Annotated in this window: 65 protein-coding genes and 1 pseudogene (1 of these 66 running past the window's edge); 16 read left to right on the forward strand and 50 right to left on the reverse strand. The window is 70.7% G+C overall.

Translation table 11 applies throughout. The annotated features are described in order from the left end of the window. The 3 genes and pseudogenes from OJ962_RS19555 to OJ962_RS19565 all read right to left on the reverse strand — a co-directional run. Nucleotides 1-485 (reverse strand): annotated as a pseudogene (locus OJ962_RS19555) (hypothetical protein); the annotation flags it as partial. Nucleotides 486-503: 18 nt separating this feature from the next. Then, nucleotides 504-2,345 (reverse strand): polysaccharide biosynthesis protein, encoded by a 1,842-nt coding sequence (locus tag OJ962_RS19560; protein WP_238931576.1) that lies wholly within the window; start codon nt 2,343-2,345, stop codon nt 504-506. 138 nt (nt 2,346-2,483) lie between these two features. After that, the gene (locus tag OJ962_RS19565; RefSeq protein WP_202954506.1) at nt 2,484-3,470 is read right to left on the reverse strand and encodes a DUF354 domain-containing protein; all 987 of its coding nucleotides are present in this window, start codon (nt 3,468-3,470) and stop codon (nt 2,484-2,486) included. 146 nt (nt 3,471-3,616) lie between these two features. Here OJ962_RS19565 and OJ962_RS19570 point away from each other — a divergent pair, with 146 nt between their 5' ends. From OJ962_RS19570 to purM, 4 genes are all read left to right on the forward strand, one after another. Beyond that, nucleotides 3,617-4,420, forward strand: coding sequence for a serine protease family protein (locus OJ962_RS19570; protein ID WP_202954507.1), 804 nt, complete (start codon nt 3,617-3,619; stop codon nt 4,418-4,420). A gap of 79 nt (nt 4,421-4,499) precedes the next feature. Further along, nucleotides 4,500-4,958, forward strand: a complete 459-nt coding sequence (locus OJ962_RS19575; RefSeq protein ID WP_202954508.1) for an STAS domain-containing protein — start codon at nt 4,500-4,502, stop codon at nt 4,956-4,958. A gap of 17 nt (nt 4,959-4,975) precedes the next feature. Continuing rightward, entirely contained in the window at nt 4,976-5,782 is an 807-nt protein-coding gene (locus OJ962_RS19580) for an undecaprenyl-diphosphate phosphatase (protein ID WP_202954509.1), read from the forward strand. Beyond that, on the forward strand, nt 5,779-6,831 hold the full coding sequence (gene purM / locus OJ962_RS19585) for a phosphoribosylformylglycinamidine cyclo-ligase (protein ID WP_202954510.1): 1,053 nt from the start codon (nt 5,779-5,781) through the stop codon (nt 6,829-6,831). The genes OJ962_RS19580 and purM overlap by 4 nt, the downstream gene beginning before the upstream one ends. On the opposite strand, the gene OJ962_RS19590 is transcribed toward purM, so the two are convergent. The 3 genes from OJ962_RS19590 to OJ962_RS19600 are packed head-to-tail and all read right to left on the reverse strand — an operon-like array spanning nt 6,798 to nt 7,870. Then, nucleotides 6,798-7,028: a hypothetical protein gene (locus tag OJ962_RS19590; RefSeq protein WP_202954511.1), complete on the reverse strand. Its 231-nt coding sequence runs from the start codon at nt 7,026-7,028 to the stop codon at nt 6,798-6,800. The two genes, purM and OJ962_RS19590, sit on opposite strands and share 34 nt — an antisense overlap. 10 nt (nt 7,029-7,038) lie before the next feature. Next, entirely contained in the window at nt 7,039-7,224 is a 186-nt protein-coding gene (locus OJ962_RS19595; RefSeq protein ID WP_202954512.1) for a hypothetical protein, read from the reverse strand. Between the two features lie 13 nt (nt 7,225-7,237). After that, the gene (locus OJ962_RS19600) at nt 7,238-7,870 is read right to left on the reverse strand and encodes a CHAP domain-containing protein (RefSeq protein WP_202954513.1); all 633 of its coding nucleotides are present in this window, start codon (nt 7,868-7,870) and stop codon (nt 7,238-7,240) included. 146 nt (nt 7,871-8,016) lie between these two features. Between OJ962_RS19600 and OJ962_RS19605 the strand changes: the two genes are divergently transcribed. From OJ962_RS19605 to OJ962_RS19630, 6 genes are read left to right on the forward strand one after another with little or no spacing between them, the layout of a single operon-like run. Beyond that, nucleotides 8,017-8,448 carry a sugar 3,4-ketoisomerase gene (locus tag OJ962_RS19605; RefSeq protein WP_407697526.1) on the forward strand — a complete coding sequence of 144 codons (432 nt, stop codon included), beginning with the start codon at nt 8,017-8,019 and terminating at the stop codon, nt 8,446-8,448. Further along, nucleotides 8,445-9,548 (forward strand): DegT/DnrJ/EryC1/StrS family aminotransferase, encoded by a 1,104-nt coding sequence (locus tag OJ962_RS19610; RefSeq protein ID WP_202954515.1) that lies wholly within the window; start codon nt 8,445-8,447, stop codon nt 9,546-9,548. The genes OJ962_RS19605 and OJ962_RS19610 overlap by 4 nt, the downstream gene beginning before the upstream one ends. Before the next feature lie 6 nt (nt 9,549-9,554). Beyond that, nucleotides 9,555-10,958: a glycosyltransferase gene (locus OJ962_RS19615; protein WP_202954516.1), complete on the forward strand. Its 1,404-nt coding sequence runs from the start codon at nt 9,555-9,557 to the stop codon at nt 10,956-10,958. After that, nucleotides 10,955-11,908, forward strand: coding sequence for an ATP-grasp domain-containing protein (locus OJ962_RS19620; RefSeq protein WP_202954517.1), 954 nt, complete (start codon nt 10,955-10,957; stop codon nt 11,906-11,908). Before OJ962_RS19615 ends, OJ962_RS19620 begins: the two co-directional genes overlap by 4 nt. Before the next feature lie 5 nt (nt 11,909-11,913). After that, nucleotides 11,914-12,534 (forward strand): HAD family hydrolase, encoded by a 621-nt coding sequence (locus tag OJ962_RS19625; protein WP_270006553.1) that lies wholly within the window; start codon nt 11,914-11,916, stop codon nt 12,532-12,534. Then, nucleotides 12,531-13,259 (forward strand): class I SAM-dependent methyltransferase, encoded by a 729-nt coding sequence (locus tag OJ962_RS19630; protein WP_202954518.1) that lies wholly within the window; start codon nt 12,531-12,533, stop codon nt 13,257-13,259. The genes OJ962_RS19625 and OJ962_RS19630 overlap by 4 nt, the downstream gene beginning before the upstream one ends. A 200-nt stretch (nt 13,260-13,459) precedes the next feature. Here OJ962_RS19630 and OJ962_RS19635 read toward each other — a convergent pair whose 3' ends face one another. The 28 genes from OJ962_RS19635 to fliJ form a co-directional block, all read right to left on the reverse strand. After that, complete coding sequence (locus tag OJ962_RS19635; protein WP_202954519.1) at nt 13,460-14,524, reverse strand: glycosyltransferase family protein; 1,065 nt, start codon at nt 14,522-14,524, stop codon at nt 13,460-13,462. Further along, entirely contained in the window at nt 14,524-15,300 is a 777-nt protein-coding gene (locus tag OJ962_RS19640; RefSeq protein ID WP_202954520.1) for a glycosyltransferase family 2 protein, read from the reverse strand. The genes OJ962_RS19635 and OJ962_RS19640 overlap by 1 nt, the downstream gene beginning before the upstream one ends. A 97-nt stretch (nt 15,301-15,397) precedes the next feature. Then, complete coding sequence (locus OJ962_RS19645; RefSeq protein WP_202954521.1) at nt 15,398-16,249, reverse strand: flagellin N-terminal helical domain-containing protein; 852 nt, start codon at nt 16,247-16,249, stop codon at nt 15,398-15,400. Nucleotides 16,250-16,400: 151 nt separating this feature from the next. Next, nucleotides 16,401-17,258 (reverse strand): flagellin N-terminal helical domain-containing protein, encoded by an 858-nt coding sequence (locus OJ962_RS19650; RefSeq protein ID WP_202954522.1) that lies wholly within the window; start codon nt 17,256-17,258, stop codon nt 16,401-16,403. A gap of 110 nt (nt 17,259-17,368) precedes the next feature. After that, the gene (locus tag OJ962_RS19655) at nt 17,369-18,208 is read right to left on the reverse strand and encodes a flagellin N-terminal helical domain-containing protein (protein WP_202954523.1); all 840 of its coding nucleotides are present in this window, start codon (nt 18,206-18,208) and stop codon (nt 17,369-17,371) included. A 124-nt stretch (nt 18,209-18,332) separates the two neighbouring features. Further along, nucleotides 18,333-19,187: a flagellin N-terminal helical domain-containing protein gene (locus OJ962_RS19660; RefSeq protein ID WP_202954524.1), complete on the reverse strand. Its 855-nt coding sequence runs from the start codon at nt 19,185-19,187 to the stop codon at nt 18,333-18,335. Between the two features lie 160 nt (nt 19,188-19,347). Further along, nucleotides 19,348-20,211: a flagellin N-terminal helical domain-containing protein gene (locus OJ962_RS19665; RefSeq protein WP_202954525.1), complete on the reverse strand. Its 864-nt coding sequence runs from the start codon at nt 20,209-20,211 to the stop codon at nt 19,348-19,350. A 58-nt stretch (nt 20,212-20,269) separates the two neighbouring features. Further along, complete coding sequence (locus OJ962_RS19670; protein ID WP_202954526.1) at nt 20,270-20,479, reverse strand: hypothetical protein; 210 nt, start codon at nt 20,477-20,479, stop codon at nt 20,270-20,272. Next, complete coding sequence (locus OJ962_RS19675; RefSeq protein WP_202954527.1) at nt 20,479-20,859, reverse strand: hypothetical protein; 381 nt, start codon at nt 20,857-20,859, stop codon at nt 20,479-20,481. The genes OJ962_RS19670 and OJ962_RS19675 overlap by 1 nt, the downstream gene beginning before the upstream one ends. Beyond that, nucleotides 20,859-21,470, reverse strand: coding sequence for a flagellar brake protein (locus tag OJ962_RS19680; RefSeq protein WP_202954528.1), 612 nt, complete (start codon nt 21,468-21,470; stop codon nt 20,859-20,861). The genes OJ962_RS19675 and OJ962_RS19680 overlap by 1 nt, the downstream gene beginning before the upstream one ends. A gap of 11 nt (nt 21,471-21,481) precedes the next feature. Beyond that, complete coding sequence (locus OJ962_RS19685; protein ID WP_202954529.1) at nt 21,482-22,990, reverse strand: hypothetical protein; 1,509 nt, start codon at nt 22,988-22,990, stop codon at nt 21,482-21,484. Nucleotides 22,991-23,008: 18 nt separating this feature from the next. Further along, a complete protein-coding gene (flhA, locus tag OJ962_RS19690) occupies nt 23,009-25,117 on the reverse strand; it encodes a flagellar biosynthesis protein FlhA (protein ID WP_202954530.1) in 2,109 nt (702 codons plus the stop codon). Then, the gene (gene flhB, locus OJ962_RS19695) at nt 25,114-26,181 is read right to left on the reverse strand and encodes a flagellar biosynthesis protein FlhB (protein WP_202954531.1); all 1,068 of its coding nucleotides are present in this window, start codon (nt 26,179-26,181) and stop codon (nt 25,114-25,116) included. The genes flhA and flhB overlap by 4 nt, the downstream gene beginning before the upstream one ends. Nucleotides 26,182-26,190: 9 nt before the next feature. After that, complete coding sequence (gene fliR, locus OJ962_RS19700) at nt 26,191-26,970, reverse strand: flagellar biosynthetic protein FliR (RefSeq protein ID WP_202954532.1); 780 nt, start codon at nt 26,968-26,970, stop codon at nt 26,191-26,193. Further along, nucleotides 26,960-27,259, reverse strand: a complete 300-nt coding sequence (gene fliQ, locus OJ962_RS19705; protein ID WP_202954533.1) for a flagellar biosynthesis protein FliQ — start codon at nt 27,257-27,259, stop codon at nt 26,960-26,962. Before fliQ ends, fliR begins: the two co-directional genes overlap by 11 nt. Then, a complete protein-coding gene (gene fliP, locus OJ962_RS19710) occupies nt 27,256-27,900 on the reverse strand; it encodes a flagellar type III secretion system pore protein FliP (RefSeq protein WP_202954534.1) in 645 nt (214 codons plus the stop codon). The genes fliQ and fliP overlap by 4 nt, the downstream gene beginning before the upstream one ends. Beyond that, the gene (locus OJ962_RS19715; RefSeq protein ID WP_270006547.1) at nt 27,897-28,421 is read right to left on the reverse strand and encodes a FliO/MopB family protein; all 525 of its coding nucleotides are present in this window, start codon (nt 28,419-28,421) and stop codon (nt 27,897-27,899) included. Before OJ962_RS19715 ends, fliP begins: the two co-directional genes overlap by 4 nt. Nucleotides 28,422-28,560: 139 nt before the next feature. Further along, nucleotides 28,561-29,523 (reverse strand): YihY/virulence factor BrkB family protein, encoded by a 963-nt coding sequence (locus OJ962_RS19720; RefSeq protein WP_202954536.1) that lies wholly within the window; start codon nt 29,521-29,523, stop codon nt 28,561-28,563. 28 nt (nt 29,524-29,551) lie between these two features. Next, a complete protein-coding gene (gene fliN, locus OJ962_RS19725) occupies nt 29,552-29,905 on the reverse strand; it encodes a flagellar motor switch protein FliN (RefSeq protein WP_202954537.1) in 354 nt (117 codons plus the stop codon). A 17-nt stretch (nt 29,906-29,922) separates the two neighbouring features. Then, nucleotides 29,923-30,381, reverse strand: a complete 459-nt coding sequence (locus OJ962_RS19730) for a flagellar basal body-associated FliL family protein (RefSeq protein WP_202954538.1) — start codon at nt 30,379-30,381, stop codon at nt 29,923-29,925. Nucleotides 30,382-30,401: 20 nt separating this feature from the next. After that, nucleotides 30,402-31,262: a flagellar motor protein MotB gene (locus OJ962_RS19735; RefSeq protein ID WP_202954539.1), complete on the reverse strand. Its 861-nt coding sequence runs from the start codon at nt 31,260-31,262 to the stop codon at nt 30,402-30,404. A 10-nt stretch (nt 31,263-31,272) separates the two neighbouring features. Next, nucleotides 31,273-32,076, reverse strand: coding sequence for a flagellar motor protein (locus tag OJ962_RS19740; protein WP_202954540.1), 804 nt, complete (start codon nt 32,074-32,076; stop codon nt 31,273-31,275). Between the two features lie 5 nt (nt 32,077-32,081). Further along, on the reverse strand, nt 32,082-32,372 hold the full coding sequence (locus tag OJ962_RS19745) for a flagellar FlbD family protein (protein ID WP_202954541.1): 291 nt from the start codon (nt 32,370-32,372) through the stop codon (nt 32,082-32,084). A gap of 93 nt (nt 32,373-32,465) precedes the next feature. Further along, complete coding sequence (locus tag OJ962_RS19750; protein ID WP_202954542.1) at nt 32,466-33,305, reverse strand: flagellar hook-basal body complex protein; 840 nt, start codon at nt 33,303-33,305, stop codon at nt 32,466-32,468. Nucleotides 33,306-33,368: 63 nt separating this feature from the next. Further along, entirely contained in the window at nt 33,369-33,800 is a 432-nt protein-coding gene (locus OJ962_RS19755) for a flagellar hook assembly protein FlgD (RefSeq protein ID WP_202954543.1), read from the reverse strand. Between the two features lie 21 nt (nt 33,801-33,821). Next, nucleotides 33,822-35,171, reverse strand: a complete 1,350-nt coding sequence (locus OJ962_RS19760; RefSeq protein WP_202954544.1) for a flagellar hook-length control protein FliK — start codon at nt 35,169-35,171, stop codon at nt 33,822-33,824. Between the two features lie 5 nt (nt 35,172-35,176). Then, a complete protein-coding gene (locus OJ962_RS19765; RefSeq protein WP_270006548.1) occupies nt 35,177-35,845 on the reverse strand; it encodes a lytic transglycosylase domain-containing protein in 669 nt (222 codons plus the stop codon). Then, the gene (fliJ, locus tag OJ962_RS19770) at nt 35,842-36,306 is read right to left on the reverse strand and encodes a flagellar export protein FliJ (protein ID WP_202954545.1); all 465 of its coding nucleotides are present in this window, start codon (nt 36,304-36,306) and stop codon (nt 35,842-35,844) included. Before fliJ ends, OJ962_RS19765 begins: the two co-directional genes overlap by 4 nt. Nucleotides 36,307-36,385: 79 nt before the next feature. Here fliJ and OJ962_RS19775 point away from each other — a divergent pair, with 79 nt between their 5' ends. Genes OJ962_RS19775 through OJ962_RS19785 form a run of 3 tightly spaced genes read left to right on the forward strand, consistent with a single transcriptional unit; the run spans nt 36,386 to nt 38,841 of the window. Next, complete coding sequence (locus tag OJ962_RS19775; protein ID WP_270006549.1) at nt 36,386-37,123, forward strand: hypothetical protein; 738 nt, start codon at nt 36,386-36,388, stop codon at nt 37,121-37,123. A gap of 10 nt (nt 37,124-37,133) precedes the next feature. Further along, on the forward strand, nt 37,134-37,700 hold the full coding sequence (locus tag OJ962_RS19780) for an RNA polymerase sigma factor (RefSeq protein WP_202954547.1): 567 nt from the start codon (nt 37,134-37,136) through the stop codon (nt 37,698-37,700). Nucleotides 37,701-37,758: 58 nt separating this feature from the next. Continuing rightward, nucleotides 37,759-38,841 (forward strand): WD40 repeat domain-containing protein, encoded by a 1,083-nt coding sequence (locus OJ962_RS19785; RefSeq protein ID WP_202954548.1) that lies wholly within the window; start codon nt 37,759-37,761, stop codon nt 38,839-38,841. On the opposite strand, the gene OJ962_RS19790 is transcribed toward OJ962_RS19785, so the two are convergent. Then, entirely contained in the window at nt 38,831-39,400 is a 570-nt protein-coding gene (locus OJ962_RS19790) for an OsmC family protein (RefSeq protein ID WP_202954549.1), read from the reverse strand. The genes OJ962_RS19785 and OJ962_RS19790 overlap by 11 nt on opposite strands. Before the next feature lie 136 nt (nt 39,401-39,536). Next, nucleotides 39,537-41,579, reverse strand: coding sequence for an alpha/beta fold hydrolase (locus OJ962_RS19795; protein WP_202954550.1), 2,043 nt, complete (start codon nt 41,577-41,579; stop codon nt 39,537-39,539). An 85-nt stretch (nt 41,580-41,664) separates the two neighbouring features. On the opposite strand from OJ962_RS19795, the gene OJ962_RS19800 reads away from it, so the two are divergent. Next, nucleotides 41,665-42,120, forward strand: coding sequence for a flavin reductase family protein (locus OJ962_RS19800; RefSeq protein WP_202954551.1), 456 nt, complete (start codon nt 41,665-41,667; stop codon nt 42,118-42,120). Between the two features lie 3 nt (nt 42,121-42,123). On the opposite strand, the gene OJ962_RS19805 is transcribed toward OJ962_RS19800, so the two are convergent. The 14 genes from OJ962_RS19805 to OJ962_RS19870 all read right to left on the reverse strand — a co-directional run bounded on the left by OJ962_RS19805 (nt 42,124) and on the right by OJ962_RS19870 (nt 52,595). Next, entirely contained in the window at nt 42,124-43,596 is a 1,473-nt protein-coding gene (locus OJ962_RS19805) for a FliI/YscN family ATPase (protein WP_202955199.1), read from the reverse strand. 56 nt (nt 43,597-43,652) lie between these two features. After that, nucleotides 43,653-44,267, reverse strand: a complete 615-nt coding sequence (locus tag OJ962_RS19810) for a FliH/SctL family protein (RefSeq protein WP_202954552.1) — start codon at nt 44,265-44,267, stop codon at nt 43,653-43,655. 3 nt (nt 44,268-44,270) lie between these two features. Further along, a complete protein-coding gene (gene fliG / locus OJ962_RS19815; protein WP_202954553.1) occupies nt 44,271-45,314 on the reverse strand; it encodes a flagellar motor switch protein FliG in 1,044 nt (347 codons plus the stop codon). Between the two features lie 4 nt (nt 45,315-45,318). Further along, the gene (gene fliF / locus OJ962_RS19820; RefSeq protein ID WP_202954554.1) at nt 45,319-46,851 is read right to left on the reverse strand and encodes a flagellar basal-body MS-ring/collar protein FliF; all 1,533 of its coding nucleotides are present in this window, start codon (nt 46,849-46,851) and stop codon (nt 45,319-45,321) included. A gap of 21 nt (nt 46,852-46,872) precedes the next feature. Next, nucleotides 46,873-47,193: a flagellar hook-basal body complex protein FliE gene (gene fliE / locus OJ962_RS19825; RefSeq protein WP_202954555.1), complete on the reverse strand. Its 321-nt coding sequence runs from the start codon at nt 47,191-47,193 to the stop codon at nt 46,873-46,875. Next, entirely contained in the window at nt 47,190-47,636 is a 447-nt protein-coding gene (gene flgC, locus OJ962_RS19830; RefSeq protein WP_202954556.1) for a flagellar basal body rod protein FlgC, read from the reverse strand. Before flgC ends, fliE begins: the two co-directional genes overlap by 4 nt. Further along, entirely contained in the window at nt 47,636-47,995 is a 360-nt protein-coding gene (gene flgB, locus OJ962_RS19835) for a flagellar basal body rod protein FlgB (protein WP_270006551.1), read from the reverse strand. The genes flgC and flgB overlap by 1 nt, the downstream gene beginning before the upstream one ends. A 207-nt stretch (nt 47,996-48,202) precedes the next feature. Continuing rightward, nucleotides 48,203-48,529, reverse strand: a complete 327-nt coding sequence (locus OJ962_RS19840; RefSeq protein ID WP_202954558.1) for a hypothetical protein — start codon at nt 48,527-48,529, stop codon at nt 48,203-48,205. Continuing rightward, nucleotides 48,526-48,915 (reverse strand): flagellar export chaperone FliS, encoded by a 390-nt coding sequence (gene fliS / locus OJ962_RS19845; protein WP_202954559.1) that lies wholly within the window; start codon nt 48,913-48,915, stop codon nt 48,526-48,528. The genes OJ962_RS19840 and fliS overlap by 4 nt, the downstream gene beginning before the upstream one ends. Nucleotides 48,916-49,010: 95 nt before the next feature. Next, nucleotides 49,011-50,414 (reverse strand): flagellar filament capping protein FliD, encoded by a 1,404-nt coding sequence (fliD, locus tag OJ962_RS19850; protein WP_202954560.1) that lies wholly within the window; start codon nt 50,412-50,414, stop codon nt 49,011-49,013. Between the two features lie 10 nt (nt 50,415-50,424). Continuing rightward, a complete protein-coding gene (locus OJ962_RS19855; RefSeq protein WP_202954561.1) occupies nt 50,425-50,781 on the reverse strand; it encodes a flagellar protein FlaG in 357 nt (118 codons plus the stop codon). 35 nt (nt 50,782-50,816) lie between these two features. Beyond that, nucleotides 50,817-51,635 (reverse strand): sigma-70 family RNA polymerase sigma factor, encoded by an 819-nt coding sequence (locus tag OJ962_RS19860; RefSeq protein ID WP_202954562.1) that lies wholly within the window; start codon nt 51,633-51,635, stop codon nt 50,817-50,819. Nucleotides 51,636-51,715: 80 nt separating this feature from the next. Further along, a complete protein-coding gene (locus OJ962_RS19865; protein ID WP_202954563.1) occupies nt 51,716-51,985 on the reverse strand; it encodes an EscU/YscU/HrcU family type III secretion system export apparatus switch protein in 270 nt (89 codons plus the stop codon). After that, entirely contained in the window at nt 51,978-52,595 is a 618-nt protein-coding gene (locus OJ962_RS19870) for a hypothetical protein (protein ID WP_202954564.1), read from the reverse strand. The genes OJ962_RS19865 and OJ962_RS19870 overlap by 8 nt, the downstream gene beginning before the upstream one ends. A gap of 42 nt (nt 52,596-52,637) precedes the next feature. On the opposite strand from OJ962_RS19870, the gene OJ962_RS19875 reads away from it, so the two are divergent. After that, complete coding sequence (locus OJ962_RS19875) at nt 52,638-53,333, forward strand: flagellar hook-basal body protein (RefSeq protein WP_255525875.1); 696 nt, start codon at nt 52,638-52,640, stop codon at nt 53,331-53,333. A 37-nt stretch (nt 53,334-53,370) separates the two neighbouring features. Further along, on the forward strand, nt 53,371-54,032 hold the 5' portion of the coding sequence (locus OJ962_RS19880) for a flagellar hook-basal body protein (RefSeq protein ID WP_202954566.1). 79 nt of this gene lie beyond the right edge of the window; only the first 662 of its 741 coding nucleotides appear in the window; its start codon is at nt 53,371-53,373; its stop codon lies off the right edge, out of view.

A 54,032-nucleotide genomic window follows, 5' to 3' on the forward strand; every position in this document is an offset into this window, starting at 1 on the left:
CCGCCGTTGGTGGACGGCGTCGGTGCGGGCGGCACGGCGACGGTCTGCGTCGGGGGCGGCGCCGCGGCCGCGGCCATCGCCGGCGCCGGGTGCGCCTTCGGCACGTGCGGCACGTGCGGCTCGTGCACGCCGGCGGCGCGCGCGAACGCGAGCGCGGCGACCTCCTCCGGCTTGAGCTCGACGACGCCGTTGGCCGGCGCCTCCGCTACAGGCGCGGCCTGCGCGACGGGCTGCGGGCGCGGCTGGGCGACGCGCTGCGGCGCCGGAGCGGGCGCGCGGCGCGCCTGCTCGGCCTGCTCGTACGCGTACTCGAGGTCTTCCGCGCGCTCGGGCATGCGCCCCGCCCATTGGCGCAGGCGCTTGACTTCGCGCGCCTGGGCGAAGTAGAGCAGGGACAGAACGGCCAGGCCGAAGAAGGCGGCGATACCGACGTACGCACCGTACTTCTCGACCTGCTCCTGAAGCGAGAACGCGAGGAAAAGCATGGAGCCGGGCCGAGAAGTCTAGGAGGCCGTGCCCCCGGAGCGTTCCGCGGGCGCGGTCCGGCCGGTCGAGAATTCGGACACGGCGGCGGCCAGCGCGGCCGCGTCGCCCTCGGCGACGAGCAGGCCGACCTTGTCGAAGACGTATTCCACCCATGCGGGTTCGACGCTCGGCCGCGCAGCCCTGCGGATCTTCTCCGCGGGCGTCGGCTCGGGCGTCTCGTAGGAGTTGAACAGCTGCTCGTGCAGCTTCTCGCCCGGCCGCCGGCCGACGATCGTGATCCCGATGTCGCGGCCGACCTTGAGTCCGGAGAACTCGATCATCTGCTTGGCCAGCTCCATGATCGAGACCGGCTCGCCCATGTCGAGCGCGTACACCTCGCCGCCGCGGGCCAGCGAGCCCGAGCGGATGACGAGCTGCACCGCCTCCGGGATGGTCATGAAGAAGCGCGTCATCTCCGGGTCGGTCACCGTCACCGGGCCGCCCGCGGCGATCTGGCGGCGGAAGATCGGCACCACCGAGCCCGAGGAGCCGAGCACGTTGCCGAAGCGCACCGCGCAGAACGCGGTCTCCGGGAAGCGCGCGTTGGCGGCTTCCACGGCCCACTCCGCGAGCGCCTTGGACGCACCCATGACCGTCGCCGGCGCCACGGCCTTGTCGGTCGAGATGAGCACGAAGCTCACCACGCCCGCCTCGCCCGAGATCTCCGTCAGCGTCCGCGTGGCGAGCGCGTTGTTGCGCACGGCCTCGATCGGGTTGGCCTCCATCAGGCCGACGTGCTTGTAGGCCGCGGCGTGGAAGACCACCTCGGGCTGGTGCTGGGCGAACACCTCCCGCATGCGCTCCTCGTCCTTGACGTCCGCGAGCACGGAGACCGTGGTCTTGACGTGGCGCTCGTCGACGAGCTCGCGCTCGATCTCGAACAGGTTCGCCTCGCTGTGGTCGACCAGGACGAGCCGGCTGGGGTTCACCCGGGCGATCTGGCGGCACAGCTCGGAGCCGATCGAGCCGCCGGCGCCCGTCACCAGCACGCGCCGGCCGGTGAGGTAGCCGCCGACCGACTTCTCCATCGTCACCGGGTTGCGGCCCAGCACGTCCTCGACGCGCACCTCGCGCAGCTGACGCGTGAGGTGGCTGCCGCCCTGCAGCAACTCGAACACGGTCGGGACGGTCTTGACCGGGACGCCGTGCTCACGGCAGGCGCTGACCACGCGCCCGCGCAGCTCGCCGGGCGCAGACGGGATCGCGATCATGACCTCGTCGGGCTCGTAGTCCGCGAGCACCTCGTCGAGGTCGTAGGTCGTGCCGAAGACGTCGCGGCCCGTCTTGTTGTCGTCGACGAAGCCGATCGGGCGCAGCCCGAGCTCCGGGTTCTTGACGAGCTCGTTCTGGAGCAGGTGCCCGCCGTCGCCCGCGCCGACGATCAGCACGCTGCGCGCGTCGCGGCGCACGCGCCAGCCCGTGATCGGCCGTACGTAGAAGAAGTGGACGGCGTAGCGCGTGCCGGTCAGCAGCGCGCCCGTGAGCAGGCCGAAGACCAGCAGCACGCCGGACGGGACCGTCAGCGGGCGCAGACCCTCGGACGAGTTGATCAGGACGGGCTGGACGATGACGACGTAGCCGATCAGCGCGAGGACCGCGAGGACGACGCCCTCGGCGATCTTCAGGTACTCGCGCTGGGACGAGTAGCGCATCCAGTGCCGGTACATGCCGACGATGACGAAGCACAGGACCGAACCGCAGACCGCGAACGCGAGCGTCCGCCAGAACAGGTCCGAGTACCGCGCCGGAATCTCGCCGTCGAACCGGAACCAATAGGCGAGGTAGTAAGCCAGCGCGACCAGCCCCGCGTCCAAGGCCAACTGTGGGGCAGCGTGGCGATGGATCGGAAAGGCCGCGCTACGGAGCCGGCGGCGCATCCCGAGCAGTGTATTGGGCGCTGCGGCGAGAAGACGTCGTGAACGACCGGGGAAGGGCTGCCGCCCTCCCGGATCCCCCGCTCAACGCACGAACAGATCCGTGAATACCGCCGGGTCGCGCCGCACGCGCTCCGCGGCGGCCCTTGAGCGCTTCTCGAGCACCACGTCCTCGGCGCGCTGGAGCCGGTGCATCCGGCCGGACGCGATCAGCGCCTCGTCGACCGCGCCGAGCCGCCCTTCGAACGTCGTCCACACCGGCGTGCCGAGTGCGACCGCCTCGCGGTTCATGGTCCCGCCGGCGCTGATCACCAGGTCCGCGTACGCGATCAGCGACTGCGCGTCGATCGCCTTCTCCGGCACGATGAACCCGCCCTCGCGCGCGAGCTCGTCCCGCTGGGAGTCCGTGCGCGGCAGCACGACGACCTGGCTGCCCTTGAGCCGCTGCAGCACCTGGGTGAAGACGGGCGCCTCGAAGCGGTGATAGAGCGAGACCGCGGGCGGGGTACGGACGATCGCGAGCGGCTGGGAGGCGTCCAGCCCGAGCTCGTCCAGCACGGCCGGGTCGGGCTCGAAGTCCGCCAGGTAGTACTCCTCCTTGAGCCCTTCGTACGGGCGCCACTTGGCCTGGGTGGTGCCGTACTGGGCGAGCCGGTCGAAGGGGATCGCGTCCGGGACGACCACGCGCGTCGCGAGCCGGCAGTTGATCGCGTGCTGCTGGCGGGCCCACTCGTAGTCGAACGCGGTCGCCGACGGGATCCGCAGCAGCTTCGCCGCCACCGAGATGTCGTTGGAGCCGTGACCGAGCGCGAGGTCGATTCCGCGCCCGCTCGCCCAGCGCACGAGCGCGCCCGAGCGCTGGAAGAGCCCGAGCCCCTTGGCCGCGAGCCGGCCGCCGCGGTGATGTCCGATCGCCGTGTGGTCGAGCCGGAAGCGCTCGAGCAGGCCGAGCGTCTGCGCGAAGTCCCGCGCGGTGATCAGCACTTCGTCGCCGCGGGCGCGCAGCGTCTCGATGACGGGCCGCATGACGAGCACGTGCGGCGAATTGGTGAGGTCGATCCAGACGCGCAAGGGCGGCCGCGCACTCTAGTGCCCGCGACTCGCCGCCACCGGCGAAGCCGGTCGGCACGAGTCGACAGCGATCACGTTCGCACGGACGCAGTCCCTCGCAACGTGATTGCCCGCAAGTATTCGTGCTGACCGTCGTTCGTGCGGATATGAACAAGCGCCTCATCGCCGGTCTCGCCGTCGCGTTTGCACTCGTCGGCGCTTCCTCCGCCCAGGCTCAATGGGCCCCGGCCAGCTCCGCCACGGTTCGTCCGGGCGTTCAGACGTACACCAACGGTGGTCAGTGCACCGCGAACTTCGTCTTCACGGCCGGAAGCGACGTCTACATCGGCCAGGCCGCACACTGCTCGTCGACGGGCGCGCAGACCGACACGGACGGCTGCATCGCCGAGAGCCTGCCGGACGGAACCGCCGTCGAGGTCACGGGCGCGTCCAAGCCCGGGACGATGGTCTACAACAGCTGGAACGCGATGCAGGCCGCCGGGGAGACCGACCCCGACACCTGCGCCTACAACGACTTCGCGCTAATCAAGCTCGACCCGGCCGACCACGGCAAGGTCAACCCGTCCGTCCCGACGATGGGCGGCCCGACCGCGCTCGGCGACACCACGGCGCTCGGCGACACGGTCTACAGCTACGGCAACTCCTCGCTGCGCCAGGGCATCACGCTGCTCTCGCCCAAGCTCGGCAAGAGCCTCGGCGCGCAGGGCGCGGGCTGGACGCACCTCGTCTACACCGTGACGCCGGGGATCCCGGGCGACTCCGGCAGCGGCTTCATGGACGACCGGGGCAACGCGTTCGGCGTGCTCTCGACGCTGCAGCTCGCGCCCGTCGCGGCCTCCAACGGCGTCTCGGACCTGGCCAAGGCGCTGGCGTACGCGCGCAGCCACGGCGGCCCGGACGTGACGCTGGCCAAGGGCACCGAGCCGTTCACCGGCTCGATCATCGGTTGATAGATCAACTGCAGGCTTGACGGCCCGGCGGCGCGGGACTTACGCTCTCGACAACGGCCCGCGCCGCCCCGTCGAAGCCATGTTCACCTCTCAATCCCTGCGAGCCGTACCCAAGCCTGGCTCCGTCGGGTTCAAGGAGCACCGGCTCGACGACGTGGTGCACCAGATCGACGTCGCGGGCGCGCTCGAGGACACCGGCGAGCTGAGCCGCCGCATCGAGGCCGCGCTCGCCGGCGGTGTCCGCTGGCTGATCCTCGACCTCAGCGAGGCGGCCGTGGTGTCCGACCTCGTACTCGAGGGCCTCGTGGACGCCGCGGGCGCGCTGCGCGCCCGCAAGGGCGAGCTGATCGTCGCCGGCGCCCAGCGCCATGTCGCCCAGCGGCTCGCCGCCTACGACGTCGCGCACCGCCCGGCGGTGGCGGCGAACGTCGACCAGGCCGTGATGATCCTCAAGATGCTGCGCCCGAAGACCGACATCCGGCGGGCCAAGCAGCGCATCACGTCGCTGACGCTGCCCCGCATCGAACCCAAGATTTGAAGTCGACCGCGCAGGTCGTGGCCCTGGGGTTGGTCCAGGGCGTGACCGAGCTGCTGCCGGTGTCGTCGTCGGCGCACATCGGCGCCGTCCCGCGTCTGCTGGGCTGGGAAGTGGCGGACTGGCCGCCGGCGCGCCGCAAGGAGCTCGAGGTCGCGCTGCATACCGGCGCCGCGCTCGCGCTCGCTCCGTTGTTCTGGCGGTTGCGGCCCGACGCCAAGACGCTCGCGCTCTCGCTCGCCCCGCCCGTGGTGATCGGGGGCCTGTTCGAGCGCGCGATCGAGGAGCGGCTCGGCGGGCCGACGGCGCTCGCGGCCGGGCTGGTGGGTGGCGGGGTCGTGATGGTGGTGGCGGATGCGTGGGCGGACTGGTCTGGGCCTCGGCGGGAGGGACAGGGCTGGGCAACCCAGCGCGCAACCGCGTGGTCAGCCCTGCCCCGCGGGGCGCGGTGTGGCTGGGGCCGCGGCGGGGAGGCGCGGGCGCGGGGGCTCGCGCTCGGCCTTGCACAGGCGGCGGCGCTGGTGCCCGGCGTGTCGCGGTCCGGCGCGACGCTCGCCTCCGCGCGGGCGCTCGGGTACTCGCGGGCGGAAGCCTCGAAGCTCTCGTTCGGCGTCGCCGGGCCCGTGCTCGTCGGCGCGACCGCGCTGAAGGCGTGGCGCGGACGCCGCACCGCGGATCGTCGCCTGCTCGCCACCGGGATCGCAGCGTCGTTCGTGGGCACGCGCGCGGCGCTGCGGCTCTTCGGCCTCGAGCGCGGGCCGCTGTGGCCGTTCGCGCTCGAACGAGCGGCGCTCGCGGGCCTCGTGCGCTACGGTCGGCGGCCGTGAGCCCCGACGCGTACGCCCAAGCCGGAGTCGACCAACACGGAGCGGACCGCGCCGTCGCCGCGCTGGTGTCGGTCCTGCGCACGATCGACCCCGGGCGCGCGTCGCGCAGCCGCCTCGCGAGCGGCCACTACGCCGCCGTGCTCGAGGTGGCGCCGAACCTGGGGATCGCGGTCGGGACGGACGGCGTCGGCTCCAAGCTGATCCTCGCCGAGCAGACCGGGCGCTACGACACCGTCGGCGTCGACTGCGTCGCGATGAACGTCAACGACGTCGTGTGCGTCGGCGCCGAGCCGATCGCGTTGCTCGACTACCTGGCCGTCGAACGCGCCGATCCGGACGTGATGGAGCAGATCGGCGTCGGCCTCAAGAAGGGCGCCGAGCTCGCGGGCGTCGAGATCCCGGGCGGCGAGGTCGCGATCCTGCCCGAGCTGATCCGCGGCCACCCGTCGCCGAACGGCTTCGACCTCACGGCCACGTGCTTCGGCACGGTCGCGCTCGACCAGCTCGTCACCGGCGACAGGATCGCCCCGGGCGACGCGCTGATCGGCGTGCCCAGCAGCGGCCTGCACTCGAACTCCTACACGCTCGCGCGCAAGGTCGTCGAGGACCTGGACCTGAACACGCCGTTCGAGGGCGGCACGCTCGCCGACGCGCTGCTCGAGCCGACGGTGATCTACGTGCGCGCCACGCTCGAGCTCATCCGCAGCGACGTGGACGTCCGCGGGCTCGCCCACATCACCGGCGGCGGGCTGCTGAACCTCACGCGCCTGAACGAGGGCGTCGGCTTCGCGATCGAGGACCCGCTCCCCGTCCCGCCGATCGTCGCGTTCGTCATCGAGCGCGGGAAGATCGCGACCTCCGAGGCGTGGGAGGTCTTCAACATGGGCTGCGGCTTCGTCGCGGTCGTGCCCGACGGGGACGCCGACGAGGCCACCGAGCGGCTCGCCGCGCACCACCCCGGTGCGCGCCGGATCGGCACCGTCACCGGCGACGCCGGCCGCGTCACCGCGCCCGGCTACCCATCGTCGCCGGGCGCCTCCGGCGGCTGATCGCCGCTCGTGGTCTGATTCGCCTCGGGCGGGAGCCCGCTCTCGGGCGCGGGCGCGCTGGGCATGCTCTCGTCCTGGCGCATCTGCTCCCAGTTCTCCCTCACGTCGGCGATGTCCTCGCCCAGCTGCTCGTTGCGCTGCTCGAGCTGATCCGCCTCCGCCTCGAGGCGATCCACCTTGTCCTGGTGCTCGGTCATGGGAGACCGGCTACCCGTTTTCCTCCTCCGAGCGCGCGCGCTCGTCGAGCTTGGACTGCAGGTAGGCGTGCTTGTCGGCGCGCCGCTCGTGGATGCGCTCCTCGCGCAGCACCTCGGAATCCCGGGCCTGCTCGCGCTCGGCGTGCTCGCGCTGCAGCTCCTCGAGCCGCAGCTCCTCCGTCTTGGGGTCCGCCATAGGACGGCGGACGTTACCCGAGTCGGACGTACCCGATGGCGGGGCGGGCGCCGGGCGCGTAGGAGCGCCGGGCGACCTGGTCGGAGGAGTTGCCCTCGATCGTGTTGATGGTGCCGTCGGGGCCGACGGACTCCACGACGCCGATGTGCTCGTCCCAGACGATCAGGTCACCGGGCTGCGGCTTGACGTCGCCGCCCGTGTTCGGCACGGCCTTGCCGGACTTCTGCGCCCACGCGTAGACGTCGTCGACGCGGCCGAAGCCCTGGCCGTTGTCGCCCAGCGGCACGCCCGCCTCGCGGGCGGCCCAGGAGGTGAAGTACGCGCACCACGGGCCGACGCCCGAGCCGGCCGTGGCCTGGCGGAACTGCGCGATCCGCGGCGAGTCGTTGGAACCCATCGGCTGCTCCTTGACCCCGACCTCCTTGGCGACGAGGTTGACGATGGCCTGGCCGGCGTTCGTCGAGGAGGCGGCCGGCGTCGCGCTCGCGAGCTGCGCCGTCGTGCCCGCGCTGCTCAAGGCGGTGGAGAACGTGGTCGACGCCGCCGCGGGAGGGGTGGCGGCGGCCGGAGCGGGGGCCGGAGCCGGCTGCGGCGACATCAGCGCCTGCAGCTGCGACATCCGGGCGAGAACGACGTCGAGGCTCATCTGCAACACGTGTCGGCTCCGGGAGCGCATCGCTTTAGCCCGGTTGTCCGTACGATGAACCGGACATGGGCGATCAGCAGGGGCGCGCACCGGAGCCCTACCTCGTACCTGACACCGAGCGGCGCTACCAGACCCCGGGCCGCCGGATCACCGACCAGCGCGCGCACCAGCGCGAGGGCGTCACGGGATGCCGGATCATCGAGCTGCCGCGGCACGCCGACCCGCGCGGGAACCTCACGTTCATCGAGGGCGGGCAGACGATCCCGTTCGACATCCAGCGCATCTACTACCTCTACGACGTCCCGGGCGGCGAGTTCCGCGGCGGGCACGCGCACAAGGAGCTCCAGCAGCTGTTCATCGCCGCGTCCGGCTCGTTCGACGTGGTCGTCGACAACGGGACCGAACGCGAGCGCTTCCGCCTGAACCGCTCCTACTACGGGCTCTACGTCCCGTCGATGATCTGGCGCGAGCTCGACGACTTCTCGTCGGGCTCGGTGTGCCTCGTGCTGGCCTCGACGCACTACGACGCCGAGGACTACTTCTACGACTACGACGAGTTCAAGGCGGCCGTCACGTGAGCGTCGGGGTCCGCGTCCCGTTTTTGGAGCTGCTGCCCGGGACGCAGGAGCTGCGGCGGGAGCTGGACGCCGCCGTCGAGCGCGTGCTCGACTCGGGCTGGTACCTGCTCGGCGCCGAGCTGGACGCGTTCGAGGCGGCGTGGGCCGAGCACTGCGGCGCGCAGCACTGCGTCGCGGTGGGCAGCGGGCTCGACGCGCTGCGCTTCATCCTCGAAGCCCGCGGAATTGGCCCCGGCGACGAGGTGCTGGTCCCGGGCCAGACGTTCATCGCCACCTGGCTGGCCGTCAGCGCCATCGGCGCGACGCCGGTTCCGGTCGAGGTGGACGAGGCCCACCACACGCTCGACCACGAGGCCGCCGCGGCCGCGATCACCGAGCGCACGGCCGCGATCCTCCCGGTCGACCTGTACGGCCATCCCGCCGACCACCGCGCGCTGCGCGAGCTCGCCGACGCCAACGGACTGCTGCTCGTCGACGACGCCGCCCAGGCCCACGGCACGCGCCTCCACGGCAAGCCCGTCGGCACGTACGCGGACGCGGCGGCGTGGAGCTTCTACCCGGGCAAGAACCTCGGCGCGCTCGGCGACGGCGGCGCCGTGACCACCGACGACGCCGACCTGGCGGCACGCGTGCGGCGCCTGCGCAACTACGGCAGCGCACGCCGCTACGAGCATGTCGAGGTCGGCTACAACAGCCGCCTGGACGAGCTGCAGTGCGCGGTCCTGCGCGTCAAGCTCGGCCACCTGGACGCGTGGAACGCGCGTCGCGTGGCCGTCGCCGAGCGCTATCTCGCCGACCTCGGCGGGCACGTGACGCTCCCGGTCGTGCGGGCCGGCGCCGACCCGTGCTGGCACCTGTTCACCGTCCGTCACGAGCGCCGCGACGCGCTGCGCGACCACCTCGAAGCGGCCGGCGTGCAGACCCTGATCCACTACCCGATCCCGCCGCACCGCCAGGGGGCGTACGCCGGCACGGCGCTCGCCGACGCCCACCTCCCGGTCTCCGACGCGATCGCCGGCACCATCGTCTCGCTGCCGATCGGCCCGCACCTCTCCGACGCCGACGTCGACCGCGTGATCGAGGCCGTCGCGTCCTTCTAGACATCCATGCTCCAACCGCTCCCTGAGAACCCGACGGTCAGCGTCTACGCGTTGACCTACAACCACGAGCACTTCGTCGCCGACGCGATCGAGAGCGTGCTGGCGCAGAACTGGCCGCAGGACCGCCTGCAGTTCGTGCTGCTCGACGACGGCTCCACGGACCGCACACCCGAGCGCGTCGAGCCCTACGCGGACCGGCTGACCTACGTCCGCCAGGAGAACCAGGGCATCAACGCCGCCGTCACGCGCCTCGTCAGCCTGGTGGACGGCGACGTGCTGATCCCGCTCTCCGGCGACGACATGCTGGCCGCGGACCGGATCGAGCGCACCGTGCGGTACTTCCGCGAGCACCCGGATGTCGGGATGGTCTACGGCGACATGGAGGTCATCGACGAGCACGGACGGCAGCTGATGCCGTCGGTCAAGGACGAGGAGCCGCCCACCGGGCAGGTCGCCGGCCGGCTGCTCGGTGGGAACTTCGTCAGCGGCGGCGCGCTCGCCGTGCGCGGCGCGCTCAAGCCGGCGATGCTGGGGATGCCCGCGGAGGCGGCGTGGGAGGACTGGTGGTTCGCGTGGGCGCTGACGAACGTCGCACCGATCGGCTACATCGACGCGCCGCCCGTCTACCGCTACCGCCGCCACCGCAGCAACTTCATGTTCGGGCTCGCGCGCCGGGACCCGAAGCAGGCGCTCGACCGGCAGGTCGTGGAGTTCCCGTTCCGCCGCTACCTGCTCGGCAACGCGCGGCCGGGGACCTGCACCCCGCGTGAGCTGCTGGAGGCCGTCGACCAGTTCCGCCGACTGAACCGGCTCGTGCGTGACGCCGGCCGGCCGCAGGAGGCCATCTTCGCGGTCACGGACGCCGAACGCGACGCCGCGGATCGCCTGACGGCCATGGCGGCGGCGCTCACGACGCGCGCGCCCGTGCTCGCCGGGTTCGCGGCCGCGGCCGCGCTCGCCTGCGACCCGCTCCACGCCGGCGCGTACCGCGCGCTGCACGCCGTCGCTGGGCTGCCCAGCACCCCGCCGCGGTTCTTCGACGACGTCCGCACCGTCACCGTGTTCGCGGAAGCGGAGGAGCTGGCCGCCGATCCCTCGCTGCTGCGGACCTACGCCGGCGTGATCGGACCCGCCGACGACGTCACGCTCGTGACGGTCGCGCGCGAGTGGGACGGCGCGCGCCTCGGCGCGGAGCTCGGCCCGCTGGTCGAGGAGATCACCGGCGAAGCCACGCCGGACATCCTCGCCCTGCCGGCCGACGCGACGGCCTGGGTCGCGGCGTTGACGCAGACCGACTGTGCGCTCGGCCTCCGGGACTGGCCCATCCCCGGAGTGATCCGCTTCGACGAGGGCGAGGCCTTGCGCGAGTTCGTCGAGCGGCGCCGCCGGGCGCCGCTGCGCCGCTCGTGACGGACCGGCCGCCGAGCGGCGCCTGCCTGCTCGCGGGAGCGGCCGGCACCGCCACCGCCTACGGCCTGCTGCGCTCGGTGCGGGAGCGCTGGGGCGCCGCGGTACGGCTCGTCGCCGCCGACATCAACCCGCCGCACCTCGTGGCCGCGACCACGCTCGCCGACGCTTCCCATCAGGTTCCGCTCGCCGCCGACCCGGGCTTTCAGGCGCGCATCGTCGAGCTGGTCGCGGCCGAGGCGGTGACGGTCTGGTGGCCGGTGCTCGACGCCGAGATCGTGATCGCGGCGGACCTGCGCGAACGCGGGCTCCTGCCCGCCGGCGTGGCCGTGGTCGCGCCCGCGCGCGCCACCGCGGAACTCTGCTTGGACAAGCAGGCGGTCGCGGAACGGCTGCAGGCGCTCGGGCTTCCGACGCCCGCGACCTGGCCGCTGGCGGACGCGCCGTGGGACCCGGCGGGGATCGTCGTCAAGCCGCGCAGCGGCTTCGGCAGCCGTGGGCTGCGGATCGCCGAGAGCGAGACCGAGCTGGAGGAGATCCGGCGCGCGGCCGAGCCCGGCCTGGTCGCCCAGCCGCGCCTGCGCGGCGACGAGTACACGATCGACGCGCTGCGCACGCGCGACGGATCGACCCGGGCCGTCGCGCGCGAGCGGATCGAGACCAAGGCGGGCGTGAGCACGAAGGCGCGCGTGTTCGAGGACGCGGTGCTGACCGAGCTCGCCGCGCGGCTCGCGGACGGCCTCGAGCTCACCGGCCCGTTCTGCTTCCAGGTCATCGACGGCGCGATCACCGACGTCAACCCGCGCCCGGGCGGCGGCACGCGCATGACCGTGGCCGCGGGCGTCGACCTGCACTGCGCCGCGCTCGCCGACGTCTGGGGGCACATGCTGGAGCTGCCGCCGCTCCCGCGCGAGCGCTTCGTTGTGCGCCACTGGGAGGAGAACGTCCTCTGAGCGTCCTGGCGCTCGACTTCGACGGGACCCTGGTCGGCTGCCGCGACCGCCAGCTCGCGGCGCTCGAGCGCGCGCTCGACGGCCGGCCCGCACCGGACCTCGACGCGTTCTGGCGCGCGAAGACGACCGGCGCCTCGACCGTCGCCGCGCTGACCGGGCTCGGCGTCTCCGAGCCCGACGCGCGCGCGATCGCGACCCGCTGGGTGGAGGTCGTCGAGGACCGCGACCTGCTGGCGCTGGACCCGCCCGTTCCGGAGCTCGACGCCGCGCTCACGGCGATCGCCGCCGCCGGGCTCGACGCCGCGATCGTGACCGCCCGCCGCGACGCCGCCGCGGTGCGCGCCCAGATCGACGCGCTGGGCCTGCGGCCGGCGGCGGGCGTCCACGTGGTCTCCCCCGCGTCCGCGGCCGCCGAGAAGGCCGTCGTGCTGGCCGAGCTCGGCGCGGTCGGCTTTGTTGGCGACACGGAAAGCGACGCGGCCGCCGCGGCGGCCGCCGGTATACCCTTCGCGGCGGTCGCGGGAGGTCAGCGGGACGAGCAGTGGCTGGCCCGACACGTGGCCGGAGCCGTTCATCCCAGCGTCCTGCACGCGGTGCGGGCGCTGCTCGAAACGAAAGAACGATGACCGATCCCTCCACCGAGACCGAGGCGGAACGCCTCGAACGCGTCGCCGCCGACTCCTGGTACGCCCAGGGCGTCAACGCCGCCACCATCTACTACAGCGGCCGCATCTTCGCCCGCCACTGGCGCGGCGACAGCTGCCTCGAGCTGGGGCCCGCCGAAGGGCTGATGACCGAGCAGATCGCGCCGCACTTCCCGCGCCTGGTGCTCGTGGACGGCTCCGCGAGCTTCGTCGCCCAGCTCAAGGAGCGCTACCCCGACGCCGAGGTGCACGAGGCCCTGTTCGAGGACTTCACGACCGAGGAGCGCTTCGACACGATCGTGCTCGGCCACGTCCTCGAGCACGTCGAGGACCCGGTCGCGATCCTGCGCCGCTGCCGCGACGAGTGGCTGGCGCCCGGCGGACGCGTGCTGATGGCGGTCCCCAACGCGCGCTCGCTGCACCGCCAGGCCGCGGTCATCATGGGCCTGCTCAAGGACGAGTTCGAGTTCAACAAGAACGACCTTCACCACGGGCACCGGCGCGTGTACACGCCGGAGGGCCTGCGCTCGGACGTGCTCGCCGCCGGCCTGAGAATCGAGATCTTCGGCGGCTACTGGCTCAAGCCGCTGTCGAACTCGCAGCTCGAGCAGGACTGGACGCCCGAGATGATCGAGGCGTTCATGGCCCTGGGCGAGCGCTATCCGGACATCGCGGGCGAGATCTACATCGTCGCGGGCGCCGACTAGAACGCAGACGGGCGGCCTCGAAAGGCCGCCCGCGCGATCCGTCCCTCGGTGGGGTATGTGTGGGTCGCCCTCCAGCAACCCTGTATGTACCGCGAACCGCGAGTGGAGGGGGGCGGGGAAGCCCGTATTTGACTCCTGCAGCGCCGTCCGTGGCTAACCGAGGTATTCGGCAGCCGCGGACGGACCTGTAGGAAGAATTTTCAGACGCCGGCGCGGGCGTTCACGGCCTCGCGCAGCACGGCGGCCCAGGGCTCGGCGGCGCGCGGGAAGCTGCGATGCTCGGCTACGTACTCGCGCGCCGCGCGGCCGATGCGCTCGCGCTCGGCCTGGTCGTCGACCAGCCGCAGCAGCGCCGCCTCGGCCTCTTCGGGCGTCTCGGCGTGGACGCCGGTGACACCGTCCTCGATGTCGGGATAGACCTCGGGGTGGGCGACCAGCGGGACGCCCAGCGCGCTGCACTCGAGCCAGCGCAGGTCGCTCTTGCCGCGGAACTGGTTGTTGCCGGCCGACGGCGCGAACGAGATGTCGAACAGCGTCATGGACGCGGGGTAGGTCTCGATCCCGGCAACCGGGTACGAGATCGCCCGCTCCGGGCCGAACTCCTGGACGAAGACCGCCGCGGCGGGATGGCCGACCGAGACGAAGCGCACCTCCTCGCGGGCGCGCATGACGTTGCGGATGGCCGGCTCCCAGCGCGCCAGCGACGCCTTGTGGCCGACGCCGCCGGCGAAGCCGAGCGTCACGCCCTTGCGCTCGGGCTTGTTCCAGCCGTAGCGAAGCAGGTCGATGCCGTTCGGGCACGCCCACGTGCGCGGGCTGTGCGCCTTGTAGCGGCGCGCGATGTAGTCGTTGGTGCCGATCAGGCCGTCCATCGCGCTCATCGCGGTCTCGAGGTCCTGCAGCCGGTCCTTGCCGAACTGGTCCGCGAGCTCGTGCTGCTTGTTGCGCCGCGCGCCCTGCAGGTAGTCGTCGATCTCGTACAGGAGCGTCACGCCCGCCTCGCGCAGGCGCCGGATGTGGGGCAGCCACGCCTTCGCGCTCGCGTACTGGATGACGATGACCTCGAAGCTCTCGAAGTCCTCGATGTCCGGCGGCGGGTTGCCGAGGCCGCCGGTGATGACGAGCTTGCGGCCGTCGTTCTGCGTGCCCCAGGTGGCGTACTCCGCACCGAGCGACGCCGCGGGGAGGAAGCAGCGGTAGTAGGCGACGGCGTTCGCGCCGGCGCCGCCGACGCCGAGGAACAGGGTCTTGGGAATGTCCTGCATCAGACGATCTCCGGGCTCCAGCGTCGGAACGTTACACCCGAGTGCTTGACGCGCAGGCGATGCGCGGACGGCAGCTCGTCGTGCGGCTCGCTGTCGACGGGCGCCAGCCCACGGGCGCGCACGCTCGGCTCGAGCACGCACTGGCCGCCCGCCTCGCTCACGCGCAGGCAGAAGTCGAGCGCCGCGTGCGGGCCGTCGAGCAGCTCGTCGTAGCCGCCGACCTCGTCGATCCAGCGCCGGCGCACGAGCTGCAGCTCCGAGCTGACCGGGCACAGCAGCGGCTCGTGGACGTCCAGCAGCTCCTGCGGGACGTTCCGCAGCCGCGCCGCCCACGTGCGCCGGAACACGGAGAAGAAGTAGCCGGCCTGCCGGATCGTGCCGCCGGCCTCGGTGACGGCACCGCCGGCGACCGCGGCGAGCTCGCCGTCGGTGCCGGTGCGCGCGCGCAGCCGGTCCAGCCAGCCGCGCGCCTCGAAGATGAGCCCCGGGTTGACGAGGCAGGCGTCCATGTCGTGCGCGGCGGCGACGCTGAGGCCGACGTTCAGCGCGGCGGAATGGCCTTCGCCGTCCTCCTGGAGGACGTAGGCGCATTCGAGCTCGTTGGCGGCGACCTCGATCAGCTGCGCCTGCGGAGCGGGCGAGCGATCGTCGATCACGAGGGTCGGAGTGCCGGGCGCGCTCGCCTGGAGGGAGACGAGCGTCTGGAGGATCGGGTCGATCTCCTCGCTGGTCTCGGCCCGCACGGGGACGACGATGAGGGTCGGATCGGGTTCCACGTCTGCAACATCGGATGCCCGCAATGCGGGCTTGAGAGACGTGAGATTAAGAGATGTGTGCGGGCCCCTCCGAAGAGGGACCCGCGCACGAGTGCTACTAGCGGAGGAGCGAGAGGACGCCCTGCGGGGCCTGGTTGGCCTGCGCCAGCATCGAGGTGCCGGCCTGCTGCAGGATGTTCAGCTTCGTGAACTTGGTCATCTCAGCCGCCATGTCCACGTCACGGATCCGCGACTCCGCGGCCGTGAGGTTCTCCTGGTAGGTCGCCAGGTTGTTCAGACGGTGCTCCAGGCGGTTCTGAATGGCGCCGTAGGTGCCACGCTGCTTGGAGACGTTGTCGATCGCCGACGTGAGGTCGGTCAGCGACATGCCCTCGAGCGCCGAGGCGACCTGCGTCGCCGTGGAGCCGGAGGCGGAGAACGCCGTGACGTTGGCGATGCCGCTCGCGGTCGAGGCGCCCGACAGCGGAGACGTGGCCATCGAGATGGTCTCGCCCTGGTCAGCGCCCACCTGGAAGGTGAACGACTGCGTGCCGTCGAGGAGCTTCTTGCCGTTGAACGACGTCTGCGTGAGGATGTTGCTGATCTCCTCGGAGATCTGCTTGACCTCGGCGCCGATGGCGTCCTTGTCGGACGTGTCGAGCGTGCCGGCACCGATCTGCACGCGCAGATCGCGGACGCGCTCGAGCATGCTGTGCACCTCGCCGAGGGCGCCTTCCGCGGTCTGGACCAGGGAGATGGCGTCCTGAGCGTTGCGCTGCGCCTGGCCGAGGCCGCTGATCTGGGCACGCATCTTCTCCGAGATGCCCAGGCCGGCAGCGTCGTCCGCGGCGCGGTTGATGCGGTAGCCGCTGGAGAGCTTCTCCATGGCCTTCGAAGCCTGCGCGCCGGTGGCGGACAGCGTGCGGTGCGCGTTGAAGGCTTCGATGTTGTTCTGGATACGGAGGCCCATGATCTAACTCCTTGTTCGATCGGGTTGCTGAGGGCAGGAAAGCGAGGCGACTCCCTGTCGCCTCACACAAAAAGATCGGCCCCGAGGGGCCGATCTTTAGGGCACTTTCTGAGATTTTTCGGGGGCGCCGAGGCGCCCCCGAGAGTCACTGCTAGCGGAGCAGGGAGAGGACGCCCTGCGGGGCCTGGTTGGCCTGCGCCAGCATCGACGTACCGGCCTGCTGCAGGATGTTCAGCTTCGTGAACTTGGTCATCTCAGCCGCCATGTCCACGTCACGGATGCGCGACTCCGCAGCCGTCAGATTCTCCTGGTAGGTCGCCAGGTTGTTCAGACGGTGCTCCAGACGGTTCTGGACCGCGCCGTAGGTGCCACGCTGCTTGGAGACGTTGTCGATCGCCGACGTGAGATCGGTCAGCGACATGGCCTCGAGGGCCGTCGCGACCTGGGTCGACGTCGAAGCCGCGGCCGAGAAGGCCGTGACGTTGCCGACGCCGCTGACAGCCGCGCCGCCCGAGAGCGTCGAGGAGGCCAGGGAGATCGTCTCGCTCGCGTTGGCGCCGACCTGGAACGTGAAGGCCGAGCCGGCCGAGCCGTCGAGCAGCTTCTTGCCGTTGAACGACGTGTTGCTCAGGATGTTGCTGATCTCCTCGGAGATCTGCTTGACCTCGGCGCCGATGGCGTCCTTGTCGGTCGTGTCGAGCGTGCCGCCGCCGATCTGCACGCGCAGATCGCGGACGCGCTCGAGCATGGAGTGAACCTCGCCCAGGGCGCCTTCGGCGGTCTGAACCAGCGAGATCGCATCCTGCGCGTTGCGCTGCGCCTGACCCAGACCGGAGATCTGCGAACGCATCTTCTCGGAGATACCGAGGCCGGCCGCGTCGTCGGCGGCACGGTTGATGCGGTAGCCGCTGGAGAGCTTCTCCATGGCCTTGGACGCCTGCGCGCCGGTGGCGGTCAGCGTGCGGTGGGCGTTGAAAGCTTCAACGTTGTTCTGGATACGAAGGCCCATGATTCAACACTCCTTGTTGATCGGGATGTAGGGCTTGTCGAGGCGACTCCCTGTCGCCTCACCCAAGATGATCGGCCCCGAAGGGCCGATCTTGAGGACAGATGTGTGACTTAGCGGAGCAGGGAGAGGACGCCCTGCGGGGCCTGGTTGGCCTGCGCCAGCATCGACGTACCGGCCTGCTGCAGGATGTTCAGCTTCGTGAACTTGGTCATCTCAGCCGCCATGTCCACGTCACGGATGCGCGACTCCGCAGCCGTCAGATTCTCCTGGTAGGTCGCCAGGTTGTTCAGACGGTGCTCCAGACGGTTCTGCACGGCGCCGTAGGTGCCACGCTGCTTGGAGACGTTGTCGATCTGCGTCGTGAGGTCGGTCAGCGACATGGCCTCCAGGGCCGACGCGACGGTCGAGGCGGTGCCGGACGACCACGTCGTCACGCTGCCGACGCCGGTGGCGGCGGTGGACAGCGTCGAGGACGCCATCGAGATCGTCTCGCCGTTGTCGGCACCGACCTGGAAGGTGAAGCCGTTGCTGCCGTCGAGCAGCTTCTTGCCGTTGAAGGACGTCTGGGAGATGATGTTGCCGATCTCCTCGGAGATCTGCTTGACCTCGGCGCCGATGGCCTCCTTGTCGGACTGGTCCAGCGTGCCGCCGCCGATCTGGACGCGCAGGTCACGCACGCGCTCGAGCATGCTGTGGACCTCGCCCAGCGCGCCTTCCGCCGTCTGGACCAGCGAGATCGCGTCCTGCGCGTTGCGCTGCGCCTGGCCGAGGCCGCTGATCTGGGCACGCATCTTCTCGGAGATGCCGAGGCCGGCGGCGTCGTCGGCCGCGCGGTTGATGCGGTAGCCGCTGGAGAGCTTCTCCATGGCCTTGGAGGCCTGGTTGCCGGTGGCGGTCAGGGTGCGGTGCGCGTTGAAGGCTTCAACGTTGTTCTGGATGCGAAGGCCCATGGTCAACACTCCTTGTTGATCGTGGTGAGGGCTATTTCAGAAGCGACTCCCTGTCGCCTCAAACACGAAGATCGGCCCCGAGGGGCCGATCTTTAGCGCACTGCGTAAATTGTCGACGCGGGGACTAGCCCTTGAGCAGCGAGAGCACGCCCTGCGGGGACTGGTTGGCCTGCGCGAGCATCGAGGTGCCGGCCTGCTGCAGGATGTTCAGCTTCGTGAACTTGGTCATCTCAGCCGCCATGTCTACGTCACGGATGCGCGACTCGGCCGCCGTGAGGTTCTCCTGGTAGGTCGCCAGGTTGTTCAGACGGTGCTCCAGGCGGTTCTGGATCGCGCCGAAGGTGCCACGCTGCTCGGAGACGTTCTCGATCGCCGACGTGAGGTCGGTGAGCGTCATGGCCTCGAGCGCGGAGGCGACCTGCGAAGCGGTGTTGGCGGAAGCGGAGAGCGTCGTGACGTTGCCGACGCCGTTCTGCGCCAGCGTGCCCGACAGCGTCGAGGACGCCATCGAGATCGTCTCGCCCTGGTTGGCGCCGACCTGGAACGTGAACGAGTTGCTGCCGTCGAGCAGCTTCTTGCCGTTGAAGGAGGTGTTCGTGAGGATGTTGCTGATCTCGTCGGCGATCTGCTTGACCTCGGCGCCGATGGCCTCCTTGTCGGAGGTGTCGAGGGTGCCGTTGCCGATCTGGACGCGCAGGTCACGCACGCGCTCGAGCATGCTGTGGACCTCGCCCAGCGCGCCTTCCGCCGTCTGGACCAGCGAGATCGCGTCCTGCGCGTTGCGCTGCGCCTGGCCGAGGCCGCTGATCTGGGCACGCATCTTCTCGGAGATGCCGAGGCCGGCGGCGTCGTCGGCCGCGCGGTTGATGCGGTAACCGCTGGAGAGCTTCTCCATCGCCTTCGAAGCCTGCGCAGACGTGGCGCTGAGCTGACGGTGCGTGTTGAAGGCTTCGATGTTGTTCTGGATGCGAAGACCCATTGCGGGAGGACTCCTTGTGAGGAACTACGGCGACTCCGTGTCGCCTCTGACGGACACGACATGTGTCGGTCATCCGTCCGAGCTCCTTTAGTCCTCCACAACGACAGCTGCCCCCCGGTCCGCTTTCGGACCGAGGGGCGCTGTGCACTGCTGGCTTGGCTTAGCGCAGGAGCGAGAGGACGCCCTGCGGGGCCTGGTTGGCCTGGGCCAGCATCGAGGTGCCGGCCTGCTGCAGGATGTTCAGCTTCGTGAACTTGGTCATCTCAGCCGCCATGTCCACGTCACGGATGCGCGACTCCGCAGCCGTCAGATTCTCCTGGTAGGTCGCCAGGTTGTTCAGACGGTGCTCCAGACGGTTCTGGACCGCGCCGTAGGTGCCACGCTGCTCGGAGACGTTGTCGATCGCCGAGGTGAGGTTGGTCAGGGACAGACCGGCCGCCTCGAGGGACGTCACGGCCGCGCCGGCGTTCGCCGCGCCCGAGAGCGCCAGGACCTCGGTGAGGCCGCCGCCCGCGATGGCCGCGGTCGACAGCGTCGAGGACGCCAGGGAGATCGTCTCGCTCGCGTTGGCGCCGACCTGGAACGTGAAGGCCGAGCCGGCCGAGCCGTCGAGCAGCTTCTTGCCGTTGAAGGACGTGTTGGTGAGGATGTCCTTGATCTCGGTCGCGATCTGGATGACCTCGGCGCCGATGGCCTCCTTGTCGGAGGTGTCGAGCGTGCCGCCACCGATCTGGACCTTCAGGTCTCGCACCCGCTCGAGCATGGAGTGAACCTCGCCCAGCGCGCCTTCGGCGGTCTGAACCAGCGAGATCGCATCCTGCGCGTTGCGCTGCGCCTGACCCAGACCGGAGATCTGCGAACGCATCTTCTCGGAGATACCGAGGCCGGCCGCGTCGTCGGCGGCACGGTTGATGCGGTAGCCGCTGGAGAGCTTCTCCATCGCCTTGGACGCCTGCACGCCCGTGGCGGTCAGCGTGCGGTGCGCGTTGAACGCCTCAACGTTGTTCTGGATACGAAGGCCCATGGTCAACACTCCTTGTTGATCGTGGTGAGGGCTATTTCAGAAGCGACTCCCTGTCGCCTCAGCCGTAGTAGTCGGTGCCTCTCCGCGGTTCTTGAGGTGATTTCTTGGGCGGTCGTCTTGCTGACCGCTCGTCCACCTCGCGCCGCTTCTCCTCACGCTGGCGGCGCGCCTCCTCCCGCTCGGCGGGGGACAGCAGGCGCGGCTTGTCGACGCGCTCGATCGCGCCCGTGCTGGGGTCGCGGCGGATGACGCGGTAGATCGGGTCCATCAGGAGGCGGCCTGCTCGGCCTGGTCGGCGGCGAGCTTCTCCATCCGCTCCTGATGCGCGCGCATCTGCTCGCGGCGGTGCTCGGCGACCTGCTCGAGCTCGTGCATGAGGATGTGGCGCCAGACCATGATCGCGCAGCGCCAGACGACGATATTCACGACGATACCGGCCACCAGCGCGCGCCAGACGGCGTCGAAGAGCTCCTGGTCGCCGACGACGTTGAGCACGAAGACGAGCACGAACGCGATCAGTGCGGCGCGCGTGCGGGCGCGGCGGATGCCGGCCTTCGCGCGCGGGTGCTGGGAGAGCGAGACGAGCGCCTCGGCCTTGGCCTCCTCGCCCTTCTTCGCCTTGTCCTTCTTGTCCTTCTTGTCGGCCATCAGCGTCCTCGCGCGGCGCGCAGCGCCTGGACCTCACGGTCGCGGATGTAGCGCATCAGTCGATCTTCGTCGGCGCGGGCGATCCCGTCCATCCGGATGCCCTTCTGCTCGGGCTCGTTGCCCGCGCGCACGACCCGGCCGAGCGCGCGCAGCGGCGGCCCTTCGGGCAGCTGGAGCTCGACGCGCACGTCGACGCCCAGCGGGAGGTCCCACTTGTCCTGGATCTGGATGCCAGAGCCGGAGATGTCGACGGTTGTCGTGTCCCCGCCCACGGGCTCGTCGACGCCGCGCACGCTGACGTCCAGGAACGCCTCGATGCGGACGAACTCGCGGCGCTGGATGCGCTCGACCTCGCCGCGGAGCGCGATCACGAGCGAGCCGTTGCGGTCGGCCTTGAGCGTGCCCGGATAGCGGAAGATCCCGCGGCCGGACGTGACCTCGACGGCCCAGTCGCCGCCGATCGTGCGCGCGATCCGGTCGTCCTTGACGGCCAGGGCGACGGTGACGCTCCCACCGTCCGACTGCTCCACGGTGCCCGGGAGCATCCCGATGTGGAGGTGACGGACGACGACGTGCTGGCCCGCGGCCAGCTGCGAGACAGGAGCGGTCACAGCAGCCATTATCAGGGAAGCAGCTGCGCGGCCAACGCGCCGGGATCCGCGGGCGACGCGCCGTCACGCGAGCAGACATACGACAGCGGCCGCCCGGCCGACAGTGCGAGCTCGAGCGGAGCGCCCGGGCGCGACGTCTCGTCGGTGTGCGTGAGCGCGACGTGGGTCGGGGCCAGCGGCGCGAGCGCGGCGGCGACCTCGCCCGCGGCCGCGGAGGAGATCGTGGCCGGCAGCGCCATGTGCACCTCGGCGCCGAGCGCCTTGAGGTCCGCGGCGAGTGCCTTGACGTCCGCCGCCTTCGAGCTCGGACCCGTCGCCGGCGTGTCGATCAGCGTGACCAGCGGCTCGCGCGCGGCCAGGCGCTCGATGGCCTGCTCCGCGTCGGCGGCGGCGATCACGCCGACGCCGAGCGGCTGCAGGCGCTGCGCGAGGCTGCCGCTACCGCGCAGCTCGATCACGGCCACCTCGGCGCCGGCGGCGGCGTAGGTGGCGGCCAGGTGGGCGACGGCCGAGGACTTGCCCGAGCCGCCACCGCCGACGATCGCGATCGTGCGCGGGTTCGGGCCGAGCGGCGCCGGCGTCGGGATGCGGCGCGCGAACACGGCCCGGACGAGCCGCTTCATGTTGCGCGGCGCGGAGAACGGCAGCCCGTGGGTGACGGCCTCGCCGACGACGTCGGCCGCGAGCGCGGGGCTGATGCCGGCGGCGACGAGCCGCTCCTCGGCGGCGTCCGCGGACGGCGGACGCGGGATGCCGGTGGCGCGCGCGGCGGCGGCAGGAACAGGCGCGGCGGGGATGTCGAAGCGCGGTGCCGCTTCCTCGACCTCGACCGTGGGCGACTCGGCCTCGGGCGCCTCGACGACCGGCGGCTCAGGCAGCGGCGGCTCGGCCACCGGCGGCGGCGGGGGCGGCGTGACCGGCTCGTCGGCGACGGGCGGCGGCGTCACGGCCTCGGGCTCAGGCGCGGGCGGGACGATCGGCTCCGCCTCCGGCGCCGGGGCGGCGGGCTTGGGCGCGACGTCCTCGATCGCGGACCGGTTCGGCTGCGGCCCGTACAGGCCGGCCGACGCGGGCGGCTCGGGCTCGGCCGTGGGCGCGGAGCGGTCGCGCATGCGGCGCGGCGGCTCCGGCTCGGGCGCGAACGACGACGTGTCCGGCGAGAAGCTGGCGGAGAAGGTGTCCTCCTCCATGCGCGAGTCGCGCGCGGCGGCGGCGAGCGCGTCGGCGAACGGGGTCGCCTGCTCGAACAGGGCCTGGACGGCGGGTGAGGACAGGCCCTCAGCGGTCGCGCGGTCCGAGCGGATCTCCAGCCCGCGCTCGCTGGGCAGCGGGGCCCGGGCGTCGACCTCCACGAACGGGCGCTGGAAGAAGCCTCCGGCCTTCTTGTCGCGACCTTCCCGGCGGCGCAGGACGATCGCGTCCGGGCCGAGTTCGGCCCGGATCTGCGGCAGCAGCTCTTCCAGGCTGCGCCCGCGGAACGTCTTGACGTCGTCGGAACCGTTGCTCGTGGAGGCTTCCATTCGTGACTAGCGTCCTTTCTACGCTGCGACCGCCTGCTGCTGCAGCGAAGCGGTGATCACACCGGTCGTCTCTACTCCGATACCCGGAGCGATCTCGTTGTACGAGCAGACCGCCATCTGCGGGAGACGCTGCTCGCACAGCATCCGCAGGTGCCGGCGCACGCGCGCCGAGCACAGCAGCACGGGGCGGCCGCCCTGAGCGATCGCCAGCTCGACCTGCTCGGCCGCCGAGTCGACGACCATCGCCGCGAGGTTCGGGTCCATCGCGAGAAATTCGCCGTCGGCCGTCTGCACCAGCGACTCGGCCATCGTCTGCTCGAGCGTCGGGTCCAGCGCGATCACGCGCAGCGTGCCCTCGTGGTCCAGGAACGGCGCCGTGATCGTGCGGCCCAGCGCCTGGCGGGCGTACTCGGCGAGCATCGCCGGATCGCGCGTGAGGCGGGCCTTGTCGCCGATCGCCTCCAGGATCGAGCCCAGGTCGCGGATCGAGACGCCCTCGCGCAGCAGCGACTGCAGCACGCGCTGGACCTCGCCGAGCGACAGCACGTCCGGCACGACCTCGGTGACGACGGCCTCGTTGAACTCCTTGAGCTGATCGAGCAGCTGGCGCGTCTCCTGGCGGCTGAGCAGCTCGGAGGCGTGCGCGCGGATCATCTCGGTGAGGTGGGTGACGACGACCGACTCGGAGTCGACGACCGTCCAGCCCAGGGCCTCGGCCTCGGCGCGGCCGGACTCGGGGATCCAGACCGCCGGCAGGCCGAACGCGGGCTCCGTGGTCGGGATGCCGGCCAGCTGCCCCATGGCGTCGCCCGGGTTCATGGCCATATGGTGCCCAGCCATCACGCCGCCGCGCGCAACTTCCGTGCCACGCACGCGCATGACGTACTCGTGCGAGTCCAGGGACACGTCGTCGCGGATGCGGACGGGCGGGATCACCATGCCGAGCTCGGACGCGATCTGGCGGCGGATCGTGCCGACGCGGGCGAGCAGCGTGCCGCCGGCCTGGGTGTCGACCATCGGCACCAGGCCGAAGCCGATCGCGAGCTCGAGCGGGTCCAGCGCGAGCGCGTCGAGCGCGGCGTCGCGCGGCGCGGCGAGCTGCGCCTGGGCGGGATCGGGGCCAGCGGCCAGCGCCGCCTCCTTGTCGAGCTTCTCCTGCTCACGCGCGTTGGGCTTGTTGCGCAGCGACCAGCCGACGGCGAAGAACAGCGCGCCGATGACGAGGAACGGGAGCTTCGGCAGGCCCGGGACGAGGCCGAAGAGCATGACCATCACGCCGGCGACGAGCGGCGCCTTGCGCTGGTCGAGGATCTGCTTGGAGACCGTCGAGCCGAGGTCAGACTCAGAACCCTCCGAGCGCGTGACCAGGATGCCGGTCGCGACCGAGATCAGCAGCGCGGGGATCTGCGCGCACAGGCCGTCGCCGATCGACATCAGCGAGAAGTGGTGGCCGGCCTCGGCGAACGGCATGCCCATCTGGACGACGCCGATGATGATGCCGCCGAGCAGGTTGATGCCGGTGATCAGGATGCCGGCCATCGCGTCGCCCTTGACGAACTTGGACGCACCGTCCATCGCGCCGTAGAAGTCGGCCTCCTGGGCGACCTCCGCGCGGCGCTTGCGCGCCTCCTCGTCGGTGATCTGGCCCGTGTTGAGGTCGGCGTCGATCGCCATCTGCTTGCCCGGCATCGAGTCGAGCGTGAAGCGGGCGCCGACCTCGGCCACGCGGCCCGCGCCGTTGGTGATCACGACGAACTGGATCACGATCAGGATCAGGAAGATCACGAGGCCGACGACGATGTTGCCGCCGACGACGAAGTTGCCGAACGCCTCCACCACGTGGCCCGCGTCGCCTTCGAGCAGGATCAGACGCGTCACGGACACGTTGATCGCGAGGCGGAAGAGCGTCGTGAGGAGCAGGATCGTCGGGAACGACGAGAAGTCCAGCGCGCGCGGCACGTACATCGTGGCCACGACGATCATCAGCGCCGCCGAGATGTTCAGCGTGATGAAGAAGTCGATCAGCAGCGGCGGCAGCGGGATGATCAGCATCGCCACGATCAGGACGACGCCGCCGGCGGCGAGCAGGTCGGCCTTCTTGCCGATCTTGGACAGGGTCGAGTTCATGCAGCAGCACTCCGGAGGCCGGCGACGCGGTAGACGTAGGCGAGAAGCTGTGCCACGGCGTGGAACAGGTCTTCGGGGATCTGTCGCCCGATCTCGACGTTGGCGTACAGCGTGCGCGCCAGCGGCGGGTCGGGGACGATCATGACGCCGGCATCCTTGGCGGCCTCACGGATCTTGTGTGCGAGGTTGTCGACGCCCTTGGCGACGACGATGGGTGCGGAGCTCCCGCTCTCGTACTTGAGAGCGACTGCGAAGTGGGTGGGGTTGGTGACGATCACGTCTGCAGTAGGAACCGAATCCATCATGCGGGACCGGGACATCTCCATCGCCCGGCGCCGCTGCTGAGACTTGATTTCGGCAGGAAGCTCCTGCTGCTTGAACTCTTGTTTGAGTTCTTCCTTGTCCATCTTCAGCGACTTCTCGTGCTTGTGCTTCTGCCAGGCGAAGTCCAGGGCCGCGATGAACAGGTACGCCATGGCCGCGCGCGTGGCGATCGTCATGACCAGGGACGCGATCTCGGGCACGATGTCCTGCGGCGGCGTGCCGACCAGCGCGGCGAACTCGTCCAGCTTCGGGAACACCGCCATGGCGGCGATCGCGCCCACCGCGACGGTCTTCATGATGTTCTTGACCGTCTCGACCGCGAAGTGCTGCGGATTGAAGAGGTTCTTGAAGCCCGAGACCGGGTTGATCTTCTTGAACTCGGGCTTCATGGCGCCCGGCATCGGCTTCAGGCCGACCTGGGCCGCGGACGAGAGGAAGCCGGCCACGAGGCAGATCGCCATCACCGGCAGCGCGGCCAGCATGATGTGCTGGCCGACGAGCATGAACAGCTCGCCGATGCCCTTCTGGTCGACGACCTGCGGCGTCTTCATCAGGTCGATGACCTGGACCATGGCCAGCTTGCACTGCTCCATGATCTTCGGGCCGAACGCGTTCAGCGCCAGGATCGAGGCGAGCAGGATGGCCGCGCCGTTGACGTCCTGTGAGCGCGCGACCTGGCCCTTCTTGCGCGCGTCTTCCTTCTTCTTCGGTGTTGCCTTCTCGGTCTTGTCGTTGGCCATGGCGCTGCGTCACCCCCCGAGCGCGGAGAGGGCCTGCGCGACCGACAGCTGCAGCTGATCGGCGATGAAGCCGGAGACGAACGGGAGCGACGCGCCGATCAGCGTCAGGCCGACGATCATCTTGGCCGGGAAGCCGACGGCGAAGATGTTCATCTGCGGGACGACCTTGGAGACCACGCCGAACGCGGCGTCCACGATCACGATCGCGATCAGGACCGGGGCGCAGATCATGAAGGCCGAGGTGAAGATGCTCGAGAACGCGATCTGCGCGCCCTCGACCATCGAGTTGATGGGCGGCGCGCCGAGCAGCGGCACGGCGTCGTAGGTCTTGGCCATGCCCTTGATGACCCACGTGTCGCCGCCGATCGCGACGAAGATCGCGACGCCGAAGAGCGAGTACATCTGCTGGATCACCGCGGACTGCGTGCCCGTGACGGGATCGACGATCGCGCCGAACGAGAAACCGATCAACGTATCCAGCAGGGTGCCCGCGGCCTGCAGGGCCGCGAACATCGCGTGCAGCGCGTAGGCGAACGCGAGGCCGACGATCAGCTCCTTGACGAGCAGGCCGGCGTAGTTGAGGACGTCGAGGTCGATCTCGCCGTGCTTGACCACCGGCATCAGGCCGACGGCCAGGGCGACCGCAACGATCCCCTTCACGCGCGAGTTGATCATCTTCGAGCTGAACAGCGGCGCCAGCAGGAACAGCGGCGAGATCCGCGCCAGGACGAGGAAGAAGGCCGCGACCGTCTGCTCGGAGAAGTGGGCGAGCAGTGCCTCAGGGGCCATCTGCGCCACCGACGGGCTTGAAATCGACCGTCTGGGCGATGCCGCCCCAGAGGTTGGAAGTCCAGTCGGTGATGGAGTTGAGCATCCACGGACCGGTCACGACCAACACCACGACGAGCGCCGCGATCTTGGGGATGAAGGAGAGCGTCTGCTCCTGGATCTGCGTGACGGCCTGGAAGACCGAGATCAGCAGACCCACGATCAGCGCCGCCAGCAGCATCGGCATGGCGACCTTCATCGTGATGCCCATCATGTCGACGAGCAGTGAGGTGACGGTGTCCTGGGTCATGTGTGGAAGCTCTGGACGAGGGACCCGCAGATGAGGTTCCACCCGTCGACGAGGATGAACAGCAAGATCTTGAACGGAAGAGAGATGAAGACCGGTGGGAGCATCATCATGCCCATCGCCATCAAGGTGGACGAGACCACCAGGTCGATGATCAGGAAGGGCAGGAAGATCAAGAAGCCGATCTGGAAGGCCGTCTTGAGCTCGGAGATGATGAAGGCGGGGATCAGGACCTGCGTCGGGACGTCCTTGCGGGTCTTGACGTCCTCCATCTTCATGTCGGCGAGGCCGATGAACAGCTTGAGGTCCTTGCCGCGCGTCTGATCGAACATGAACTCGCGCAGCGGCGCCTCGGCCTTCTTGAACGCGACCTCCTGCGTGATCGCGCCCTTCTGGAGCGGATCGTAGGCCTCGGCCTTGATCTCCTTGATCGTCGGGCTCATGACGAACAGCGTCAGGAAGAACGCGATGCCGACCAGGACCTGGTTCGGCGGCGCCGTCGGCGTGCCGAGGCCCGAGCGGATGAAGCCCAGGACGATCAGGATGCGGGTGAAGCCCGTGACCGTGAACAGCAGGGCGGGCACCAGCGAGATGCCGCCGATGAAGAGCAGCAGCTGGACTGCGGACTGGCCGTCGGTCTTCACTTCGCCACCGCCTTCGCACGGATGAGGTTCATCAGGCCCTTCGGTGCAGCGGTCTCGGCCTCGAGGCTCGCGAGCGTCATCGCCGGCGGCTCGAGCAGGCCCAGGGCGGTCGCCTCGGCCTCGCTGTAGCGACGGATCGGCGTGATCTGGTGCTCAGCGGCGCCCAGCAGGACGATCTCGCCGCCGACCCGCACCAGGTGCAGCGAGCGGTTCGGGGCGAGGTTCAGCGTCGCGACCGTCTCGAGCGAGTCACCGGACTCGTCGGCGTCCTTGGACGTCTTGACCTGCTTGAGAACCCAGTGCAGCCCGTAGATGACGGCCAGGACGATGGCCAGGCCGACGATCGTGCGGACGATGCTGCCGCCGCTGGTCGCCGAAGCGCCCGTGGCGGCCGAGCCGGTTTCTTCGGCGAGGTTCAGCTTGGTGCCCTCGCCGTCGGCCGCGAAGGCGACCGGGGCCGTGAGCCCGCAGGCGAGGGTGGCCGTCGTAACGGCAGCGAGAATGGAGGAGGGAGTGCGCATAACCGAGGTGAGCCGCGGGATCAAGCGGCTCACGGCTCGTATCGGCACCTGGGGTCCAGACCTGAAGTCCCTACGCGGACCTCAAGCTTTGGCCCGCCGGTCCGATGACCCCCGCGCGAGTAACTGATGGGCTAGCGCGCTATGGCTGAGACGAACCCGAGGGCCCGCCCGCCCCGCCACCAGGTGTACCCGCGCTCGCCGATGCGCCCGGCTGCGGTGGCAGAGCGACGGGTGGAGCCGTGGCAGCGGGCGGTACCCCCACATCGACAGTTCCCGCGCGGCGGTGGCGGATCCGCTCATAGCGCAGCTCGTTGACCACCGCGCCCGAGAGCACGATCAGCGCGAGCACGTAGAACCACACGAGCGCGATCAGCACGAAGACCGCGCTGGTGCCGATCCGCAGCGCCGAGATGTTGGTCAGGTAGACCGGGAACGTGACGTCCACGATCCCGGTCGCCACCGTCGCGCCGAGCGCGCCCGGCCACACGCACGACCACGGGATGTAGCCCTTCGGCACCGCGGTGTAGGTGATGCACAGCGCGCCGAACAGGATCAGCAGGCCGAGGGCGACGGTCATGAAGTAGACGAGGTCGCCCGTGTCCTCGAGCCCGAACGGCAGCGTCTGGGCGCTCGAGGCCAGCAGCGCCTGCACCGTCGGCACCGCGACGGACGCCGCGATGAAGATCAGCACGACGCCGAGCATCACGAAGCCGAACAGCTTCTGGTGCACCCACGAGCGGCACGGCCGGTGGTAGATGCGGCAGAACGCCGTGTCCAGCGCGCCCCAGAAGGACGCGCCGACCCACAGCGAGGACACGACGGCGACGATGCCGACGGTCGTGGAGGACTCCTGCAGCCGGCGGATGCCGTCCACCAGGGTGCTTTCGGCCGCGGTCGGGAAGATCGTGCGCGCGTCCTGGATGACGGACGCGGCGAGCTCCGGGGACCGCAGCACGCGGCTGGCGACGAACAGCGAGATCAGCGCCAGCGGGAAGATCGACAGCAGCAGGTTGTACGCCACCATCGCGGCGAGGCCGGTGATCCCGTCCTCGTAGGCCTTGCGCCAGAAGGAGACAACGGCACGGACGGCGCGTCGGAACACGCCGCCCGTTGTAGCCGATATCCCGTTGCTAGACGTCGCCCTCGGTGCTGTCGGCGGACTGTGAGCCCGACGGCGCCAGCACCTCGGTCACCCGCAGGCCGAACTCCTCGTCGATCACGACGACCTCGCCGCGCGCGATCGGCTTGCCGTTGACCAGCAGGTCGACGGGCTCCCCGGCCAGGCGGTTGAGGGTCACGATCGACCCCGGGCCCAGCGCGAGCGCCTCGCGGATCGTCATCTTCGTGCGACCCACCTCGACGGCGAGCTCTACCGGCACGTCGTGCAGGCGGGACAGCTCCTCGGCGGAGACGGGCGCGGGAGCGCTCTCCGCCGGGCCGGCCGTGGTGGTCTCGAAGGGTGCGAAATCGACGTTCTCAGCCATTGGATCTCTGCCTTGTCTTACTGGACGGTCACGTCGGAGAAGATGACGTGCTCGGCCTTGACATCGGTGTGCTTCTTGATCCCCTTGAGGATGTCGTGCTTGAGGTGCTCACGGCCCTCCTTCTCCAGGAGGTCCTTGTCCTTCGCATCAGTCAGGGTATCCGTGATGACGTCGCGGACAACGCCTTCCTGCAGCATCGCGCCGTAGCCCTCGGGCACCTTCGGCGCCGGGCCGTGCCCGCCGGCGGCGGCCTCGGTCGAGTGGTCGTCGTGCGCGAGGATCAGGCCGACCTGCAGCTTCGCGAAGCGGCCGTCGGCCAGATTGACCAGGAACTCCTTCTGGAGCATGTACACCGTGCCGTGGACCTTGGGCTTGGGCGCCGGCTTCTCGGCCTCGGCCGGCTTGGCCAGGACGAACTTGTAGGCGCCGCCGAGGACGGCGAGCAGGGCGATGATGGGGACGATCTTCTTGACCATGGGTTCAGCGCCTCCATGCGCTAGGGATGTGACTCCGTGTCGGATGAATCGGATGAGACCGGTGCGTTGAGCCGTGAGAGCACGATCTCGACCCGCCGGTTCTTCGCACGCCCTTCGGACGTCGAGTTGCTGTCGATGGGCTCCTGGCTGGCGTACATGCCGCCGGAGACCCGCCGGGCGTTGACGCCTTCGGCGACAAAGTCCCGGATCACTGCGCCGGCGCGCGCGCCGGACAGCTCCCAGTTGGATGGGTACTGCGAGCCGGAGATCGGCTGCGAGTCGGTGTGGCCCTCGACGACGACGGGGTGCTCGCGCTCGTCGCGGACGACCTGAGCGATCTTCTCCACGAGGTGCTTCGCGCCCGGCTTGAGCGTCGCGCGGCCGGAATCGAAGAAGACCTTGTCCGTGAGCAGCTGGATCACCAGGCCGCGGCGGCGCACCGTCACCTTGACGCGGCCGTCCAGGCCCGCCTCCTTGGCGAGGTTGTCGATGCGACGCTTGAGGGCGCGGAAGTCCTGCTCCTCCTCCTTGGACGCCTTGGCCGCCTCGGCGGCCGACTGCTTGGACGTCTCGGCCCGGATGTCGGTGAGCGGGCGAAGCGCCGGCAGCGGCGGCTGCACGGAGGACTGCTCGGTCTCGGATGAGCTCGAACCGGTCTGGAGCATCGACTTGCCGCCGTCCAGCACCGCGCCCGAGAACGCGTCATTGAGGGACTTCTGCAGCGCCTCGAACTTCGACGTGTTCACGGACGAGATCGAGAAGAGCACCATGAAGAGCGCGAACAGGAGCGTCATCATGTCCGCGAAGGACACGAGCCAACGTTCCTCGTTCTCGTGCTCCTCCTCGTGGTGCCCGCCCTTATGTCTGCGGTTGCTGGCCATCAGAGGTCACCTACGCGGCGGCCTTGGCGACGGCTTCGGCGGCGGCCTGCTCCTCCTCGGAGCGGCGCTGCTTGGGCGGAACGAAGGTGATCAGCTTCTCGCGCACGACGCGCGGGTTGTCGCCGGCCTGGATCGAGAGGATGCCCTCCACCACGAGCGCGCGGGCGTGCAGCTCCTCCTGCGAGAGCTGCTTCAGGCGGGCGCCGGCCGGGAGGAAGATGACGTTGGCGGAGGCGACGCCGATCAGCGTGGCGATGAACGCGGCCGCGATCATCGGGCCGAGCGTCTCGGGCTGGTCGAGGTTGCCGAGCACGTGGATGAGGCCGAAGACGGTGCCGATGATGCCCATCGTCGGGGCGTAGCCGCCGGCCTTCTCGAACGGCTGCGTGGCGGCCGCGTGGCGGGCGCGCATGGCGTTGTTCTCGGACTCGAGGATGTCGGCGACCAGGTCGGGGTCCGTGCCGTCGACGACGAGCTGCAGGCCCTTCTTGGTGTAGGTGTCCTCGATCGTGTTGGTGACCTCGTCGAGGGCCAGCAGGCCGTCGCGGCGGGCGGCCTCGGCGTAGCCGACGAGCTCGTCGACCTTCGCGTTGAGGTCGATCTGGTCCGGCGCGAAGACGCGCTTGTACTGCATCGGGATGTTCTTGACGGCGTCGAAGCTCGTGCCCATGATCGTGGCGCCGAGCGTGCCGCCGAGCACGATGAGCATCGCGGGAAGATTCAGGACGGCCATCGGGTTGGAGCCTTCGAGCGTGGCTCCCAGATAGAGGCCGGCGATTCCGACGACCAGGCCGATGAGTGAAGAGACCTTCATCGGTCTTACTCCTCGTTATCAGGGTTGGAGGGGGGAGGGGCGGCAGTCGCGGCGACGAGCGTGAGCGCGGAGTCGCTGCGGCGCTTGACGGGGGTGCTGGGCAGCGCGCCGGCGATGATCGAGGAACGCCATTCCTTGACGGCGTTCACGACGACCTCCGGCGAGTCGGACACCAGCACCTTCTGGTGCGTGGTCAACGTCACCACCGTGTCGGGCGTCGAGTCGATGGCGACGATCAGATCGGGGTTGAGGTAGAAGACCTCAGCCCGCGTGGATAGACGGTGGAGACGGATCACACCCCTGTCATCGGCAGATGTACGAGGAGCCTTAAGCGAAAAAGCCCGCCAGAGGCGGGCTTTTTTGGCTCTACGTAAGGGAAAGTACGCGCGTTAACGCTTCAGGTTCACCAGGTCCTGCAGCATCTCGTCCGCGGTGGAGATCACGCGCGAGTTGGCCTGGAAGCCGCGCTGGGCGGTGATCATGTTGGTGAACGTCTGCGAGAGGTCGACGTTCGACATCTCGAGCGTGCCCGGCGCGACCATCGAGGCGCCGTCGACGCCCGGCGTGCTGACCGTCTTCTGGCCCGAGTTGGCCGACGGGGTCCAGGAGTTGCCGCCGCTGCGCTCGAGGCCCGTGGCGTTCGCGAAGTTCGCGATCGTCAGGCGGTAGCCGGTGACGCGCTGGCCGTTCTGGATGTAGGACACGCCGCCGTTGGTGTCGATGGCGACGTTGGCGGCGTCGTCCGGGATCTTGATCGCGACGCCGGTCGCGATCGGGTTGCCCGTGCCCTGGTCGATCTGGTAGCCGACGACGTACTGGCCGGCCGAGTTGGTCAGGTAGCCCTCGGTGGAGACCGAGAAGTTGCCCGCGCGGGTGTAGCTCGTCGCGTTGATCGGCGCGTTCGCGGCGCCGTTCGGATTGCCCTCGCCGATCTGGAAGAAGCCCTCGCCCTGGATCGAGACGTCGAGCGGGTTGCCCGTCGGCTGCGACGTGCCGGTCGACATCAGGTTGTCGATCGAGCCCAGCTTGACGCCCATGCCGACCTGCGCGGCGTTCGAACCGCCGGTGGCGGTGTTCGCGCCGGCCGCGCCGCGCTGAAGCTGGTTCAGGCTGTCCTGGAACGTGACGCGGGCGGACTTGTAGCCGACCGTGTTGACGTTCGAGATGTCATTGGCGGTGACATCGAGCATGACCTGGTGCTGCTTCAGACCGCTGATCGCGGAAAACATGCCTCGCATCATGAGAGGGGGTGCTCCTTGGGGAGTTCTGCTTGGAGGAGGGTCGGCCGCGGGTTAGGCGGAGACTTCGGCAATGAGGGACGGGTCGATGCCGGGCTTGCCGGCGATGGTCAGCGTCGCCTGACCATCCTTCGTGGTGGCGACGCGCTCGACCTTGCCGGTCTGGAGGTCACCCTTCGAGTCGACGTAGGACACCGTGCGGCCGATCAGGCCGACGGCGGAAGACGTGTTCAGCGACGACGCGATGCTCGTGTTCGTCGCCCGCATGTTGTTCATGCCCTCGACCATCGAGAACGAGGCCATCTGCGCGATCGACTCGTTCGTGTCCATCGGGCTCGTCGGGTCCTGGTGCGTGAGCTGGGCCACGAACAGCTTCAGGAAGCCGTCCTGGTCCATCGTCGCCTTCGGGTTCGACAGCTTGCTCGTGTCGGTCGGCGTGGTGGCCGACGTCTGCGCCGTCGCGGTGGTGGAGGGAATGGAGGTCATGAGGAGGGAGTGGGCTCCTGATCAGGCGAGAACGTCAACGAGCACGCCGTTGGGGAGGACAAGGCTTGTGTCGGCAGGAGCAGGCGATTCCGTAAGCGCCGGGTCATCCTGCAGACCCATCCGCACGTTCCGGACGTTGCCCGGCAGCTGGTCGCCGAAGATGTCGGCCTGCTTGGAGCCGGCCTGCTGCTGCTGGTAGTCCTGCTGCGTGGTCACGTCGAGCGAGAGCAGGTTCACGTCGCGGGACTCGAGGTCCCGGCGCAGGTCGTCGGCGGCCTGCGTGAGCAGCTTCGCCGCGTCGGCCGAGTCGGCCACCAGCTGGGCGGTGACACCCTGCGGCGTCGTCTGCAGGCGCACCTCGATGCCGCCGAGCTCGACCGGCTTGAGGTTGAGCTTCGCGTGCGTGATGCCGCGGTCGGCCGCGATCTGGATCAGCTGGGCGGCGCTCTCGGGCGCACGGTAGAGCGGGATGGCGCGCTGCAGGCCGGCCGCGTTGGGCATCGGCGTGGCCGGGGCCACCGGCGCGGGCTGCGCGACCGGCTGGGCCGCCGTGGTCGGCGCGGCCGGGGCCGGGGCATCGGCGGGCTTGGTCGCCTGCGTGGCCGGCGTGGGCGTCTGCGGGTTCGGCTGGGACGGCGTGTCCGAGCCGGCCTGCTCGCCGCCGCCCGCATTGCTCGGAAGCGCGACGGCGACGTCCGGCTGCGGTGCGTCCAGCGTCTCGGTCGGCAGCTCGACCGCCGGGGCGGCGGGCAGCTCGACGTTCGGGACCTCGGTGTCCGCGACGGGCGTCAGCCCGGCCAGGAAGGGCAGCGGGATGCCGCCCGGCGTGCCCGGGGCGACGGCCGCGGCGGCCTCGCCCGTCAGCGGCTCGGCGGCCACGGGGGCGGCCGGAGCGACGGGAGCGGGGGCGCCGCCCAGCAGGTTGAGCGACGGGAACGCCGGGATCGCCGGCGCGCTCTCACCCTCCACCGCCGGGGTGGCGGTGCCGGGGAGCGGCGCGCCGCCCGTGGGCGCCGCCGGAGCGGGCGTCGCGGGCAGCGGGCTCGCGAGCTGCAGCGCGAAGATGTCGGGCGTCGTCTGCGGACGCGGCGTGGGCTCGGTCGGCTCCTCCGCGACCTCCGTGGCGGCCTCCGGCTTGGGCTCGTCGGCCGGCTTGGCCTTCGGCTTGGCGTCGTCGGCGCGCTGCGGGCGCTGCGCGTCGTCGCGGCGCGGACGCGGGGCCGAGGAGCGCGGCGCGTCGTCCGTGCGCGGCGCGGCGGCGCCGAGCAGGGCGGAGAACGCGTCGGCGGGCGGCGCGGACTGCGGGCCGGTGGCGCTCGAGCGCGGCGGGAGCGCGGCGGTGCGAGCCGCGGAGGGGCGGTCGGTGGTCATCGGCCTCAGATCTCGGAGGGAGCGTTGGAGCTGGAGTACGGGGTGGCGGGCGGCGTGGAGGAAGCGGCGGGCGAGCGGAACGACGCGGCGTTCTGCTGGACGATCCGCACGTAGTTCTGGGTCTCGGCGTACGGCGGGATGCCGCCGAAGCGCTGGACGGCGCCCGGACCGGCGTTGTACGCGGCGAGCGCGAGCGCGGTGTCGCCCTTGAAGGCGTCCAGCTGCTGCTTGAGGTACTTGGCGCCGCCGTTGAGGTTCTGAACCGGGTCGAGCACGTTGGTGACGCCCAGGCCGGCGGCGGTGGCCGGCATGAGCTGCGTGAGGCCGCGCGCGCCGGCGGGCGAGCCGGCGTCCGGCTTGAAGCCCGACTCCTGCTTGACCAGGCCGGCCAGCAGCGCCGGGTCGAGGCCGTGGGCCTTCGCGGCGACGGTGATCTCGGCGGCGTACGGCGTGCCCGCGGGCAGCTCGGAGGTCGTGGGCGCGGCGGCGCTCGCGGGTGCGGCGGCCGCGGCGGCGGCGCTCGCCGGCGCCATCGTCGCGGCCTGCGCGGTCGCAAGCTGCGACGAGAAGCTCGTCTGCGTCGCCTGCGGCTGCTGCACGGGCTGGGGGACGATCCCGGCGGCGAGCATCGACTGGATCTGGCTGATGCGGCTCATGGCCGCTTCGATGCTCACGCGGCAACAACTCCTCGGCGGTGCACGGCGAGCGCGAGCTCGTCGAGCGTGTTCTGGATCCGGACCGCCCATTCGGCGTTGTGCTCGGCCTGCTGGCGCTCCTTGAGCTTCTCGATGGCCTGGCGGTCGCGGGCGGCGGCGGCCAGGTGGTCGCGCTTGGCCTCGACCTCGGCCTCGCGGCGCGAGAGCTCGATCGCCGCGTGGCTCTGCAGCTGCTCGGTGCGCTCGACGTAGTTCTGGATCGCGCGCAGGTTCACGGCGGAGGTGAGGCCGCCGGACGCCATCGCGTTGCGGTTCATCTCGCACGCGGCGCGGACGTCGGCGCGTGCCTCGTCGAGCAGCGTCTGGCCTTCGTCGCGGTGGCGGATCTCCTGGGTCAGCGCTTCACGCGCTTCTTCTTCGGCGCGCTCACGGAGGGTCCGGACCCGCTCGAGCCGGAACGTGAAGGAGGGTGTCTCCACGAGAGGCGTATCGGCAGATGGGGTCCAGACCTGAAGTGGGGTTTGGGACTTCTCGTGGATGGTTGCCCGTAGGGCCGGTGTGAACCTCGCTTCGATCGCCGTCGTGGCCGGGCTGTCGTGGACACTCCCGGCCGGTTGGACCGCGTTGGATCAACCGCCGGCGCTGGACTGCCCACCGCCGTCCGGGCTCGTCGCGGCGGCCGGCGAGACGGTGGTGATGGTGGGCGCCGAGCCCGACATCACGCCGCGGGACCTCGCGCGGATGCCGGAGCGTCCGGCGCGCTTGCGAATCACGCGCGAGCATCGGTCCGGGTGCTTCGACCACGGCACGGTGCTGAGCTGGCGGGAGCAGGGCCGTGCGCTCTCGGCCTGGGTGCTCAACGGCGCCGCGCGACGCCGGGAGGCCGAGGCGTTGCTGAACTCGCTCGTGGTGGAACGCGTCTGGCCTCCGCCGCCGCCCGCGGGCTGGGACACGGCGTACTCGGGCACGGCCGATTCGATCCGGGTGCCGCCGCGCTGGTCGGTGCGGGCGTTGCGGCGCCAGCGCGGCGTCGCGCGGCCGCGGACCCTGTACCGGCTCGCGAACCCGTCCGGGACGGTGGTGCTGCGGGTGCGCGAACACCCGCGCGGGCCGGTGTCGGCGGCGTTCCCGCGCGGACCGCTGACGTTCGACGGCCGTCGGCGGGCCGGGCTCGGGTTTCGCGGCTACCGCGTGTCCTTCCGGGTCTTCGCGCGCGCGGGCGCGAGCGCGCGCGACATCGAGTGGGCACAGATCGCCGCACGCTCGGCCGGCTTCTCCTCAGTCGGGCGAGAGTAGGGTTGGCGCCGTGCAGGAAGCCGTCGCGGGCAGGCTGCGCGTGGGACGACCGCTGAGTCGCCGGGGAGAGCCCGCGCTCGTGCGCGCGGCGCAGGCGGGCTCGGCCGAGGCGGTCGACGAGCTGTTCCGCCGCCACTGGAACGCGGCGCACCGGGCGGCGTGGCTCGTCGTGCATGACGCGGCCGCCGCGGAGGACATCGCGCAGGAGGCGTTCCTGTCCGCCTTACGGTCGCTGGACCGCTTCGATCGCCGCCGGCCGCTCGGCCCGTGGCTCCACCGGATCGTGGTCAACCGCGCGATCGACTGGTCGCGCGCGCGGGCGCTGCGCCCGGAGACGGCCGCGGACTCGGTGCCCGAGCCGGTGGCGGACGAGGTCGACGCGGGCTTCGGCGAGGACGTGATCGCGGCGCTGGCCGCGCTCGGTCCCGAGCACCGCGCGGTGGTCGTGCTGCGGCACCTGCTCGGCTACACGCCGGGCGAGATCGCTTCGATGCTCGACTTGCCGCGCGGGACCGTGAATTCGCGCCTGCGCCGCGCGCTCGACGCGCTCGCAGTCGCGCTGGAGCGTCGCTCATGACCGCGCTCGCGCGCGGCGTCTCTCCGGCGCGGCCCATCGCCGGCCAGCGGGGTGCGGCGTGAACCGGGACGAGCTCGAGCGGGCGTTGCGCGAAGCGGAGGTGCCGGACGCGGTCGCGGCCCGCGAGCGCGCGCGCCGAACCGTGCTCGCGGCGCACCGGCCGTCGCCGCGGCGGCCGCGCCTGTCGCTCGTGGTCGCGGCGGTCGCCGTCGCGCTGACGGCGCTCGTCTTCTCCGCGCGCGACACGGGTCCCGCGCGCGCGCTCGAGCGGCGCGTGCGCGAGGTGTTCGTGGCGCCGACGCCCACGCCGACGGCGACGCCCGCCGCGCTCGCGGGCCGGCTGCTGGTGACCGACGGCCACGAGCTCTTCCTGCTGCGCGGCGAGAAGCGCACGGCGCTCGGTCCCTGGCGGGACGCGACCTGGTCGCCGCGCGGGCTCTTCATCGGGGTCGCGTCCGGGAGCACGCTCGCGGCGATCGAGCCCGACGGGACCGTCCGCTGGCGCCTGCGCCGGCCCGCGCCGGTGCGGTTCCCGCGCTGGGCGCCCGGCGGCCTGCACATCGCCTACCGGTCGGGCGGGAACCTGCGGATCGTCTACGGCAACGGCGAGCACGATGTGGTCGCGGGGCGCGGCATGGCGCCCGTCCCGCCCGCGTGGCGCCCGAATCACCCGCGCACCGTCGCGTGGGCGGCCCAGGACGGCGCGATCACCGTCGAGGACGCGGACACGGCCCAGCGGCAGTGGTGGCACCGCGACGGCCCCGTTCGGCACCTCGCGTGGTCGCCGGACGGGCGCAGGCTGCTGGTCGCCGGCCGACGCACCGTCACGATCCACGACGTCGCGACCGGCAAGCGGACGCGGACCCGACACGCCGGCGAGGTCGTCGCGGTCGCGTGGGGCGCGGGAGGGCTGGCGGTGGCGGCGCTCCGTGCTGGGACGACGACCGTGAGCGTCGATGGCGAGCGCGTGCTGACCGCGCCCGGCCGACTGCGCGACCTCGAGTGGTCACCCGACGGCCGGCGGCTGCTCGCGGGCTGGCCGGGCGCCGATCACTGGCTCGTGGTGCGCGGCGACGAGGTCTCAGCGGTCCGGCACCGGTTCGCGCCCGATGCGCGAACGCGGGGTTGGGTCACCCGGTGACCGCGTCGACGGAGATGTTGACGCCGTGGCTGAGCATGTCGTAGATCACCGAGCGGGCCTGGGCGTGCTCGACGAGCTTGCGCAGGCGCTCATCGGACGCGTCGCCGGCGATCCGGAACGTCACGCGGATCGCCTCGAACCCGTTCCGGAAGCGGCGGTCCAGGCCGAAGCAGCCGCGCACGTCCATGTCGGCCTCCACCGTGGACTCGATCTCGGTCAGGCGGATCTTGCGCGCCGCGGCGCTGTAGACGATCGTCGTCGTCAGACAGGCCGCGAGCGCGTGCAGCAGATACTCCGCGGCGGTCGGGCCCGAGTCCGTGCCGAGCAGGACGGTCGGTTCGCCGGCGTCGATCACGAACGCCTCGCGGCGGCTGTCATCCTCGCGCCCCGCGCCGTAGAAGTTCTGCATGCGCGAGCGGTTGTGGGCGCCGTTGATCCAGCGGTTCGTGGCGCGGAACGTGAACGCGCCGAGCGCCGGATTCTCGCGGATGGCATCGAGCGTGCCGAACAGCTGCTGGGTGTCGACCCCGTTGCGGACCGTGGAGATCATCTGCGCCATGCCGAAACGGTCGCCGACCGCGGTTGAGCAGCGGTATACGCGCCGGTAAACGGCTGGTAGCTACCGCTCACGGAAGCTGGCGGGATGTTCGCCCTCTGGGCGAACTCCTGGCTGAAGCGAGCCCGCCAGGCGAGCTTCAGCGCTCCACCGTGAAGAGGCGCCATTCGCGCGAGGCGCCTGCGAGCGGCAGCTCCACGGCGCCGCGCTCGGAGAACTCGATCCCGCTGCCCGCCACGAGATCCTGGACGGTGGAGGTGGCCAGGATCTCGCCCGCGACCGCGGCGCGCGCGACCCCGGACGCGATCTCCAGCGCCGGCCCGGTGAGCCGGCCGTCGAGCAGCTCGCACTCGCCGGTGTGTACCCCGGCGCGCAGGTGCGGGAGCGACTCGGCGAGTGCGCACGCACAGCGGACCGCGCGGGCCGGGCCGTCGAAGCTCGCGCGCACGCGCCCGGGCGGCGCGTCGATCAGCTGGCCGCGGAAGCGCGCGACCGCCGAGCGCACGAGCCCGTGCTCGCGCTCGGGCACGTCCGCCTCGAGCACGGTCGTGAGGATCAGGTTCGGCTCGGCCGTCTCGTGCCGGAGGCCGTCGAGGAACTGCTCGATCGCCGCGAGCACCGACGCCTGGTCGCCCTCCCACGGCAGGTGGTCGGCGCCGGGCATCTCGAGCACCTGCGCGCCCGGCAGGCGCGCGCCCATGTAGCGGCTCGCCTCGCGCAGGTACTCGTGCGCGCGGTAGAGCACGAGCGACGGCACGCGCACGGACGCGAGCACGTGGCGGACGTCGATCTCCTCGTTCATGTCCGTGATCGCCGCGACCGCCGCGGGCGAGGCGCCGCGCACCAGGTAGGACGTGTACCAGTCGATCGCGGCCTCGTCGGCGGCGATGCTCGGCGCGCGCTCGGCCAGGAAGCGCTCGGTCGAGTAGCGGCCCCACTGCTCGGCGGTCGGGCGCAGCCACCCGTCCTGCTCGGCGCGGCGGCCGATCGGGTAGTCGGGCGCCCAGTTGCGGCGCGCGTAGGCGCCGAGGGTGACCAGCGCCTGCGTGCGGTCCGGATGCGTGGCGGCGAACAGCGTGCACATCGGCCCGCCCTCGGAGACGCCGATCACGACCGCCTTCTCCGCGCCGACCGCGTCCATCACCGCGCGCACGTCGTCCATGCGCTCCTCCAGCGACGCGATCCCGAGCACACGGTCCGAGAGGCCGGTGCCGCGCTTGTCGAACAGGATCAGCCGGCCGAAGCGGGCGAGCCCGCGGTAGAAGGACGCGAGCGCCGGCCACTCCCAGCCGGGCTGGAACGCGCAGATGAAGCCGTGGACGAAGATGATGTCGATCGGTCCGTCGCCCACCACCTGGTAGGCGATCGAGTAGCCGCCGACCGACTGCACGTAGCGGATCGGCTCGAGCTTGAGCGCCGCCTCGTCCGACGTCTCGCCACGGCCGTCGAGCGTCGCGTCCTGGCGCAGGATGCGCCGCTCGAGCTCCCGCATGCGCGGGGAGGGCTCGAGCCCCAGCTGGCCCGCGAGCGTCTCGCGGTACGCGTGGTAGACGGCGAGCGCGTCGGCCTGGCGGCCCGACCGGTACAGCGCGACCATCAGCTGCGCGCGCAGCCGTTCCCGCAGCGGGTTGGTGGCCACGAGGCTCTCGAGCTCGCCGACGAGGTCCGCGTGGCGGCCGAGCGCAAGGTCGGCGTCGATCCGGTCCTCCAGGCACACGTCCTGGCGCTCGCGCAAGTGCGCGGCCTCCACGTGCGCGAACGGCTCGCTGAACTCCTCCAGCGCCGGGCCGCGCCAGAGCTCCAGCGCCTGCGCGAACCGGTCCGCCGCGGTCTGCGCGTCGCCGTCCTCGAGCGCGACGCGGCCCTCCCGCCGCAGCCGCTCGAAGCGGTCCAGGTCGAGCGCCTCGTCCGGCAGCTCCAACGCGTACCCCGGCGGCCGCGTGTGCAACGTGCCCGCCGGCAGCGCCTTGCGCAGGGCGGACACGTGAATGTGCACCATCTTCACCGCCGACTCCGGGACCTCCTCGCCCCACAGGTCGTCCACGAGCTGCTCGACCGACACGGTCTTGCCCGCCTCCAGCGCGAGCCGCGCCAACAACGCCCGCGGCTTGCGCCCGCCCAGCTTGAGCGGCACGCCACCACCGTCGATGACCTCGAGCGGACCGAGGAGCCGGAAATCCACGTCGCAACGCTATCCGCTCACACCGGACCACTGCCAGCCGTTTACCGAGCGACTACCGCCATGGGCTCCAATCGCGCCACTCCCCATGCGCTCCTTCCACTCCGCTCTGAACGCCACGGTCACCGGTGTCACCGTGGTCACCACCCGCGTCGGCGGCCGACCCCACGGCCAGACCGTGACGACACTCAGCTCGATCTCCGACGAGCCGCCGCAGCTGCTCGTGGCCGTCTCGCCGGAGCTGGCCGCGGCGATCGTCGAGCGCGGCGCCTTCGCCGCCAACGTCCTCGGCGACGACCAGGCGCGAGTCGCCGAGGCGTTCCGCGCCTGCGATCCGGAGTTCCTCACGCGCGACTGGTGGCCGTTCGGCGGGGGCCTGCCGCGGTTGAACGGCGCGGCCGCGTGGTTCGAGTGCTCGCTGGCGCGGGTGGTGCCGGCGGGTGAGCGCGTGCTCGTGATGGGGGACGTGATCCGCGCCGCGCGCGGATCCGCGCGCCCGCTGGCGTACGTGCGCCGCGGCTACGCCGCGCCGCTCGCCGCGTGACCCCTACGACGGGATGTGGAGCGGCGGAATCGCGTTGTGGAGCGGCATGCCGCCGTCCGCGCCGTTGCCGGCCGCGATCGACGCGTTCGGGTCGACCAGATAGCCGTCGACGACCGGCGGCTCCCACGTGCCGGACAGCTGTGCGAGCTGGGACAGGGTGGCGTCGGCGGATTCGGCCGAGCTGGGCTCGGTGACGAGCTGCTTGAGGAAGCCGTCGATCGGGTGGCGGGCCTCGATGGCCGCGTCGATCAGCGGGTCCGAGCCCGGCTGGTAGGCGCCGATGGAGATGAGGTCGGCCTTCTCCTTGTAGGTCGCCATCAGCTTGCGGACCTCGTTGCCGGCCGCGCGGACGTCGGGCGTCGTGATCTCGCCGACGAGACGGGACACGCTGGCCAACACGTCCACCGCGGGGTAGTGGCCGGCGTGGGCGAGCTTGCGGGAGAGGACGATGTGGCCGTCGAGGATGCCTCGGACGGCGTCGGCGATCGGCTCGTTCATGTCGTCGCCGTCGACGAGCACGGTGTAGAGCGCGGTGATGGCGCCCTTGGGCGAGGTGCCCGTGCGCTCGAGCAGCTTAGGCAGCATCGCGAACACGGACGGCGTGTAGCCGCGCGTGGCGGGCGGCTCGCCGATCGCGAGGCCGACCTCGCGCTGGGCCATGGCGAAGCGCGTGACCGAGTCCATCATCAGCATCACGTTGCGGCCCTGGTCGCGGAAGTACTCCGCGATCGCGGTCGCCGTGAACGCGGCCTTCAGGCGCACCAGCGCGGGCTGGTCGGACGTGGCGCAGACGACGACCGAGCGCGCGAGGCCCTCCTCGCCGAGGTCGCGCTGCATGAACTCGAGCACCTCTCGACCACGCTCGCCGACCAGGCAGATGACGTTGATCTCCTCCGAGGTCGAGCGGGCGATCATGCCCAGCAGCGACGACTTGCCGACGCCGGAGCCGGCGAAGATGCCGATGCGCTGGCCGCGCCCGCAGGGCACGAAGGCGTCGAGCGAGCGCACGCCGAGCGACACGCGCTCGTGGATGCGCGGGCGCGACAAGGGATCCGGCGGCGCGGCCTCGGCCGGGCGCCACGACGCGTGCTCGATCGGACCCTTGCCGTCGAGCGGACGCCCGAGCCCGTCCAGAGCGCGCCCGAGCAGCGCGTCGGACACGTCGACCTTCAGCGGCTGGCCGGTCGCGATGACCTTCGCGCCCGGGCCGATGCCGACGGAGTCGCCGAGCGGCATGAGCAGCGTGCGGCCCTGCCGGAAGCCGACGACCTCGGCGGGCACCGAAGCACGGCCGCGGCCGGTCTCGATCGTGCACACCTCGCCGACCTCGGCCTCGAGGCCCGTCGCCTCCGTGATCAGACCGATCAGGTCGATCACGCGGCCGGTGCGGCGGTGAAGGTCCGCCTCGCGGATCGCAAGGTGGGCCTCGTCAAGCAGGTCATCGGAAGCGCCGACCGCGTCGAGCGCGCTCTCCATCAGCGAGAACATCTAGGACCGTATCGGCCGATCAGCGAGGAACTTGAGGGCGAGCGTTACTTGCGCCCCAGCGCGGCCGCAACGACCTCGCTCGCGCGCTCGAGCTTGGTCTCGATACGCGCGTCGACGTCGCCGACCGGCGTGCGGACGATGCACCCGCCGCGGCCGACGCGGCGCTCGGCTTCGATCACGCAGTGCTCGATGCCGCCGAGCGTGGCCTTCAGCTCCTCGGCCGCGCCGTGGACGATGTCGAGATCCTCGGGATTGACCATGACGATCACGCGCTCACGCTCGACGATCCCGCGCAGGGCGCCCTCGACCGAGTTCAGCACCCGCTCGGGCTCGACCGACAGCGCGCCGACCAGCACCTTGGACGCCAGCGCGAGGCCGAGCTCGACCGCCCGGCGCTCGAGCTCCTCGGCGGCCGCCGCCTGGGAGGCGCGCACCTCCTCGGTGGCGGCGGCGAGCGCCGCCAGCGCGGGAGCCAGCGCTTCCAGAGCCTCGTGGCGCCCGGCCGTGTAGCCCTCCTCCAGCGCCTGGCGGCGGATCTGGTCGGCCTCCGCGCGCGCCTCGGCGAGCACGTCCATGACGGCCGCGGCCTGATCGGCCGGCGCCATCGGCGGCGTGACCGGGTCGAGCGTCTCGAAGTCGTATTCGGCGACGTAGCCCATGACCTACACCAACGCGTCCTCGCCGGACCCGCCACCGCGGGAGATGACGATCGCGCCGGCCTCCTCGAGGCGGCGGACGACACCGACGATGCGGCCCTGCGCCTCCTCCACCACGCGCTTGCGCTGGGGCGGCTGGAACTGGATCTCTTCCTTCAACAGCTCGGCGCCACGCTCGGACATGTTCCCGTAGATCTTGCCCTGAACTTCCTCGTTGACACCACGAAGTGCGATCGCGAGGTCCTTCTGGTCGACCTCCTTGAGGATCATCTGGATCGACCGGTCGTCGAGCTTGACGACGTCCTCGAAGGTGAACAGCAGCAGGCGGATCTCCTCGGCCAGCTCGCCGTCGGTCTTGGCCAGCTCGTCGAGCACGTTGCGCTCGGTCGTCCGGTCGGAGCTGTTGAGGATGTCGGCCAGGGACTTGACGCCACCGGCGGCCGCGTACTCCTGCGAGCCGACGGCGGACAGGCGGGAGCGCATGACCGTCTCGACCTGGGAGACGACCTCCGGCCGGGTCTCGGCCATCAGCGCGATCCGCAGGGCCACGTCGGCCTGGATCTCCGGGTCGATGTCCGACAGCACCTGGGCGGCGAGCGCCGTGTGCAGGTTCGAGACCACCAGCGCGATCGTCTGCGGCGACTCGTTGCGCAGGAAGACCACGATCTGCTCGGCCGGCGTGCGGCGCAGGAACTCGAACGGGCGGCGCTCGATCGTCGCGGCCAGGCGGCCGATGATCTCGTCCGCGCGATCCTCGCCCAGCGAGCGCATGAGCACGCTGCGGGCGTAGTCCACGCCACCTTCGGCGAGGTAGTCCTCGGCGAGGACCGACTCGACGGCCTCGTGGATGATGTCGCGGCAGACCTCGGTCGGGATCTTCTGGGCCTTGGCCAGCTCCAGCGAGAGCGCCTCGACCTCGGAGTCGCCCAGGAACTTGAAGATCTCGCCCGCCCGCTGCTCGCCGATGGCGACGAGCAGGGCGGCGGCCTTCTCGATCCCGCGCAGGGAAGCGGCGGTCCGCGCCGGCTTTTCCAGTTCCTTCGTCGGCATCTGACTAGTCCTCCGCCATCCAGGCCTTGACCTGGGCCGCGACGCGCTCGGGCTCACGCTCCATCAACTGGTCGAGCTGGTTGAGCGAAGCGTCCGGGGCACGCGGCGGGAGCATCTTGGTGGACGCCTGGTCCAGCGTGAAGCCCGACTCGAGCGCGGCCAGCGAGACCGGCTCCTCGATCTCCGTCAGCCAGGCCGGCGTCAGGTTCTCGTTCTCGCGCTTCTTCATCCCGCGCATCATCAAGAACAGGAACAGCAGCGCGGCGAGGCCCAGGCCGACCCACTTGAGCGGACCGAGCAGCGTCGTCGGGACCGGGCCGGCCTTGGGCTCGGCCGGCTTGGCGAACGCCATCTGCGTCGCGGTGATCGTGTCACCGCGCGTCGTGTCGACGCCGGCGGCCGTCGCGACGGTCTGCTCGAGGGCGTTGAAGACGTCGACCGGGACCGACTTGTCGACCAGCAGGGCGACGTTCATCTTGTTGACCGTCCCCGGCGCCTTCTGCGTCTTGGTGATGGTCTTGTTGACGCCGTTGTTGCGCGTCTCCGTGCTCTTCTCGTAGTTGCCGCCGCCCGCGGCAGCGTTGTCGTCGTTGCCCGAGTACGTCGGGACGTTGTTGCCGGTGCCGGCGGCGCCGCCCCTGTTGCCGTTGCCCGCGCCCTCCATCGTCTCGGCCTCGGTCGTCTCGGTGAGCGGGACGGTCGTGCCGCCGTAGACCAGCTTCTCCTCGGAGGACTGGTCGACGTTGAGGTCGGCGTTGACGGTGACCTTCGCCTTGCCCGGGCCGAGCGTGGAGTCGAGCATCGCGTTGATGGCGGCCGCCTTCTGGCGGGCGAAGCGCGCCTCGGCGGACTGCTTGGAGCTGCCACCGGTCGCGCCACCGGCCTCGTCGGACGGCCACAGGATGGCGCCGGTCGAGTCGGTGATGGTGACGTTCTCGGACTTGAGGCCCTTCACGGAGGAGGACACCGTCTGCGCCATGCCGCGCACGGCGCCCGGCGCCAGCGCGTCGGAGGAGTTGCCGAGCTGCACCGACGCGGTGGCCGGCGTGGCCTCGTCCTGGAAGAGGTCGTCCTGCGGCATCACGATCTGCACCTGCGGGTTCTGGACGCCCTGGACGCCCTGGAGCGTCTTGGCGACCTCGCCCTCCAGCGCACGCTGGTAGGTGACCTGCTGCTGGAACTGCGACGCGCCGAGCTTGCTCTCGTCGAGCAGCTCGTAGCCCGGCTGCGTGCCGCCGCCCGTCGCCTGCACGCCCGCCGTGGCGAGCGCGATGCGCGCGTCCGGCATCTGCGCCTTGGTCACGGCGAGCGCCGTGCCGTTGTTCTGGATCTCGTACGCGATGCCCTGCTCGTCGAGCGCGGCCGTGATCTTGCCCGTCTGGGCGGGATCGAGGCCCGACGCGATCGTCGAGTACGCCGGCGCCGTGGCGATCTTGAGCATGATGAAGGCGATGGCGAGGATCGCGACGGCCGTGACGGCCAGGATGGCCTTGGTCTTGGCCGGGAGGGCGAGGATGTTCTGGATGAAGGGCGGCATGGGGGAGTGCGTAGCCTAAGTTCAGACCTGAGTCTGGAAGATGGTCTGGGCGGCCTCGACGGCCTTCGTGCGGATCTGGCTGGCCATCTGCATCGCGAGCTGCGCGCGCTCGACGGCCATGACGACGGCGGTGGGGTCGGAGGCCTGGCCCGTGGCCAGCGCCCGGGACGCTTCGGCGGCCTGCGTCTGCGAGTCGGCCAGCGACTGGATCGACTGGCTGAGCATCGAGCCGAAGCCCGAGCCACCCTGGGTGGCGTCGGCCGGCGCCTCGACGGCGCCGACGGAGCCCACGCTCCACTCGGGGCCGAGGCCGCTGACGGCCATGGTCGGGTCGATGGTCATCGGAGGATCTCCAGGGTCTTGGCGAACATCTGCTTGGCGGCCGACATCGCGGTGACGTTGGCCTCGTAGGCGCGCTGCGCGTCGATCAGGTCGACCATCTCGGTGACCGTGTCGACGTTGGGCATGCGGACATAGCCCTGCTCGTCGGCGTCCGGGTGACCCGGGTCGTAGACGAGCTTCCCGTTGGTGGCGTCCTCGGTGACCTGCGTGGCCTGGACGCCGCCGGGCGCGACGCCCGAGGTGCCCATGGCGCGCGAGAGCTGCGAGCCGAACGTGCCGGCCTGGCCGACGGACTGCAGCGTGACCTCCTTGCGGCGGTACGGGTTGCCGTCCGCGCCGCGCGTGGTCTCCGCGTTGGCGATGTTCTCCGCCGTGACGTTCATCCGCAGCCGCTGCGCGGTGAGCGCCGACGCGGAGATCTCCATGCCGCCGAACATGCTCATCACATGACCCCCAGGGCCGAGCGGATGATCGCGGTGCGCGCCTTCAGGACGGACACGGCGGCCTGCTGCTCGAGCGCGTTGGACGCGAGCTTGGCCGACTCGTTGTCGACGTCGATGGAGTTGCCGTCCGCCTGCGTCGCGCCGACCGAAGCGTCGGCCTGGGTCGAGAACGCGGTGTGCTCGACGGCGGCCTTGTCGCCGGTGCCCAGCGCCGCGGCGAGGGCCCCGTGGAAGTCCACGTCGACGCGGCGGTAGCCGGGCGTCGAGGCGTTGGCGATGTTGGCGGCCAGCGCTTCGTGGCGCTGGGCCGCGCCCGAAATGCTGCGCTCAAGCGCCAGCTGCGTGGTATCGATCAGCACGAGGGAACGGATCTCCTGGAGGGAAGAGGGGGCGGCCCATCCGTGAGCCTCGCGGCGCTCCATCCTTGGTGCGCACTCTCCGTATCGGCGCCTCGCGCGGAGGCCTTTAGGGTCAAAACCCGATTGAGGAAACCTCGCGCAAGAGTTCGCCCCCAGGGCGAATCTCTCAACGACGACGAGCCCGCAGGGCGAGCTCGTCGTCAGGTCCTACGCGGAGTGATTGAGGGAGCCACGCTGCGCGGGCGCCGGGCCCGCGTAACCGCGCATGGCAGTCGCGCCGCGGTTCATGCTCCCCATCTTCTGGAGCGTGAAGGCACGCCCGGCCGACAGGCCGGCGTGGATCTCGGCCTGGAGGTCGACCAGGCGCTCGAGGTGGGGACGGGCCGTCGCCGGCGGAGCGCCGAGCGAGGAAGCCGCCGCCAGGCGGTGCTGCGCGACCGCCGGGATCTCCTCCCAGCGGGCGTCACGGACGAGGTCGCGCTCGCGCTCGGCGAGCACGACCAGATCGGCCCAGGGCTGGGCCTCGAGGCTCATCGCGCCGGCGCCGTGTCGGCGATCTCGGCCCAGGCGTCGCGCAGCTCGGTCAGCAGCTCGGAGACCTCTTCGATCTTCTGCGGGTTCTGCTCGAGCGCGGCCTCGATGAGGTGGCGGCGGCTGAAGGCGTAGATGCCCTGCAGGCGCGCGGCGATCTCACCGCCGCGCTCGTGGTCGAGCGTGACCGTGAGCTCGTCGATGATGGCCTCGGCGCGGCGCATGCGGTCCTGCGAGTTGGCCTTGTCGCCCTCGCGCATGGCGTAGGCGGCCTGGAAGAGGAAACGCAGGCAGCCGTCGTAGAGCATGACCACGAGGCGGCCGGGAGGGGCCGTGAGGATGCTCTGCTGCTTGTACTGGGCCGTCGGGTTGGCGGCGTAGGTGGCCACTGCTGAAGGCTCCTGGGAGGTCGTCGGAGGGAGGGAGGGAGGGATCACTTGGTTGATCGGCCGGCGGCTCTCGTCCTTGAGAGGCATCCGGGGCCTTACAGCGACGGCAGCGAGCCGATCTGGCTGGTGAGCCAGGCCTGCTGCGTCTGGGAGGCGTTCAGCGCCGATTCCATGGCGGCGAACTGCGCCTTGAGCCGAGCGGACTCTTTCTCCATGCGCGCGTTGAGCTTGGTGATCTGCTCGTTGAAGCCCTTGACGGTCTCGTCGTCGGTCTTCATGCGGCCGGTGATGATGCCGTTGGTGCCGGTCTGGGTCCCGATGTACTCGGTGATCAGCCCGGACATGCCCTTCGTGGCACCCTTGCCGGCGAACAACTCGCGGACCTTGGTGTAGTCGGAGGCGATCGCGGCCTTGAGCTTGTCCTGGTCGACGGTCAGCTTGCCCGAGCGCGCGTCCTCGGCGGAGGCGCCGGCCTTCGGCACACCGATGCCGAGGTCGGCCAGGCCCGTGAGCCCGAGGCCCGACACGGCCTGGGTCATCGTCTGCTTGAGCTGGCGCAGCATCGACGTCATGCCGCTGTCGCCGAACAGCTGGCCCTTCTGAAGGTCGGACGTGGTCGTGGCCGTCGGCACGCGCTTCTCGGTGATCTCCGCGCGGGTGGCCGTGACGACCGAGTTGTAGGCGTCGACGAGCGCCGTGATCTTCTTGGCGATCGCGTCGTTGTCGATCGCGGGCTGCGTCGTGGACACCGTGACCGGGCTGGTGGAGACGCCCTTCAGCGTCACGCGCACGCCCGGAATGATGTTCTCGAGGATGTTGGACTCGGGGTTGGTCTCCGCGCCGCCGTTGACCTTGATGGCGGCGTTGAGCGTCGGCCCGGTGCGCTGGTAGCTGGTGTCCTCGGTGAGCGTGGTGCCCGCGCCCAGCTGCGACGTGTCGACGGTGAAGTCCGCGTTGGCGCCGGTCTTGCGCGAGGAGAAGACGAGCTTCTCGGTGGCGCCGTCCTTGACGACGGCCGCGTACACCGGAGCCTTCTCGTTGGCGTTGACGGCGGCGGCGACGTCCGCGGCGCTCGCGTTCGCGGCGATGTCGATCGTCACCGTGGAGGCGGCGTCGTTCGAGTAGGCGAAGGTGAGCTTGCCGGCGTTCGCGCCCTTGGCGTAGTCGAACCCGTGCTGGGCCGAGGAGGCGAGGCGGTCGACCTGGATCGAGTGGCCGCCGATGCCGGCGCCGCCGAGCACGCTGACGTCGATCTTGGTCGGGTCCGACGACGTCGTGGTCTGCGTCGGCTTCCACAGCGTCGCGGACTGGAGGTCGTTGGCCGCCGTCTTGACCGCGTCGAGCTTGGCCTTGATCGCGCTCAGGTCGGTCTTGTGCTGGTTGACCGCGACCTGTCGCTTCTGGACGGCCGTGACCTTGTTCTGCTCGATCGCCATCAGCTGGCTGATGATCGATTCGGTATCGAGGCCCGACGCCATGCCGGACAGGGAGATCGCCATGGGGGCTCCTCTACAGCTCGCCGCCGGACATGATGTCCAGCGCCTTTGACGGCGGGATGGTCTTGATCACGTTGCCTTCGAGGTCGCGCACCTGGATGATCACCCGGTTGGTGTCCTCGTCGCGCTTGAAGTGCAGCTCGCGGTTGCTCTTGTGCATCTGCTCGACGACCTCCGCGGCCTTGGCGACGAGCTCTCGCGCTTCCGGGGTGGGAGCCGGGGGAACGTCGCCGACGATCGTCCCGGTCTCCTCAACGCCCGTGGGGCGCTGAGCCGCGGCGTCGCGCGGCTCAGTCGCAGCGGCCGGCGGCACGGATGGCACCGCGGGCAGCTGCTGATAGGGGATGAAGCGACCGATCTGAAGAGTCATCTCAGACCCAGTAGTCGGCGTGGTGCAGTGAAGCTTTAGCCGACCGCGGAGAACAGGACGGCGTCGTCGGAGAGCTGCTGCTTGAGCGTGCGCTTGAGCTGCGAGTGGATCTGGCAGATGCGGCTCTCGGAGACGCCCATGACCTCGCCGATCTCGCGCAGCGTCAGGTTCTTCACGTACAGCAGGACGGCGACCTCGCGCTCGCGCTGCGGCAGGGTGTCGAACGCGCGGCGGAACTTGTTCTTGGCCTCGGAGTTGGCGGCCTGGTGCTCCGGGTCGCGCTTGCGGTCGCCGTCGGCGAGCGTGTCGATGCGCTCGACGGTCGTCTCGTCGTCGGAGATCACGAGCGTGTTGAGCGACGTGACGTCCGAGACGGCGATGTCGTCCTCGCGGCGGCGCAGCTCGTCGACGGTGATGGAGAGCGCGTCGGCGAGCTCCTCGCGCGTCGGGCGGCGACCCTGGATCGTCGTGAACTGGTCACGGGCGCGAGCGATGTCGCGCTCCCAGCGGCGCAGCGAGCGCGGCGCCCAGTCCTGCCGGCGCAGCTCGTCGAGCACGGCGCCGTGGATGCGGGTCCACGCGAACTGCTCGAGCGTGGCGCCCTTCTCCGGGTCATAGCGGTCGATCGAGGCGATCAGAGCCTCGAGGCCGCACGAGATGAAGTCCTCGACCTCGCAGCGGGCCGGCAGCTCGCGCACCTTCTTGAAGACGATGTACTTGACCAGCGGCGCGTAGGTCATCACCAGGCGGTTGCGGACCTGGAGGTCACCGGTCGCCTTGTACTCACGCCAGAGCGCGAGGGCATCCTCGGCGCTGACGCGCCGGCGGCTGCCTGATGAGGTCGTGGACTTCATGACGGAAAAGGAACTCCTGAGGAGGGCTCTTGCGGACTGACGGACGCAGTCTGTATCGGGCGTTCACCCGAGTTTCTTCATCACCGATTCGGAGTAGGGCGCTTTTCGGACAGGCCGTATGCCCACGCCAGCACCTGTGCGACAGCCGTCCACATCTGCTCCGGAATCTCTTGTCCGAGCGCCAGGTCGGAGAGCGCCTTGGCCAGCTCCGGATCCTGGTGCACCGGCACCCCCGCCTCACGTGCGCGCTCGAGTATCTGCGCCGCGACGTGCCCGCGGCCGGCGGCCACGACTTTTGGCGCGCCGTCGCCGGTGTATTTGAGCGCCGCGGTGACGTCGCGCTCAGGCATACAGGTCCAGCGGCGTGTGCCGCGGCCGAACGTTGACCGTCGCCTCCAAACCCGCCGCCTCCAAGTTGGCGCGTAGACGCTCAGAAGCACCGGAGGCGACGACATGCGGGAGCCCGGCGGCGGTCGTGACCTCCGCCAGCAGGCGCTCCCCACGCAGCTCCAGGCGCAGGTCGAGCCTGCCGAGTGTGGGATGGGTGAACGCGAGCGAGACGACGTCCGCGAGCTCGCCGTCGGCCCCGCGCCGGCGCGCGGGAGGTTCTTCGACCTCCACGTGAGGTTGGAGCTGCATCTGCGGCAGCCCCTGGCCGATCAACGGGTTCGACGGGACGGTCTGCGGCGCCTGGGCGGCCTGAGCGCCGGGTTGCGCGGCCTGCGGCTCGATCTGCAGCCACACGCGCTCCGCCGTGACCTCCTTGACCTTGAGCTTGAGCGTCGCGCCGGCCTGGACCTCCGGCGGCAGCTCCGCCGTGACGGGCAGCCCGGCGATGACGAGCACGGCGTGCGTGTCCCCGCGCGAGGCGACGCGGGCCATCATCGACGCGCCTTCGCGGATCGGCACCTCCGGCAGCTGCGCGCGCAGCAGCGCGGCGGTGACAGCGATCGGATCCATGACTCAAGGATGCCCGTCCGGGCGCCGATGGGTGAACCCAGTATGGATCGCGGCCTTTATCTCGCAGCCTCAGGCATGCTCGCCGAGCAGATCCGCCAGGACCAGATCGCGAACGACCTCGCGAACGCGTCGACCGCCGGCTACAAGTCCGAGCGCACGACGCAGCAGTCCTTCGGCGAGATGCTCCTTACCAACTCCGTCACCGGCCAGCAGGTCGGCCGGGTCACGACCGCCGTCGGCGTCAGCGCCACGGTCACCGACTGGACCCCCGGCATGCTCAAGGAGACGGGCGAGCCGCTCGACTTCGGCATCAACGGCGACGGCTTCTTCGCCGTCCAGACCGACGATGGCACGCGCTACACGCGCAACGGGCAGTTCACCAGCGACGACCAGGGCCGCCTGACCACGCTGCAGGGCGACCCCGTCCTCGGCCGCAACAACCAGCCGGTCACGCTCGGCGCCGACGGCCGGGTCGACCCGCGTCAGCTCAACGTGGTGACGCTCAACGATCCGGAGAAGGTCGGCGACTCCTACGTCACCGGCACGCCGGGCAACGCCGGAGGCCAGACGGCCGGCAGCGTCCGCGCCGGCGCGCTGGAGGCCTCCGGCGCCGATCCGACCCAGGCCATGGTGGACATGATGGCCTCGTTCCGCTCCTACGAGTCGGGCCAGAAGGTCATCCAGACCATCGACGAGACCCTCGGCAAGGCCGCCGCCTCCGTCGGTTCCCTGACTTAGCTCAAGTCGTCCAGCTCCGAAGCCGATCTAGATATCAATGCTCGAAGGACTCCGAACCGCCGCGGCGGGCATGAAGGCGCAGCAGTTCAAGCTCGACGCCGTCTCCAACGACCTGGCCAACGCCAACACGACCGGGTACAAGCGTCTGCGCGTCGGGTTCTCGGACCTGCTGTACGAGCAGGGCGGGCGCCCCACGATCTCCAACGAGGCGCAGCTCGGCACGGGCTCGCGCGCCGTCCAGGGCGGGCGCACCTTCGAGCAGGGCAACCTGCAGCGCACCGAGAAGCCGACCGACGTCGCGCTCCAGGGACCGGGCTTCATGAAGGTCAAGCTGTCCGACGGCCGTGACGCGCTCACCCGCGACGGCAACTTCCAGATCGACGCCAACCGCCGGCTCGTGACCTCCTCCGGCGGCTTCGTGACGCCGACGATCACGATCCCCGAGGGCGTCGACGAGTCCGAGATCTCGATCGGCCGCGACGGCCAGGTGCTCGCCAAGGGCCAGGCCGTCGGCCGCATCCAGCTCGTCAACGTGCGCTCGCCGCAGAACCTCGAGTCCGTCGGCGAGAACGCCTTCGTGACCACCGCGCGCTCGGGCAACGCCGTCGCCGCGCCGGCGACCACCGTGCTCGAGCAGGGCGCGCTCGAGGGCTCGAACACGGACATGGCGCAGGCCATGACCGACATGATCGAGGCCCA

It is taken from the genome of Solirubrobacter deserti, assembly GCF_027587175.1.
Classification (GTDB): Bacteria; Actinomycetota; Thermoleophilia; order Solirubrobacterales; family Solirubrobacteraceae; genus Solirubrobacter; species Solirubrobacter deserti.

What these genes read in the sequence shown, in the direction of transcription:
- OJ962_RS19855 (WP_202954561.1), bottom strand. Translation starts at nt 50,781, where the DNA reads ATGACTCTTCAGATCGGTCGCTTCATCCCCTATCAGCAGCTGCCCGCG.
- flgC (WP_202954556.1), bottom strand. Translation starts at nt 47,636, where the DNA reads ATGAGCATGTTCGGCGGCATGGAGATCTCCGCGTCGGCGCTCACCGCG.
- OJ962_RS19760 (WP_202954544.1), bottom strand. Translation starts at nt 35,171, where the DNA reads ATGACCACCGACCGCCCCTCCGCGGCTCGCACCGCCGCGCTCCCGCCG.
- OJ962_RS19575 (WP_202954508.1), top strand. Translation starts at nt 4,500, where the DNA reads ATGTTCACCTCTCAATCCCTGCGAGCCGTACCCAAGCCTGGCTCCGTC.
- OJ962_RS19630 (WP_202954518.1), top strand. Translation starts at nt 12,531, where the DNA reads ATGACCGATCCCTCCACCGAGACCGAGGCGGAACGCCTCGAACGCGTC.
- fliQ (WP_202954533.1), bottom strand. Translation starts at nt 27,259, where the DNA reads ATGACCCAGGACACCGTCACCTCACTGCTCGTCGACATGATGGGCATC.
- OJ962_RS19665 (WP_202954525.1), bottom strand. Translation starts at nt 20,211, where the DNA reads ATGGGCCTTCGTATCCAGAACAACGTTGAGGCGTTCAACGCGCACCGC.
- OJ962_RS19660 (WP_202954524.1), bottom strand. Translation starts at nt 19,187, where the DNA reads ATGGGTCTTCGCATCCAGAACAACATCGAAGCCTTCAACACGCACCGT.
- fliF (WP_202954554.1), bottom strand. Translation starts at nt 46,851, where the DNA reads ATGCCGCCCTTCATCCAGAACATCCTCGCCCTCCCGGCCAAGACCAAG.
- OJ962_RS19865 (WP_202954563.1), bottom strand. Translation starts at nt 51,985, where the DNA reads ATGCCTGAGCGCGACGTCACCGCGGCGCTCAAATACACCGGCGACGGC.
- fliN (WP_202954537.1), bottom strand. Translation starts at nt 29,905, where the DNA reads ATGGCTGAGAACGTCGATTTCGCACCCTTCGAGACCACCACGGCCGGC.
- OJ962_RS19755 (WP_202954543.1), bottom strand. Translation starts at nt 33,800, where the DNA reads ATGACCTCCATTCCCTCCACCACCGCGACGGCGCAGACGTCGGCCACC.
- OJ962_RS19715 (WP_270006547.1), bottom strand. Translation starts at nt 28,421, where the DNA reads ATGCGCACTCCCTCCTCCATTCTCGCTGCCGTTACGACGGCCACCCTC.
- fliR (WP_202954532.1), bottom strand. Translation starts at nt 26,970, where the DNA reads ATGGCCCCTGAGGCACTGCTCGCCCACTTCTCCGAGCAGACGGTCGCG.
- OJ962_RS19590 (WP_202954511.1), bottom strand. Translation starts at nt 7,028, where the DNA reads ATGACCGAGCACCAGGACAAGGTGGATCGCCTCGAGGCGGAGGCGGAT.
- OJ962_RS19685 (WP_202954529.1), bottom strand. Translation starts at nt 22,990, where the DNA reads ATGGAAGCCTCCACGAGCAACGGTTCCGACGACGTCAAGACGTTCCGC.
- OJ962_RS19670 (WP_202954526.1), bottom strand. Translation starts at nt 20,479, where the DNA reads ATGGACCCGATCTACCGCGTCATCCGCCGCGACCCCAGCACGGGCGCG.
- OJ962_RS19600 (WP_202954513.1), bottom strand. Translation starts at nt 7,870, where the DNA reads ATGAGCCTCGACGTCGTTCTCGCCCGGATGTCGCAGCTGCAGGCGCTG.
- OJ962_RS19730 (WP_202954538.1), bottom strand. Translation starts at nt 30,381, where the DNA reads ATGGTCAAGAAGATCGTCCCCATCATCGCCCTGCTCGCCGTCCTCGGC.
- OJ962_RS19735 (WP_202954539.1), bottom strand. Translation starts at nt 31,262, where the DNA reads ATGGCCAGCAACCGCAGACATAAGGGCGGGCACCACGAGGAGGAGCAC.
- OJ962_RS19645 (WP_202954521.1), bottom strand. Translation starts at nt 16,249, where the DNA reads ATGGGCCTCCGTATCCAGAACAACATCGAAGCCTTCAACGCGCACCGC.
- OJ962_RS19870 (WP_202954564.1), bottom strand. Translation starts at nt 52,595, where the DNA reads ATGGATCCGATCGCTGTCACCGCCGCGCTGCTGCGCGCGCAGCTGCCG.
- OJ962_RS19800 (WP_202954551.1), top strand. Translation starts at nt 41,665, where the DNA reads ATGCGCTCCTTCCACTCCGCTCTGAACGCCACGGTCACCGGTGTCACC.
- OJ962_RS19650 (WP_202954522.1), bottom strand. Translation starts at nt 17,258, where the DNA reads ATGGGCCTTCGTATCCAGAACAACGTTGAAGCTTTCAACGCCCACCGC.
- OJ962_RS19875 (WP_255525875.1), top strand. Translation starts at nt 52,638, where the DNA reads ATGGATCGCGGCCTTTATCTCGCAGCCTCAGGCATGCTCGCCGAGCAG.
- OJ962_RS19840 (WP_202954558.1), bottom strand. Translation starts at nt 48,529, where the DNA reads ATGAGCCTCGAGGCCCAGCCCTGGGCCGATCTGGTCGTGCTCGCCGAG.
- OJ962_RS19740 (WP_202954540.1), bottom strand. Translation starts at nt 32,076, where the DNA reads ATGAAGGTCTCTTCACTCATCGGCCTGGTCGTCGGAATCGCCGGCCTC.
- OJ962_RS19675 (WP_202954527.1), bottom strand. Translation starts at nt 20,859, where the DNA reads ATGGCCGACAAGAAGGACAAGAAGGACAAGGCGAAGAAGGGCGAGGAG.
- OJ962_RS19635 (WP_202954519.1), bottom strand. Translation starts at nt 14,524, where the DNA reads ATGCAGGACATTCCCAAGACCCTGTTCCTCGGCGTCGGCGGCGCCGGC.
- fliG (WP_202954553.1), bottom strand. Translation starts at nt 45,314, where the DNA reads ATGCCGACGAAGGAACTGGAAAAGCCGGCGCGGACCGCCGCTTCCCTG.
- OJ962_RS19595 (WP_202954512.1), bottom strand. Translation starts at nt 7,224, where the DNA reads ATGGCGGACCCCAAGACGGAGGAGCTGCGGCTCGAGGAGCTGCAGCGC.
- OJ962_RS19615 (WP_202954516.1), top strand. Translation starts at nt 9,555, where the DNA reads ATGCTCCAACCGCTCCCTGAGAACCCGACGGTCAGCGTCTACGCGTTG.
- OJ962_RS19570 (WP_202954507.1), top strand. Translation starts at nt 3,617, where the DNA reads ATGAACAAGCGCCTCATCGCCGGTCTCGCCGTCGCGTTTGCACTCGTC.
- OJ962_RS19860 (WP_202954562.1), bottom strand. Translation starts at nt 51,635, where the DNA reads ATGAAGTCCACGACCTCATCAGGCAGCCGCCGGCGCGTCAGCGCCGAG.
- OJ962_RS19750 (WP_202954542.1), bottom strand. Translation starts at nt 33,305, where the DNA reads ATGTTTTCCGCGATCAGCGGTCTGAAGCAGCACCAGGTCATGCTCGAT.
- OJ962_RS19790 (WP_202954549.1), bottom strand. Translation starts at nt 39,400, where the DNA reads ATGGCGCAGATGATCTCCACGGTCCGCAACGGGGTCGACACCCAGCAG.
- flhA (WP_202954530.1), bottom strand. Translation starts at nt 25,117, where the DNA reads ATGAACTCGACCCTGTCCAAGATCGGCAAGAAGGCCGACCTGCTCGCC.
- flhB (WP_202954531.1), bottom strand. Translation starts at nt 26,181, where the DNA reads ATGGCCAACGACAAGACCGAGAAGGCAACACCGAAGAAGAAGGAAGAC.
- OJ962_RS19810 (WP_202954552.1), bottom strand. Translation starts at nt 44,267, where the DNA reads ATGGGCTACGTCGCCGAATACGACTTCGAGACGCTCGACCCGGTCACG.
- OJ962_RS19655 (WP_202954523.1), bottom strand. Translation starts at nt 18,208, where the DNA reads ATGGGCCTTCGCATCCAGAACAACGTTGAAGCCTTCAACGCGCACCGC.
- OJ962_RS19805 (WP_202955199.1), bottom strand. Translation starts at nt 43,596, where the DNA reads ATGGAGAGCGCGCTCGACGCGGTCGGCGCTTCCGATGACCTGCTTGAC.
- fliE (WP_202954555.1), bottom strand. Translation starts at nt 47,193, where the DNA reads ATGACCATCGACCCGACCATGGCCGTCAGCGGCCTCGGCCCCGAGTGG.
- fliD (WP_202954560.1), bottom strand. Translation starts at nt 50,414, where the DNA reads ATGGCGATCTCCCTGTCCGGCATGGCGTCGGGCCTCGATACCGAATCG.